The 57,671-nt window shown below is 32.7% G+C and carries 53 protein-coding genes (1 of these 53 running past the window's edge); 27 read left to right on the plus strand and 26 right to left on the minus strand.

The genetic code is table 11. The features are described from left to right. Positions 1–121 precede the first annotated feature (121 nt). Complete coding sequence (locus tag Q0856_RS16945; protein WP_298506935.1) at positions 122–1,195, minus strand: site-specific integrase; 1,074 nt, start codon at positions 1,193–1,195, stop codon at positions 122–124. A 164-nt stretch (positions 1,196–1,359) separates the two neighbouring features. On the opposite strand from Q0856_RS16945, the gene Q0856_RS16950 reads away from it, so the two are divergent. The 13 genes from Q0856_RS16950 (at position 1,360) to trxB (ending at position 14,311) form a co-directional block, all read left to right on the plus strand. Next, positions 1,360–1,758: a hypothetical protein gene (locus Q0856_RS16950; protein WP_298506937.1), complete on the plus strand. Its 399-nt coding sequence runs from the start codon at positions 1,360–1,362 to the stop codon at positions 1,756–1,758. Positions 1,759–1,982: 224 nt separating this feature from the next. Continuing rightward, a complete protein-coding gene (locus Q0856_RS16955; protein ID WP_298481075.1) occupies positions 1,983–2,342 on the plus strand; it encodes a fructose 1,6-bisphosphatase in 360 nt (119 codons plus the stop codon). 22 nt (positions 2,343–2,364) lie between these two features. Continuing rightward, positions 2,365–3,225, plus strand: a complete 861-nt coding sequence (locus Q0856_RS16960) for a cell envelope biogenesis protein OmpA (RefSeq protein WP_298506939.1) — start codon at positions 2,365–2,367, stop codon at positions 3,223–3,225. Further along, positions 3,212–3,703: a Rab family GTPase gene (locus Q0856_RS16965; protein WP_298506941.1), complete on the plus strand. Its 492-nt coding sequence runs from the start codon at positions 3,212–3,214 to the stop codon at positions 3,701–3,703. The genes Q0856_RS16960 and Q0856_RS16965 overlap by 14 nt, the downstream gene beginning before the upstream one ends. Continuing rightward, positions 3,696–5,231, plus strand: coding sequence for an ATP-binding protein (locus tag Q0856_RS16970; RefSeq protein ID WP_298506943.1), 1,536 nt, complete (start codon positions 3,696–3,698; stop codon positions 5,229–5,231). Before Q0856_RS16965 ends, Q0856_RS16970 begins: the two co-directional genes overlap by 8 nt. A 747-nt stretch (positions 5,232–5,978) precedes the next feature. Further along, entirely contained in the window at positions 5,979–6,419 is a 441-nt protein-coding gene (locus Q0856_RS16975; RefSeq protein WP_298506945.1) for a thioredoxin family protein, read from the plus strand. A gap of 2 nt (positions 6,420–6,421) precedes the next feature. Continuing rightward, positions 6,422–7,405 (plus strand): FAD:protein FMN transferase, encoded by a 984-nt coding sequence (locus Q0856_RS16980; protein WP_298506946.1) that lies wholly within the window; start codon positions 6,422–6,424, stop codon positions 7,403–7,405. Next, a complete protein-coding gene (locus Q0856_RS16985) occupies positions 7,402–7,614 on the plus strand; it encodes a DUF4266 domain-containing protein (RefSeq protein ID WP_298506948.1) in 213 nt (70 codons plus the stop codon). Before Q0856_RS16980 ends, Q0856_RS16985 begins: the two co-directional genes overlap by 4 nt. Before the next feature lie 33 nt (positions 7,615–7,647). Beyond that, on the plus strand, positions 7,648–8,976 hold the full coding sequence (locus Q0856_RS16990) for a DUF3570 domain-containing protein (protein WP_298506950.1): 1,329 nt from the start codon (positions 7,648–7,650) through the stop codon (positions 8,974–8,976). A 211-nt stretch (positions 8,977–9,187) separates the two neighbouring features. Next, complete coding sequence (locus Q0856_RS16995) at positions 9,188–11,218, plus strand: transketolase (RefSeq protein WP_298481092.1); 2,031 nt, start codon at positions 9,188–9,190, stop codon at positions 11,216–11,218. A gap of 18 nt (positions 11,219–11,236) precedes the next feature. After that, complete coding sequence (gene fsa / locus Q0856_RS17000; protein ID WP_298481094.1) at positions 11,237–11,890, plus strand: fructose-6-phosphate aldolase; 654 nt, start codon at positions 11,237–11,239, stop codon at positions 11,888–11,890. Positions 11,891–11,995: 105 nt separating this feature from the next. Beyond that, positions 11,996–13,138 (plus strand): formylglycine-generating enzyme family protein, encoded by a 1,143-nt coding sequence (locus tag Q0856_RS17005; protein ID WP_298506952.1) that lies wholly within the window; start codon positions 11,996–11,998, stop codon positions 13,136–13,138. A gap of 207 nt (positions 13,139–13,345) precedes the next feature. Beyond that, positions 13,346–14,311 carry a thioredoxin-disulfide reductase gene (trxB, locus tag Q0856_RS17010; RefSeq protein WP_298506954.1) on the plus strand — a complete coding sequence of 322 codons (966 nt, stop codon included), beginning with the start codon at positions 13,346–13,348 and terminating at the stop codon, positions 14,309–14,311. Positions 14,312–14,371: 60 nt separating this feature from the next. Here trxB and Q0856_RS17015 read toward each other — a convergent pair whose 3' ends face one another. The 7 genes from Q0856_RS17015 to Q0856_RS17045 form a co-directional block, all read right to left on the minus strand. Continuing rightward, complete coding sequence (locus Q0856_RS17015; protein ID WP_298481100.1) at positions 14,372–14,818, minus strand: hypothetical protein; 447 nt, start codon at positions 14,816–14,818, stop codon at positions 14,372–14,374. Positions 14,819–14,927: 109 nt separating this feature from the next. Then, positions 14,928–15,977: a pyridoxal phosphate-dependent aminotransferase family protein gene (locus Q0856_RS17020; protein WP_298481122.1), complete on the minus strand. Its 1,050-nt coding sequence runs from the start codon at positions 15,975–15,977 to the stop codon at positions 14,928–14,930. After that, positions 15,977–16,987, minus strand: a complete 1,011-nt coding sequence (locus Q0856_RS17025; RefSeq protein WP_298506956.1) for a dipeptide epimerase — start codon at positions 16,985–16,987, stop codon at positions 15,977–15,979. The genes Q0856_RS17020 and Q0856_RS17025 overlap by 1 nt, the downstream gene beginning before the upstream one ends. 106 nt (positions 16,988–17,093) lie before the next feature. Further along, positions 17,094–17,825: a head GIN domain-containing protein gene (locus tag Q0856_RS17030; RefSeq protein ID WP_298481126.1), complete on the minus strand. Its 732-nt coding sequence runs from the start codon at positions 17,823–17,825 to the stop codon at positions 17,094–17,096. A 96-nt stretch (positions 17,826–17,921) separates the two neighbouring features. Further along, a complete protein-coding gene (locus tag Q0856_RS17035; RefSeq protein WP_298481127.1) occupies positions 17,922–19,700 on the minus strand; it encodes a PspC domain-containing protein in 1,779 nt (592 codons plus the stop codon). Beyond that, entirely contained in the window at positions 19,700–20,038 is a 339-nt protein-coding gene (locus tag Q0856_RS17040) for a PadR family transcriptional regulator (RefSeq protein ID WP_298506958.1), read from the minus strand. The genes Q0856_RS17035 and Q0856_RS17040 overlap by 1 nt, the downstream gene beginning before the upstream one ends. A 175-nt stretch (positions 20,039–20,213) precedes the next feature. Then, positions 20,214–20,696 (minus strand): DUF4870 domain-containing protein, encoded by a 483-nt coding sequence (locus Q0856_RS17045; protein ID WP_298481131.1) that lies wholly within the window; start codon positions 20,694–20,696, stop codon positions 20,214–20,216. 133 nt (positions 20,697–20,829) lie between these two features. Between Q0856_RS17045 and Q0856_RS17050 the strand changes: the two genes are divergently transcribed. Continuing rightward, positions 20,830–21,285, plus strand: a complete 456-nt coding sequence (locus Q0856_RS17050; protein ID WP_298481133.1) for a DUF4442 domain-containing protein — start codon at positions 20,830–20,832, stop codon at positions 21,283–21,285. A 3-nt stretch (positions 21,286–21,288) separates the two neighbouring features. Here Q0856_RS17050 and Q0856_RS17055 read toward each other — a convergent pair whose 3' ends face one another. Then, positions 21,289–21,705, minus strand: coding sequence for a hypothetical protein (locus tag Q0856_RS17055; protein ID WP_298506960.1), 417 nt, complete (start codon positions 21,703–21,705; stop codon positions 21,289–21,291). A 134-nt stretch (positions 21,706–21,839) separates the two neighbouring features. On the opposite strand from Q0856_RS17055, the gene Q0856_RS17060 reads away from it, so the two are divergent. Beyond that, the gene (locus Q0856_RS17060; protein WP_298481137.1) at positions 21,840–22,637 is read left to right on the plus strand and encodes a TIGR00266 family protein; all 798 of its coding nucleotides are present in this window, start codon (positions 21,840–21,842) and stop codon (positions 22,635–22,637) included. A 130-nt stretch (positions 22,638–22,767) separates the two neighbouring features. Further along, the gene (locus tag Q0856_RS17065) at positions 22,768–23,361 is read left to right on the plus strand and encodes an NUDIX domain-containing protein (protein ID WP_298506962.1); all 594 of its coding nucleotides are present in this window, start codon (positions 22,768–22,770) and stop codon (positions 23,359–23,361) included. Here Q0856_RS17065 and Q0856_RS17070 read toward each other — a convergent pair. Then, complete coding sequence (locus Q0856_RS17070; RefSeq protein ID WP_298506964.1) at positions 23,358–24,620, minus strand: D-alanyl-D-alanine carboxypeptidase; 1,263 nt, start codon at positions 24,618–24,620, stop codon at positions 23,358–23,360. The two genes, Q0856_RS17065 and Q0856_RS17070, sit on opposite strands and share 4 nt — an antisense overlap. A 153-nt stretch (positions 24,621–24,773) precedes the next feature. On the opposite strand from Q0856_RS17070, the gene Q0856_RS17075 reads away from it, so the two are divergent. Further along, positions 24,774–24,971 (plus strand): hypothetical protein, encoded by a 198-nt coding sequence (locus Q0856_RS17075; protein ID WP_298481143.1) that lies wholly within the window; start codon positions 24,774–24,776, stop codon positions 24,969–24,971. A gap of 66 nt (positions 24,972–25,037) precedes the next feature. Here Q0856_RS17075 and Q0856_RS17080 read toward each other — a convergent pair whose 3' ends face one another. Further along, positions 25,038–25,976 (minus strand): LysR substrate-binding domain-containing protein, encoded by a 939-nt coding sequence (locus Q0856_RS17080; RefSeq protein ID WP_298481145.1) that lies wholly within the window; start codon positions 25,974–25,976, stop codon positions 25,038–25,040. Between the two features lie 568 nt (positions 25,977–26,544). On the opposite strand from Q0856_RS17080, the gene Q0856_RS17085 reads away from it, so the two are divergent. After that, positions 26,545–28,707, plus strand: coding sequence for a TonB-dependent receptor (locus tag Q0856_RS17085; protein ID WP_298506966.1), 2,163 nt, complete (start codon positions 26,545–26,547; stop codon positions 28,705–28,707). Positions 28,708–28,756: 49 nt separating this feature from the next. Here Q0856_RS17085 and Q0856_RS17090 read toward each other — a convergent pair whose 3' ends face one another. The 9 genes from Q0856_RS17090 to metE form a co-directional block, all read right to left on the minus strand. Then, complete coding sequence (locus tag Q0856_RS17090; RefSeq protein ID WP_298506967.1) at positions 28,757–30,868, minus strand: cache domain-containing protein; 2,112 nt, start codon at positions 30,866–30,868, stop codon at positions 28,757–28,759. A gap of 2 nt (positions 30,869–30,870) precedes the next feature. After that, positions 30,871–32,052 carry a hypothetical protein gene (locus tag Q0856_RS17095; RefSeq protein WP_298506968.1) on the minus strand — a complete coding sequence of 394 codons (1,182 nt, stop codon included), beginning with the start codon at positions 32,050–32,052 and terminating at the stop codon, positions 30,871–30,873. Between the two features lie 393 nt (positions 32,053–32,445). Next, positions 32,446–33,282, minus strand: a complete 837-nt coding sequence (locus Q0856_RS17100) for a DUF4249 domain-containing protein (protein ID WP_298506969.1) — start codon at positions 33,280–33,282, stop codon at positions 32,446–32,448. 4 nt (positions 33,283–33,286) lie between these two features. Then, positions 33,287–35,653 (minus strand): TonB-dependent receptor, encoded by a 2,367-nt coding sequence (locus Q0856_RS17105; protein ID WP_298506971.1) that lies wholly within the window; start codon positions 35,651–35,653, stop codon positions 33,287–33,289. A 293-nt stretch (positions 35,654–35,946) separates the two neighbouring features. Next, positions 35,947–37,239 carry a DEAD/DEAH box helicase gene (locus Q0856_RS17110; RefSeq protein WP_298481156.1) on the minus strand — a complete coding sequence of 431 codons (1,293 nt, stop codon included), beginning with the start codon at positions 37,237–37,239 and terminating at the stop codon, positions 35,947–35,949. Between the two features lie 55 nt (positions 37,240–37,294). Beyond that, the gene (locus tag Q0856_RS17115; protein ID WP_298506973.1) at positions 37,295–38,848 is read right to left on the minus strand and encodes an FAD-dependent oxidoreductase; all 1,554 of its coding nucleotides are present in this window, start codon (positions 38,846–38,848) and stop codon (positions 37,295–37,297) included. A 464-nt stretch (positions 38,849–39,312) separates the two neighbouring features. Continuing rightward, positions 39,313–40,080, minus strand: a complete 768-nt coding sequence (locus tag Q0856_RS17120; protein ID WP_298506975.1) for a hypothetical protein — start codon at positions 40,078–40,080, stop codon at positions 39,313–39,315. A gap of 598 nt (positions 40,081–40,678) precedes the next feature. Beyond that, positions 40,679–41,098 (minus strand): VOC family protein, encoded by a 420-nt coding sequence (locus Q0856_RS17125; RefSeq protein ID WP_298506976.1) that lies wholly within the window; start codon positions 41,096–41,098, stop codon positions 40,679–40,681. A gap of 7 nt (positions 41,099–41,105) precedes the next feature. Next, entirely contained in the window at positions 41,106–43,430 is a 2,325-nt protein-coding gene (gene metE, locus Q0856_RS17130) for a 5-methyltetrahydropteroyltriglutamate--homocysteine S-methyltransferase (RefSeq protein WP_298506977.1), read from the minus strand. Positions 43,431–43,588: 158 nt separating this feature from the next. On the opposite strand from metE, the gene Q0856_RS17135 reads away from it, so the two are divergent. Continuing rightward, a complete protein-coding gene (locus Q0856_RS17135) occupies positions 43,589–44,059 on the plus strand; it encodes an Lrp/AsnC family transcriptional regulator (RefSeq protein ID WP_298481218.1) in 471 nt (156 codons plus the stop codon). A gap of 11 nt (positions 44,060–44,070) precedes the next feature. Here the strand turns inward: Q0856_RS17135 and Q0856_RS17140 are convergent, their stop codons facing one another. Continuing rightward, entirely contained in the window at positions 44,071–45,030 is a 960-nt protein-coding gene (locus tag Q0856_RS17140) for a PHB depolymerase family esterase (RefSeq protein ID WP_298506978.1), read from the minus strand. Positions 45,031–45,242: 212 nt separating this feature from the next. Between Q0856_RS17140 and Q0856_RS17145 the strand changes: the two genes are divergently transcribed. The 8 genes from Q0856_RS17145 to Q0856_RS17180 all read left to right on the plus strand — a co-directional run bounded on the left by Q0856_RS17145 (position 45,243) and on the right by Q0856_RS17180 (position 49,698). Then, the gene (locus Q0856_RS17145; protein ID WP_298481168.1) at positions 45,243–45,866 is read left to right on the plus strand and encodes a hypothetical protein; all 624 of its coding nucleotides are present in this window, start codon (positions 45,243–45,245) and stop codon (positions 45,864–45,866) included. A 10-nt stretch (positions 45,867–45,876) separates the two neighbouring features. Further along, a complete protein-coding gene (locus tag Q0856_RS17150; RefSeq protein WP_298506980.1) occupies positions 45,877–47,211 on the plus strand; it encodes a 2TM domain-containing protein in 1,335 nt (444 codons plus the stop codon). A gap of 104 nt (positions 47,212–47,315) precedes the next feature. Further along, complete coding sequence (locus Q0856_RS17155; protein ID WP_298506982.1) at positions 47,316–47,594, plus strand: 2TM domain-containing protein; 279 nt, start codon at positions 47,316–47,318, stop codon at positions 47,592–47,594. Between the two features lie 56 nt (positions 47,595–47,650). Then, positions 47,651–47,953, plus strand: coding sequence for a 2TM domain-containing protein (locus tag Q0856_RS17160; protein WP_298481174.1), 303 nt, complete (start codon positions 47,651–47,653; stop codon positions 47,951–47,953). Beyond that, positions 47,944–48,282: a 2TM domain-containing protein gene (locus Q0856_RS17165; RefSeq protein WP_298481175.1), complete on the plus strand. Its 339-nt coding sequence runs from the start codon at positions 47,944–47,946 to the stop codon at positions 48,280–48,282. Before Q0856_RS17160 ends, Q0856_RS17165 begins: the two co-directional genes overlap by 10 nt. Further along, positions 48,282–48,590, plus strand: a complete 309-nt coding sequence (locus Q0856_RS17170) for a 2TM domain-containing protein (RefSeq protein ID WP_298506983.1) — start codon at positions 48,282–48,284, stop codon at positions 48,588–48,590. Before Q0856_RS17165 ends, Q0856_RS17170 begins: the two co-directional genes overlap by 1 nt. After that, the gene (locus Q0856_RS17175) at positions 48,590–48,937 is read left to right on the plus strand and encodes a 2TM domain-containing protein (protein WP_298481179.1); all 348 of its coding nucleotides are present in this window, start codon (positions 48,590–48,592) and stop codon (positions 48,935–48,937) included. Before Q0856_RS17170 ends, Q0856_RS17175 begins: the two co-directional genes overlap by 1 nt. Before the next feature lie 5 nt (positions 48,938–48,942). Then, a complete protein-coding gene (locus Q0856_RS17180; protein ID WP_298481181.1) occupies positions 48,943–49,698 on the plus strand; it encodes a LytTR family DNA-binding domain-containing protein in 756 nt (251 codons plus the stop codon). Between the two features lie 256 nt (positions 49,699–49,954). Here the strand turns inward: Q0856_RS17180 and Q0856_RS17185 are convergent, their stop codons facing one another. The 5 genes from Q0856_RS17185 to Q0856_RS17205 all read right to left on the minus strand — a co-directional run. Beyond that, positions 49,955–51,139 carry an LETM1-related biofilm-associated protein gene (locus tag Q0856_RS17185; RefSeq protein WP_298506985.1) on the minus strand — a complete coding sequence of 395 codons (1,185 nt, stop codon included), beginning with the start codon at positions 51,137–51,139 and terminating at the stop codon, positions 49,955–49,957. 157 nt (positions 51,140–51,296) lie between these two features. Beyond that, entirely contained in the window at positions 51,297–53,543 is a 2,247-nt protein-coding gene (locus Q0856_RS17190) for an MMPL family transporter (RefSeq protein WP_298506987.1), read from the minus strand. Between the two features lie 78 nt (positions 53,544–53,621). Beyond that, positions 53,622–54,260 carry a hypothetical protein gene (locus Q0856_RS17195; protein WP_298506988.1) on the minus strand — a complete coding sequence of 213 codons (639 nt, stop codon included), beginning with the start codon at positions 54,258–54,260 and terminating at the stop codon, positions 53,622–53,624. Positions 54,261–54,338: 78 nt separating this feature from the next. Next, on the minus strand, positions 54,339–55,022 hold the full coding sequence (locus tag Q0856_RS17200) for a DUF2490 domain-containing protein (protein WP_298506989.1): 684 nt from the start codon (positions 55,020–55,022) through the stop codon (positions 54,339–54,341). Positions 55,023–55,099: 77 nt separating this feature from the next. After that, positions 55,100–57,671: the 3' portion of a hypothetical protein gene (locus Q0856_RS17205; RefSeq protein WP_298506991.1), read on the minus strand. It continues 656 nt past the right edge of the window; only the last 2,572 of its 3,228 coding nucleotides appear in the window; its start codon lies beyond the right edge, outside the window; the stop codon is at positions 55,100–55,102.

A 57,671-nucleotide genomic window follows, 5' to 3' on the forward strand; every position in this document is an offset into this window, starting at 1 on the left:
AAGTCTTGCGAGCTGCAAACCCCAAAACACAGAAAAGTAACTAAGTATGTTAGAAATTTCATGAAATGTTTTACAACAATTGGATAGACTGACTAGTCAGTTTATCCCTTTTTTAGAACTACTAATCTAAAGGATTTTTTATTGTTTTAAAAGTGTTAGTTGCAACATAAGTGTAAATTTCTGTTGTTTTGGTAGAACCATGCCCTAGAAGCACTTGTATTTGCCTTAGATCTGTTCCCGATTCCAGTAAGTGGGTTGCAAAACTATGACGTAATATATGTGGACTAACGTTTACCCTAATATTTGCTTTTTCCGCTGCTGTCTTAACTATCTTTAATACACTAGCACCACTGTATTTTTGACCATTTTTTCCCTCAAAAAGATAGGTGAGTGGCCGGTATTCCTTAAAATATAATCGTAAATCGGCTAAAGCAGTTTTCGATAAGATTGTTTGCCGGTCTTTATTGCCTTTAGAATCTTTTATAAAAATTAGCATTCGTTTGCTATCTATATCTTCTAGCTTAAGATTTAACAATTCACTCCTCCGTAAACCTGAGCCATATAAAAGCTCCACAATACACCTGTGCTTAATGTTATTGGTGTTTTCGATAATAGAAAGTATCTCCTCTCTAGAAATTACAGTTGGGAGTTTAGATTGCTTTCTCGGTCTTTCAATTTCATAAAAACGATTAGGCATATTTAATACTATTTCATAATAAAATTTTATAGCATTAATAGCTTGGTTTACATAAGAATTAGAATGATTTTTCTGAATTAAGTGTTGTAGAAATTCTCTAATTTCATTCTCCCCAATTTCATGTAGCCCTATATCTTTATGGAAATTAATAAAGGTTTCAAAAAAAGTAACATATGTTTTTGCAGTACTATGGGCGTACCTTTTTAACTCTAATTTTAAAAGATACTCTTCGGGGCAAGTTCTGTATTCTGGTACAGTTTTTCTGTTTCTGAACCAAGTAACATCTACCTTTTCGTTGTCAATGTTTATAGGTCTGTTTGCGAAAAATTTATTGTAATTAATCCAAGCATTGCCTTTAAAAGTTAAGAAGATAATACTTAAATTTTCTTTGGTATTGGCAATGTAAGCCATGTTATATTGAAGGCTCCACTTAGGATTAGGTAGCCCCTTTACTAAATTTTGAATTAGCCTATCTGGGAAAAATTTTATCCCTATCATCTTTGTATTATTAATCATAAGGTTATACAAAGTAATAGACCTAATATTTGACTTATATGAAGAATTCATGAGAGCGAATTATGACAATTTTATTGCAATCTAGAGGATAGAAATAATTTAATCGTATATTATGTGTATAATATTCGAATAATGGTCATTTAAATATGAGAGAAAAAAGAAACTGTTTATATTGTTCTAAAGAACTACAAGGGCGAGCCGATAAAAAGTATTGCGATTTGCATTGCAAAAGTGCACATCAATATAAAAAAGAAAAAGAACAACCAGTAAGGTTTTATAATAAAGTTGATAATCAATTAAAGAAAAATCGTAAAATTTTAAAAGAATATAATAAAGGGGGTAAGGTAACAGTTAGGGTAGAAGTATTAAATAACCTAGGATTTAACCCTAATTTTTTTACGCATTACTGGAAAAACCAAAAACAAGATGTTTATCTTTTTGTTTACGAGTATGGTTTTCTAAAAAGACCAGAAAACGGAAAAGAAAAATATGTTCTTATTCTTTGGCAAAATTATATGGAAAAAAGGGTGTTTACTAATCATTAAGACATTGTTTTTGATTGTTTTTTAGTAAAATCATCTGAAAATCAGCAGTGTATATTTGGGAATAAACCGCGGTATTGCTTAATATTTGTTATTTTTATATAAAGAAAAACGAATGTTTCTTATATTCGCCCTCTAATTTTATTTTTTAATTCGTAAAAACATCTTCGTGTTTGGATTAAGAAATATTGGGTAGTTCTACAGATAACGATTAAAACACTAGTGTTATGGCTAAAAATGAACGAGGAGTTATTAAGTTAACAAAAGAAGGAGATGATTCGGGTTCAAAAATTGAAGCAATTAAGAATTTAATTTTTGGGGAGAATATAAAAGCGTACGAGTCAGAGTTCGAGATATTAAAACAAGATATCCTAGACAAGAAAAAGACTTTAGAAGATTTATTAGAAGAGGTTAAAGCAGATTTGTCTAAGACTATAGATACTATTGCTACAGATGTTAATGTTAGAATTACAGAGCTCCAAGAGAATTTAGAAGCCAAGGTAGAGGATTTGGACGATCGTGCTGTGAAGAAAGAAATGTTAGGAGAATTATTCAAAGAGTTAGGAGATAAAATAGGGAAACAATAAACTGTTATTAATCTTCCCTGTAATGAACCAGCCAGATAAATTAGAAATACTAAAAGATATTTTGTTTACGGACGATCGTGCGTATGCAGAAAAAATTGCAAAAAGGATTGAAATTCTGGAGCAAAATATTGAGGATAGTGAACGTTTATCTGCTCAAGTAAATCCTATTGTAAACAAAGAGCTTAAAGAATTTGTAGAAAATATTCCCCATACCTTAGGGCCGACTATAACAGAAACTTTAAAGGAAGAAATTAAAAACCATAAAGATGAAGTGGTAGATGCGTTGTATCCTGTGTTAGGTAAAATGATTAAAAAATATGTAGCTCAAGAAATGAAAATGCTTTCGGAGTCTATAAACAATCAACTATCTAAAAGGTTTTCCGCCAAAGGAATGTCCAGAAGGTTCAGGTCTTGGTTTGGTAACGTAAGTGAAGAAGAATTACTATTAAGCGAAATATCTTCGGCCAAAATTGAGCAAGTTCTCTTAATAGAAAAAGATTCGGGAATATTAAAAGGCAGTTTTTCTAAAAGAAAAACGATAGATGAGGATATGATTTCTGGTATGCTTACCGCAATAAAGTCTTTTGTAGAAGATGCATTTAATCAAAAAAATCAGAATTTAGAATTAATAGAATATGAGCTGTATCAAATACACCTACAAAGTTTTGTAACCCATTACATAGCAGTGGTAATATCTGGTAATTACGATTTAAAATCAAAAAATAAAGTACAAGATATTATATTTAATTTCTACAATAGTTTTATGGCAATGAACTTAGATTTGGTATTTGCATCTTCTAGTATAGAAATATCTGCAGAGCCAGTAACTAGAAAAAAAATAGAGAAAGAATTATCTAAAAGCTTTGGCAATGAGCAAATCTAAAAAAATTGTTGTTCTTGGGCATTTTGGAGTAGGCAAAACTTCTTTAATTAGAAGGTTTGTAAGTAACAGTTTTTCGGATAAATACTTGGTATCTATAGGAGTTCATATTACAAAAAAAGTAGTGGAAATTTCGCCAACCGAAAGCCTATCCTTTGTAATTTGGGATTTAGAAGGTACAGATGAAATAGATACCATAAGAGATGCATACCTTTTAGGAACCCATGGTGCTTTATTTGTTTTTGATGTATCTAGGCCATCTACATTTCAGAATTTAAAGGAAGACTTAAAAATAGTAACTGCTAAAATGCCCAAAGTTCCAGTATTAATTATTGGTAATAAGATAGATTTGGTGGTGGAAAAGGAACTCAAAGAGCTATTAAAAGAGCATAATATTGACTATAATTTTTTAACAAGTGCTAAAACTGGAAGTACTGTAGATACAGCATTTTTAGAATTAGCCAAAGAATTAAATGTCTAGTTTTAAAAAGTACAGTCAGGAATTTATTACTAAAAATCTGCATTTTTATTTAGTAGACTTTAAAGGGCTAGTAGTAGATAGTAATGCCTCTTTTATGCCAAGGGTAGTTAATAAAAACATTACCAGTATTCATCCGTTTTTTGAGTGTTTTTCTTCTTTTGCAGATTCTTTAGAAAAAGAAATAGTTTTTAATTGTGTGCATTTAGAAACAAATGAAAAACTATTTATTACAGATGTGCAATTTGTTAGAAAAGAGAAAGAAGTTTTAGTTGTTATTCAAGATTTTACACAGCATTATACCACATACCAAGAGGTGGCACAAGCACGGAATGAGTCTATAATTAACTCGGAACTTATTGTATTAAAGAATAAGGAACTTCAAGAAAGAGAAGAGTTTAAAAATAGTTTTATTCAAAACTTTAGTCATGAGCTTAGAAATCCGTTAACGAGTATAATATCATTAACTAAATTACTTGCAGAAACCGACTTAATAGGACCGCAAAAAGAGATGATTAATTTTTTATTAGAGTCTAACTCTAATTTAAAATTAATGCTAGAAGATGTGCTTAGTATAAGTACAATAGCGTCTAACAAACTACAATTACAAGAAAAAGCCTTTAACCTAAACAAGCTAATTAATTTGCTAGAGTTTACCTATACTGCAAAAGCAAAACAAATAGGAGTAGAGTTTTCTTTAAAAACAATTGGTAAAATACCCGAAATTGTAGAAGGAGACAGATTAAGACTTTTCCAAGTACTTACTAATCTTTTAGATAATGCCTTAAAATTTACCGAAGAAGGCAGTGTTTCTTTATTAGTATCGCTAAACCAAACAAGAGCTAATAAAGCAAATATTAGGTTTTTGGTAGAAGACACGGGTATAGGTATTCCCGAAAAGGACCAGGAAAGTATTTTCGAAAGTTTTAAGCAACTTAATAATTGCGGTAAAACAGATGGAACAGGTTTAGGGCTCGCTATAGTCTCTGGTTTGCTACAAAAGATGGGAAGTAAAATTAAAGTAGAATCTGTAGTAGGCAAAGGAACAAAGTTCTTTTTTGATATTACTTTTAAAATTCCTTTAAAAACCAAGAAAACGGTGGTTTCTAAAAATATAGATAAAGAGCTGTTAAGTGCTATTAAATCTAAAAATATAAAGAGATTTAAATTACTTATTGTAGAAGATGACGAACAGGTACAAACTGTACTTTTTAAAGTATTAATAAATACAGATTGTTTTTATATTGACCTCATTAACGATGGTTCTAAGGTTTTGCAAGAAGTAGTTAATAATTCGTATGATCTTATATTAATGGATGTAAATCTTCCTAATGTGTTAGGAAATCATGTAGCAAGACTCATTAGAGATTTTCCTATGGATAGCATAAATAAAATACCAATAATAGGATTAACAGCAAATGTATTTAATAATCAAGAAAAAGGATACATTAAAGATGGTATGAATGCGGTAGTAAGCAAGCCTTTTGACACAGAAAATCTATTAGAAACTATTCTTAGACATTTAAAATAGTATATTGTTAATTGTATTTTGTAAGTTTTAACTTACAAAATATGCATTTGAACGATGTTTTTGGTATTTCAACGATGTTCTGAAATGTGAGGGGAAAAACACTGTAATACAAATATCTACATCTTATTTTTGAATAACGAAAGAATAGAAGTGTTACGGTAAAAGCTATATTCTTTCTTAATTGCGGAATAAAAAAGATATCCGTCGGGAATAAAAATGGCAGATGTACCTTATTTATCGGAAGTACTTTTTATTATAAGCGTGATTATATTTTTAATTGCTTTGTATTTGGTAATCCCAGTATTAGCGTATGATTATAAAAAGCAGTCAAAAGAAAAAAAAAATAGATATAAAAATAATATAAGATAAGGCGATGCGAACACTAACCATTAATTTATCTAGAATTAACTAAGAAATCGGAATACATAAATTTAGGTATCGGGTAAAATATTTTGATATTTTTAGTTAACATGGAAGGGTCTTTTTTAAAGACCCTTTTTTCTGTGTAGAAGCAAATCATCTTACCAAGTTCTATGGGGTATACAAGACATGTTTTTCCTCTTTTAGTGTAAAACATCTGTGTATTAATTGTACAGAAATAATAAACATAAGATAATTAAAAGCTAACTTACGTAAGTCTTCTTATTTTTGTTTGTAAGTGGCACAATTTTATAAATCTCTACTATAAACATACAGATTGTACTTTTATGGTGCAGTATTTGTAAACTATAATATAAAATATGGTTAATGAAAAAGGTATTACATATATTAGGTATGTTGTTTTTGTTTACGCTAACTGTTACTGCGCAAGATTGGCAAACAGATTTAACAATAGCTAAGCAATTAGCAAAAGAAAACAATAAGTTAATTGTTTTAGTTTTTCAAGGATCAGATTGGTGCGCTCCATGTATTAAATTAGAAAAAGAAATTTGGAGTACTTCGGAATTTAAAAAGTATGCAGAAAATCATTTTGTTATGTTACAAGCAGACTTTCCTCGAAAAAAGAAAAATATGCTTTCTAAAGAACAGATACTTAAGAATAAAGAATTAGCAGAAAAATATAATACCAGAGGATATTTTCCTTTTGTGGTTGTTTTGAATACAGAAGGAGAGGTACTGGGGCAAACGAGTTATAAAAAAACTACTCCAGCAAAATACATACATTTACTAGAATCTTTTAAAGACTAATTTTGCCAAAAAAAATAGTAACATTTTGGACTTTCTTTTGTGTTCTCTTTGTAGCTGCACAAAAGCCATATAAGCAAAATTTAATGCTTATGGGGAGTTCTTTTGATATTACTGTGGTAGCTAAAGATTCTGTTGAAGGGGAAGGGTATATACAATTAGCTGCTAGCGAAATAGAAAGAATAGAAAGACTTATATCTTCCTGGGATAAAAATTCGCAAACTTCTTTAATCAATAAAAATGCAGGAATACTTCCTGTTAAGGTAGATAAAGAACTTTTTCAATTAATAGAACGCAGCCTAAAAATAAGTAAGCTTACAGACGGAGCTTTCGATATTTCTTACGCTTCCATGGATAAAATTTGGAAATTCGATGGTTCCATGACCGAAATGCCATCTGTAAACAAAATTAAAGAATCTGTTTCTAAGGTTGGTTATAAGAACATCATATTAAATACAAAAGAAAGTAGCGTTTTTTTAACCCAAAAAGGAATGAAAATAGGTTTCGGCGCCATAGGAAAAGGCTATGCAGCAGATAAAGCTAAAGAACTTTTAATTAAAGAAGGTGCTCGTTCGGGTATTGTTAATGCATCCGGAGATATGAATACATGGGGAGACCAACCCAATGGAGAACCCTGGAAAGTAGCTATAACAAATCCGTTAGATAAGAAGAAAGCCTTTGCATTATTACCTATAGCTAACAGTGCAGTAGTAACTTCTGGTAATTACGAGAAATTTGTAAAATTTAACGGGAAAAGATATTCTCATATCATAGACCCTAGAACAGGATATCCGTCTAGCGGAATAATTAGTGTAACTGTTTTTGCCCCAAAATCTGAACTAGCAGATGCTTTGGCGACTTCTGTATTTGTAATGGGAAAAGAAGTAGGGCTTAACAGAATAAATCAATTACCTAATATAGAGTGTGTCATTGTAGATGAAAATGGTGATTTGAGCACTTCTGATAATATTAAAATAGATAAATTATGATAAAGCGTTGTCTCGTTGCTTTTGGTATTGCCATTTGTTTTAGTTCATGTGCAGTAGTTAAGGAATACGAAAAAGTAAATTTAAACGACCCAGATATGGCACTAACAGATAAAAAATCGGACCGTAACATATCTACCTTTCATTCTTACAGAGAAGCAGCGGTAGGGGCAAACGGAGGAAAAACAGGCGGTGGCTGTGGCTGTAATTAACGGTAATATGATAAAGAACATAGCAGATAGAAGATGAGAAACTTTAAATACATACTCTTAATCGCTTTCTTTTTAATGTTTGTTGTAGGGCAGTCTCAGACCAATAGTCAAGATTCTGTGAATACCTATAAAAAGAGAGTTTTAGAAAGTACGGAGATAGATTTTTTATCTAGTTACTATGCACAAGATGGGGATAATGCCGCAGTAACAGGCGGTATTGGTACCGAAGAGTTAACAGATGTAACAGGGACAGTTATAGTAGCTATCCCCTTAAATGATGACGATGTACTTACTATAGATGCTGGGATTTCTGCATATACATCTGCTTCCTCTAGTAATGTAAATCCTTTTGATGGTGAAAATGCTGCGGACCCTTTTGTGGCTAGTTCAGGAGCTTCAAGTGCAGATAATTGGGCAAATATGACCGCTAGTTATAGTCATAGCTCGGATAGTAGAAACGATATTGTTTCTGCTAAAATTTCAGTATCTAACGAATACGATTATTTTTCCTTGGGGTTCGGCGGCTCTTATACCAAATTGTTTAATGAGAAAAATACAGAAGTAAGTATAAACGCAAACGCTTATTTAGATACATGGAAACTCATATATCCATCAGAACTTAGACCTTTTGTTCAAGGCAGAGGAGGCCTTTCTAATGCTCTATTTACTGGTAATACCATTTCAGGGAATGCCAATTACGGCCCTATGTTTACGGCGATAAACGATAAAAACAGAAACTCCTATTCCGTAGGTTTTGGTTTCTCGCAAATACTGTCAAAAAAACTACAAGGTTCTTTACTACTAGATTTTGTGCAGCAAGACGGATTGCTGTCTACACCATTCCAAAGGGTATATTTCTCTGATATAGAGGATTCTTTTATTCAAAATTTTCACTTGGCAGAAGCAATAGAGAAATTACCAGAGTCTAGATTTAAAATAGCAATAGGTGGTAGGCTTAATTATTATATCAATGAAATTTTTGTGTTGCGAACCTATTATCGTTACTATACAGACGATTGGGGTATACAATCACATACAGCTAATTTAGAACTACCAATTAAAATATCAGATAAATTTACAATATACCCATCTTACAGGTTTTATAACCAAACCGCTGCCGATTATTTTGCATTCTATAATCAGCACGTATCTACTAATGAGTTTTATACTTCGGATTACGATTTGTCTAAATACATCGCAAATCAATATGGTTTAGGAGTAACCTATACCGATATTTTTACCAATTTTCATATATGGAAACTAGGTCTAAAAAGTATCAATTTAAAGTATAATAAATATGATAGGGATACAGGCTTAAATGCCAGTATAGTTTCTGCAGGTGTTAGCTTTGTAATGGATTAAAAGAAAATTTTTCTAAGAAATGTTAAAAAATCAATTCTTAATTATAAAGGGGATTTTTTTTGATGCAAATTGTTTTGTTTTTACGCAGAACTATATTTTTCGTGAATTAACGAAATTACGTACGTTATTTTATTTTTAAAGAACTTCAAATCAGGTATATTTGCGGCAAAATTAGTATACATCAACTACAAAATTTAATCTTAAAAAGGAAATGAACAAGGAATTAGATCAGTTATCGGCAGACAATATTAGGGCTTTGGCAGTAGCTATGGTAGAGAAGGCAAATTCTGGTCACCCAGGCGGACCAATGGGAGGCGGAGACTTTATGCATATTTTGTATTCAGAATTTTTAAATTTTGACCCAACAGATATGACTTGGCCTTTTAGAGATCGTTTTTTTATGGATGCAGGCCATTTATCTACTTTAATGTACGCACAATATTATTTATTGGGTAACTATAAAAAAGAAGATGTTGCTAATTTTAGACAATGGGGTTCTGTTACTCCAGGTCACCCAGAAGTAGATGTTGAAAGAGGAATAGAAAATACATCTGGACCATTAGGACAAGGGCATGCTATGGGAGTAGGAGCTGCAATAGCAGCTAAATTTTTAGGTGCTCGTTTCGGAAATTGGATGGATCATAAAATTTATGGCTTTATTTCGGATGGTGGTGTACAAGAAGAAATTTCTCAAGGAGCAGGAAGAATAGCAGGGCATTTAGGGTTAAATAACTTTATTATGTTTTACGATGCCAATGATGTACAACTTTCTTCTATGACAGATGAAGTAACATCAGAAGATACTGCAATGAAGTATGAAGCATGGGGATGGAAAGTAGTTACTATAGATGGTCATGACCATGAACAAATAAGAAAAGCATTGAAAGATGCTAATGCAGAAACAGAAAAACCAACCTTAATTATAGGAAAAACTATAATGGGCAAAGGCTGTGTTACTGCAGACGGTAGTATGTTCGAAGGGCATTGCGAATTGCATGGTAAGCCAATAGGTGATACTGGGGCAGATTATACAAAGACTCTTTTAAACTTAAAAGCGGACCCAGAAAACCCTTTTGATATTTACAAAGAGGTGCAAGCCTATTACGATACTATAATAGCAAGTAAAACGGCAAAAGCGGCAGCTAAAAAAGAAGAGATTGCAGCTTGGAGAAAAGAAAATGAAGCATTATCTACAAAATTAGATACTTTCTTATCTGGTAAAATGCCAGAATTAGATTTTGAATCTATAGTGCATAAAGATGGTCTTGCTACAAGAGCAGCTTCTTCCAATGTATTAGCGTATATGGCAGAAAATGTAGAAAACATGATTGTTTCTTCTGCAGATTTGTCTAACAGTGATAAAACAGACGGTTTCCTTAAAAAGTCATCCGTTTTGCAAAAAGGCGACTTCTCCGGAGGATTTTTGCAAGCAGGGGTAGCAGAATTAACCATGGCAACAATAGCAAATGGTATAGCATTACACGGAGGAATTATTCCTGTAGTAGCAACATTCTTTGTGTTTTCTGATTATATGAAACCAGCAATACGTTTAAGTTGTATTCAAGAATTACCAGTAAAGTTTGTATGGACGCATGATGCTTTTAGAGTAGGGGAAGACGGACCAACACACCAGCCAATTGAGCAAGAAGCGCAAATTCGTTTGTTAGAAAAATTACAGAACCATAGTCACGAGCAAAGCTTTGTAGCTTTACGCCCTGCGGATTCTCAAGAAACGAGTGTAGCTTGGAAAATGGCAATGGAAAATACTAAAACGCCAACGGGTTTAATTCTTTCTAGACAAGGTATTAAAGATATTGCTGCGCAAGGAGATTCTAGATATAAAGAAGCTTTGGGAGCAGAAAAAGGTGGGTACTTAGTTAAAAAAACAGAGAATCCAGATGTAGTTTTAATCGCTAATGGTTCTGAAGTTGCTACTTTATTAGATGCCGCTGTTTTATTAGAAGAAAAAGAAGGCTTAAAAGTTAGTATAGCCTCTATCCCTTCCGAAGGTGTTTTTAGACAACAAGATGAAGACTACCAAGAAAGTATAATCCCAGCAAATAAGCCAATTTTTGGTCTAACAGCGGGGCTTCCAGTAAATTTAGAAGGTTTAGCTGGTCCTAATGGAAAAGTATTTGGATTAAGTCATTTTGGATATTCCGCTCCTGCTAAAGTTTTAGACGAAAAATTCGGATTTACGGGGGAGCAAGTATACCAGCAAGTAGTTAGTTTTTTAAATTAATAAGTAAATAAAAGAAATATGAAGTTTTTTATAGATACAGCTAATTTAGCAGATATTAAAGAAGCACAAGATTTAGGCGTTTTAGATGGGGTTACTACCAACCCATCTTTAATGGCAAAAGAAGGAATTACTGGAGAAGAAAATATATTAGCGCACTACAAGAAAATATGTGAACTTGTAGACGGTGATGTAAGTGCTGAGGTTATTTCTACAGATTTTGAAGGAATGGTAAAGGAAGGAGAGGCTTTAGCGGCTCTGAACCCGCAGATTGTAGTAAAATTACCAATGATTGCAGATGGCGTAAAGGCTTGTAAGTATTTCTCTGATAAAGGAATAAGAACAAATGTTACCTTAGTTTTCTCGGCAGGACAAGCTTTATTAGCCGCAAAAGCAGGAGCTACTTATGTTTCTCCTTTTATAGGCCGTTTAGATGATATTTCTACGGATGGTTTAGGTCTTATAGCAGATATTCGTCTTATTTATGATAACTATGGTTTCGATACCGAAATCTTAGCAGCATCTGTTCGCCATACAATGCATGTATTAGATTGTGCTAAAATTGGTTCTGATGTTATGACCGGACCATTAAGTTCTATAAAAGGATTATTAAAGCACCCACTTACAGATAGCGGATTAGCTAAATTCTTAGAAGACTATAAAAAAGGAAACTAAAATTTTATAGTAAAAAATAATAAAAATCCATCATAGCTTATCTATGATGGATTTTTTTATGGGTTTAATTTTTTAGGATTAAATTTGAAAAATAAACTACGTATAATGAAGAACCAGTTATGGGCAGTGTTTTTATTTGGTACACTTGTAATAAGTTTTTGTGTGCAATGTAAAGATACCTCTGTAAAAAAAGAAAAAAAGAAAGAGGCAACAGTTGAAAATAAAACTGTAACCGAAAAAATAATAAAGCTTAAGGATTCTTTAATTACGGATAAACCTGTCGGTGTAGAAGTTCCTGAAGGAATGGTGTGGATTAGTGGAGATGAGTTTTTTCAAGGAGCCGTTTCGCAAGATAAAATAGCCATGGAACATGAAAAACCAGCGTACAAAGTTGCTGTGAATGGGTTTTTTATATCTACAACCGAAGTTACCAACGACCAATTTGCAAAATTTGTAAAAGAAACACAATATGTAACGGTATCTGAGCGAACTATAGATTGGGAAGAAATGAAAAAACAGCTTCCTGAGGGCACACAAAAACCACACGATTCTATATTGCAACCAGGGTCTTTAACATTTAAAAAATCTGAAAAGGAGTTGCCCAATTTATATGATTTTTCGCAATGGTGGCGATGGACTATTGGTGCAAACTGGCGACATCCTAACGGACCAAAAAGCTCTATAAAAGGGAAAGGAGACTATCCTGTAGTGCAAATTGCTTATGAAGATGCTTTAGCTTATTGCGAATGGGAAGGAAGTCGTCTTCCAACAGAAGCAGAATGGGAACTTGCAGCTCGAGGAAAAAATAAAAACACCATATATTATTGGGGAGATGATGCATCTAATCTAAATACTAGAGCAAATACATGGGAAGGAAAATTTCCTTTGAATAATACTAAGTTAGATGGTTACGAAAAGAGAGCTCCAGTTAAAAGTTATCCTCCTAATAGTAATGGATTGTATGATATGGCTGGGAACGTATGGGAATGGACATCAGACTGGTACAATACCAACTATTACAAAGAGGTAAATAAAGATGCTGTTGTTTTTAACCCTACAGGAGCTAGTAAACCTTATACGCAGAATAACCCTTATGCTAAAGAAAAAATAATGAAAGGCGGTTCTTTTTTATGTAGCGAATCCTATTGTGCTAGTTATAGAGTTTCTTCTAGAATGGGTTCTAGCTTAGATTCTTCCTTGGAGCATTTAGGTTTTAGAACGGTAAAGGATGTTGGTATGGTAAAGTAGTTAAGTAAACTAAGACAAGATAAGCACGTGAAGAGGTTCTGGGAAACTATCTTTTATTTAGAGGCATGTCTCGGAACATTTAAATCTCGATTATCGAATAAAATAGGGCTCACCCTGTTATTTATTTAACAACTTTTTAAAACTTTAATTGTAAGGTTTTAGGTCAAAAACCTACTTTTGTATAACTCAAACTAAGAAAATAAAATCATGTCAGAAAATATAGAGCGTATTAAAACATTAATTATAGGTTCGGGTCCTGCAGGTTATACCGCTGCAATCTATGCTTCTAGAGCAGATTTAAACCCTGTTTTGTATACAGGGATGGAGCCAGGAGGGCAATTAACTACGACTACGGAAGTAGATAATTTCCCAGGATACCCAGAAGGTATTGATGGACCTACTATGATGATGCAATTACAACAGCAAGCAGAGCGTTTTGGTACAGAAGTTCGTATAGGAATGATTACTGCTACTGAATTGAGTGATAAAGTTGGTGGAATACATAAAGTAACTGTTGATAATGATAAAGTTATCGAGGCAGAAACTATTATTATATCTACGGGAGCAACTGCAAAATATTTAGGAATACCTAGCGAACAAAAATTGCGTGGAGGGGGAGTATCTGCTTGTGCTGTTTGTGATGGTTTCTTTTATAAAAAACAAGATGTAGCTATTGTTGGTGCAGGGGATACTGCTGCAGAAGAAGCTTCTTACTTATCTAATATTTGTAATAAAGTTACGATGTTAGTTCGTAAGGATTATATGCGAGCTTCTAAAGCAATGCAACATCGAGTGGAAAGTATTCCAAATATTGAAATTAAATACAACACCGAAGTAGATGAGGTTTTAGGAGACCAAGTAGTAGAAGGTTTACGAATGGTGAATAATCAAACAGGAGAAAAACAGGACATAGCTATCACAGGTTTGTTTATTGCTATTGGTCATAAGCCTAATACAGATATTTTTGCAGGGCAGTTAAATATGGATGAAACAGGATATTTAATTACCGAAGGAAAATCTACTAAAACTAATTTACCAGGAGTTTTTGCTTGTGGAGACGCACAAGATAAAGATTATAGACAGGCTGTTACCGCAGCTGGTACAGGCTGTATGGCAGCATTAGATGCTGAACGCTATTTAGCAAGCATAGAAACACCAGAAGAGGTGGCATAAAAATTTAAACGTAGAACAAAAAAAATCCAGCTCTAAAGCTGGATTTTTTTGTTTTTTTACCTAATCTATACGTTTGTAATTTTCTGAAAATGTTGGATGTCCATGTTCATCTAAAGTAATTTGGCTGTAATGGTCATCATATAAATGCAATTCAAACTCAAACGTTTGTAGGGTGTCTAAGACTTTCATCATAGATTTAGAACCGTATTCTAAACGTTCAGCTAAACTAGTATTGGTGTTGGTATATGTGCCATAGCCATACCATTCCTTTGGGTCATCGGGCGAATATCTTGTCCACATAACTTTGCCTTTACTATAAATTTTAACTTGTCTATACCCGTTAATGTTCGGAAGTGTGTCCGATACATTTATCCCATCGTAATGAAAACGATTAACTAATTCCCAAGTTCCTTCCATGGAAGGAGAAGCGTGCGATTTTGATGATGTAAAATTGGTAGCAGAAACCAATATAAGCATCAAGAAAACCAATCCTAATAATTTTTTCATGGTTATCTGTTTTTAAGTTATTAATCCTTAATAAGTTACATTATTTTTTTGAGATATTAGTACCATATATCAGATTTGTTTGTAAATAACAGTAATGGCAAAATGATACTTAATCAAGGAGTATATGCAACGATTTTATTAAATAATCTAAATCAGCTTTGGTATGAGAAGCACTTAGAACAATTCTACTCATTAAAGGAGAATTTTTATTGGGGTAATTAAAATTAGTAACTACAATCTTGTTTTTCTCTAAATTTTTAGACAAATTTTTATTCTCGAATGTAAAAGACGGGTGTCCTTTCATAAACGAAAAACAAGATAATTTCTCCGTTTTAGAAGTAAAGTATAAGAGGTTAGAATTTAGTTGTTCTCTTTTTTTACGATACATATCTTCGGCATCTTTCAAAGTAGCAATACAGGCAGGGGAAGCCGGACTAGCGCCTCCAAAAAAAGAAGTGTTTTTAATTGAGTTTATAGTGGTTAATTTTCCAAAAATTACACCGGCTTGTATGCCAAACCCTTTACTTAAAGAACAACAGCTAACAACTTCTTTTGGTTTTAGTGCTTTTATTAAATTAAAAACTCCGCCGCCATTTTTTCCGAGAATACCTATCCCATGAGAATCATCTACTACCAAAATGCATTCTTGCAGAGGAAGTTCTTTTAGGAAAGTAAAATGTGGATAGTTCTTTCCTGAGAAATCTATAGAATCTAGAAAAATTACAGGAGCTTTATTAGGATTGGTGGCTAAATAGGCAGAAATACCTTGTTTTAGCGCTTTGTATGAAGCATAATTCGGGGCGTTATTTACTGCTAATGCAGAATGTGTATTTGGAGTATAAAACAAAGTGTAATTACTATTATTATAATACTGCGTAACAAGTTGCCCAGCTAAATAGCCAGAGGATAGTGTAATTGCATCTTCCGAACCAACTAAACCAGATAAATAGGTTTCTACTTCGTTATAAATAGAGTATTGAATATTAGATTTTCTAGATGCTCCATAATTAGTACCGTATTTTTTAATATTGGAAATTAGAATATCCTGAAAAGCTGAATCTGTCTGTAATCCTAAATAAGAGGTGCCGCCAAAATAAAGATGACTTTCTCCGTTAATACAGATTTCTCTACCAGGAAAGCTATCTACATAGTGTGTCATTATAGTAGTGTTATACCGCTTCCATAAAGCTCGGGGAATAGTACCGAACCGTTAGATTGTATCTCTACACCTTTAGCTATATCTTTTTTTAATAATAGAGCACCATCCATATCTACATAATCTAATTGTGGCAGTAGTTGCGCTATAGCAGAAATACCAACCGTAGATTCGGTCATACAGCCAACCATAACTTTAAGCCCTAATTCTTTTCCTTTTTTAATCATTCGTAGGGCAGGGGTAAGTCCGCCACATTTGGTAAGTTTTATATTTATTCCCGAAAAATGTAAAGCACATTTCTCCACATCGGACTCTACAATGCAACTTTCATCTGCAATAACAGGAAGCACACTATGGTGCATTACTTTTTCCATACCCTCCCAATTATCTGCTTTAAGAGGTTGTTCTAAAAATTCTACACCCAGTTCTTTTAACAATGGGGCATTAAGGATAGTTTCTTCTGCAGTCCAAGCGCAATTAGCATCTATCCTAAAAATAGCATCTGTATGCCGGCGCAATTCTTTTACAATGGCAACATCGTTATCTGTACCTAGTTTTATTTTGTAAATAGGCCAAGGCATTTCTTTCATTTTCGCTACCATTGCGTCTATGCTAGCAATACCAATAGTGTAATTGGTAATAGGGTAGGTGTCTGTATTTGTATTCCAAATAGAATATAAAGGTTTTTTATTTCGTTTTCCGTATAAATCATGTGCAGCTAAATCTAAAGCACAAATAGCAAAATTACTTAGGTTTTTATCGACTAAAAATTGATGAAACACTTCTGGCGTAGTAAAGTTAAAAGATGCTATAGAAGCACTAATATTATTAATTTCTTGCATCATACTCTCTACAGTTATTTTGTAGTACGGGTTAGATGTTGCTTCTCCGTAACCAGAAACGCCATTTAAAGATAATGTAACAACTAAAGAATCTTGAAAATCATGAGATTCTCTCGAAATACTGAAAGTATGTTTTAACGGCAGCGTATATTTTCTTAGTTGTATTTGCATAGTACTAATTTAGAAATTATAGACATACCAAAATAAAGAAAATCCACTGAATTTCAGTGGATTTTCTTTTGGTTAACAAAATATTTTTTCAGCTAATTCTATCTTGTTAAAATTTATGTACACTACCAGATACAGATTTCTTTTTTTGAACATTTGCTTCTCCGGAATAAGAAATGTTTGCGCCACTACTGGCATCTGCATGTAAAGATTCTGACACGTGAATTTTTATATTTGAACCACTGCTAGCCTCTGCAGAGCATACTAGAGTATTAAGGTTTTTGGCTCTAATGTTTGCACCACTACTACTATCTACATCAGCATTGTTTGCTTTACCGGATAAAGAAATATTGGCTCCACTACTGGCATCTACCTCTAATTCCTTGCAAGAGATTTGTGCACTTAATATAGAACCGCTACTAGCATCTATTTCTAAATCATTACTTTTAATAATGTTCTCTGCGGTTAAATGGGAGCCGCTAGAACTTTTAAGAGCGTTAATATTTGGTAAGGAAACATAGACTTTTTTGGTGGAACGTCCTATATTCTCTATAGCGTGAATTCGTAATTTTCCATTGGCAATATCTGTACCAATAAGGTCTATTACATTTTCATCGGCCTTTACAGAAATGTGGTATTCCTCTGCTTGCGTAACATATACTTGTATGCCTTCGGATGCAGAAATAACGGTAAAGTCATCTGTTACTTTTCGGTCTTCTTCTACAACGACTTTGTTTCCTTTAACACCAGAGCCGAAGTCTCCGAAGTTAATATCGAAACCACAAGAAGAGAGGAGGAGTGTTAAAATAATTGCGATTGTAATTTTTACTAAGGTTGTCATGATTATTGTTTTTTAGATTGATGTAAAATTGATTATTTCATTCTTTATTTTATATTATTTATAACTCAACTGTAAGATTAGTTTGCTGAACTGTAGTTAATTATCTTCATTTGCTTTAATATCTACCCCGTCTTCATTAATCTTCATTTTAAAAGATTCTCCATTATCCTTTATATCGATATCAATGCCGTCTTCATTGATTATTATTTTATTGTTTTCACCGTTTTCATTAACTCTTATCTTTATGCCTTCTTCATTAATAATTACTTTATTATTATTTTCTTCCATGCGTATTTTCTTTTCAGGGCAGTCTAAGCATTTAAGTTCTCCGTCTTTATCTATTTTCCAGCTATATTTTGCTAAATCGCACCCATTCATATCTTGGTCGTTATTGGTGCGTGTTGTCCAGCATCTGCCGTCCGTTTTGTTATACTTAAGCACAGTATTTTGTGGTAAATAAACAGTTGCTTTTACTTCTAAGTCATTAAATCTATTTTTTCCAATTAAAGTTAAAAAATCATCTAAAATTATAGAGTTTCCTTCTACACGATGCGAATAATGGATTAAATCGGCCGTTTCTCTGGCGGCGTTATAGGAGGAGCCATTGGCTTCTTTTCTGATTTCTAATCTAATAATAGAATCTTTAGACCTTTTAATATTAATGCGAACATCTTGAGATAATAAAACTTCTTCGCCATTTTCGTTGTAAGACATGGTTAAGTTATCCATTCGAATGTTGCCTCTGTTTTCTAGTAAATCTGAAGACACAGAACTTATAAATATGGTGTCTTGCGGAGATTCAATAAATAACTCATGTTCCGTAGTTGTGCTGCCAGAATAAGCATGTGCTGCGGCTTCTTTTACTCCAACAATTATTAGACTTATGATAGAGATAATCCAAAGTCCTAATAAAGAGAATTTGGCAATATTACCGATAGATTTAAGGTTTTTTACTAGTATTTTTAAACCTAGGTATAGTAGAAAGAAAAATGGTATTCCTACGGCAAAAAATAGTAAAAGAGAAAGAAGCCAAACAGGTGCTTGTGTTGAATTGGTTATAAAATTATCAAAACCAGGTAAATGAACCCAATCTAATGTACCAACAGTAAGCAATCCTATAAAAAGACCAATTACTGTAGAGGCACCAACAATGATAAGTAGTATACCAATGAATTTTCCGAAGATTTTGAAAAAGAACATTATAATTTCTCCAATTGTATCAAAAAAGGTTTTACCACTGTTTTTTACTTGGTTTCCTACTTTGCCGTAGTCCACACTTTTTACTTTATCAGCTACCTCATCAAAACCCTCTTTTACTTTACGTTCTATATTGCTAATATTTACAGCTTCGCCCCGCATATCTAATTTTTGAGAGGTACTTACTGCTTCCGGAATAAGAATCCAAAGCAATCCATAGATAAGGATAAAAGAACCACCAGAACCAAAAGTTAAGAAAATGAACAATAAACGTACCCAAATTGGGTCAATCCCAGTATAGTGAGCTAAACCAGAAGATACCCCAGCAACATATTTAAGCTCCGTATCTCTATACAATTTTTTTACTCTTTTTGTTTCATTTTTAGGTGTTAGCTCATCCTCAAAAATATCTTCATCTACCATATAATCTTCAGGTTGCCCCATAATGGTAATAACTTCATCTACTTCTTTAGAGGTAATAACTTGTCTTTCGTTTTCTAATTTTTCATGAAAAAGTTCGGCAATACGAGCTTCAATATCAGCAAGAATTTCATCACTCCCAGCAGTATTTGCAAAAGAGCGTTTTATGGCTTCTAAATAGCGTCGCATTTTGTTATATGCTTCTTCATCAATATGAAAAAGTATATTTGCTAGATTAATATTTACGGTCTTGTTCATTATGCTTTATTTTTTGAGTTGGTAACCATGTTGGTGGCTGTTCTTAATTCGTCCCAAGTGCTGTCTAATTCTTTTAAAAATAATTTTCCAGTTTCAGTAAGGGTGTAATATTTTCTCGGCGGTCCAGAGGTAGACTCTTCCCAACGGTAGTTAAGTAAGCCTGCATTCTTTAACCTTGTTAGTAAAGGGTAAATGGTGCCCTCTACGACTAGCATCTTAGCGTCTTTTAGCGTTCCTAGAATTTCAGAGGCATATTTATCTTTACCGTTAAGTATAGATAAAATGCAATATTCTAGCACGCCTTTGCGCATTTGTGCTTTTGTATTTTCTACCTTCATAATGTCATGATCTATTAAATTAACTGTTCGTTTTACCTATGCCGTACTTAAAGTTTTTTTTACGTCTGTGATGAAGAGACTACCGCTTTAAGTACGGAAGAGGATAATTGATTGATTGATTGATTGATTGATTGATTGATTGATTGATGAATAAACTCCTTTTTGATTGTTAAAATTATTTTATAAATTGTATTGTAATAGGGTAGGTAAATGTTTCTCCCTCATTGGTCTTCATAGTTGCTATTATGGTATAAACTACATTGATTACGAAAAGGGCTCCATGAGCTAACCCTGTAATTCCCAAAGGAATCATCCATTTACTAAATGAAAAACTATCTAGGTCAAAATGCAAGTTTAGATTATTGTAATTACTTAAATCGGATAAGCCAAAAAGATTAAAATCCATAATATTTGGAATTAAACCAATTATAAACGGAATACTAATAATACCTAAACCAATGGAATATAGTAACAAGCTTATTTGAAAATTAAGGGCTTGTTTACCATTATGATCTACAAAACTATATTCTTTTTTATTCGCTGTCCATAATACTAATGGAAGAATAAAATTTCCAAAGGGAAGAAAGAATTTAGAAAAGGTAGACGCATGTATAATTGCGGACAAATTTCTCTCATGTTTTGTTACTGTCTCTGTCATGGCATATTAGTTTCTTATACAAATATATGTCTAAAAGAAGGTACTATGCAAAACAAAGTACTGTATTTTAACATATAATTAACATTTTATAGTTTGTTATATATCAAGTATCTTTAGAGGAAAAATATGATATATGCCTGTTTCAGCCCGTAAAATCAACACCTTTACTTTTTTTAAACTTCCCTCTGCATGGTGGAGTGGTGTACGTTTACAATCTATTGATAAAAAGAGGGCAGTAGTTACTGTTACGCATAAATGGGTTAATCAGAATCCGTTTAAATCTATGTTTTGGGCAGTGCAAGGTATGGCCGCAGAGTTATCAACCGGCGCTATGATGATAGACCAAATAAAGGATAGTGGTAAAAAAATATCTATGTTGGTAGCAAATAACAATGCCAATTTTTCTAAAAAAGCTACCGGCAAAATAACTTTTATTTGTGAAGATGGTGATAAAATTAAGGAAGCCATTGAAAAAACTATTGCTACAGGAGAAGGGCAAACTCTATGGATGCAATCTATAGGAAGAAATGTGGATGGAGTAGTGGTATCTACTTTTAATTTTGAATGGACAGTTAGAGTAAAAAAATAGAGTTTAGCGCTTAAATTCTTTTATTAGACCGTCCGCAGCAACATTATCATCTAATTTTAAACTATCATTCGCAATAATAACTACACCTCTTTTATTATTTTCGATATAAAGCGTTTCTATTTGTCCGTCTTTCCGTATTTCATATGAATAAACGCCAGTATCTAGTCCGGCATAAATATCTTCTGGCCCTGTGGTTAATATATTATTTTCTACACTTAATTTATGGTTCTTATTGTTAAAGGTCCATTTTACTAGTCCTCTGTTATAGTTAATATTTATTCCAGTAATACCACCAGATACATTTTTTAAATGCCATACTCCAGAAATTGGCTCTAGTGTATTTTCGTCTTTATCCTTGCCGCAATTGGTAAAAAAAATTGTACTAGTTAAAATAAAGAAAATAAAAAATCGAATATGCATCTGCGTATAGTTTTTTATTAGATAGCTAATGAAAAGAATAGTTGCGTTATCATTTTTCTAAAAAAATAAAATAAGATGTAACAAATGGGTATTGTTTGTATACATATAGATATCAATCATTAAAAATACATTAAATGAATGCACACGAAATAGATTATAAGATTTTTGGAGAAGAAATGCAATATGTGGAAATAGAACTAGACCCACAAGAAGCAGTAGTGGCAGAAGCAGGTAGCTTTATGATGATGGATTCCGATATTAAAATGGATACCATTTTTGGAGATGGTTCTAACCAAGAAAAAGGAGTTTTGGGTAAGCTGTTTTCTGCAGGAAAAAGAATGCTAACAGGAGAAAGTTTATTTATGACGGCTTTTTTGAATATAGGGCAAGGTAAAAAACAAGTTAGTTTTGCCTCGCCGTATCCGGGTAAGATAGTACCTATAGATTTATCCGAAAAGCAAGGTAAATTTATTTGTCAGAAAGATGCATTTTTATGTGCCGCGAAAGGAGTTTCTGTTGGTATTGAGTTTTCGAAAAAATTAGGACGAGGGCTTTTTGGTGGCGAGGGCTTTATTATGCAAAAGTTAGAAGGTGACGGAATGGCATTTGTGCACGCTGGTGGTACTTTGGCAAGGAAAGAGTTAGCAGCTGGAGAAGTTTTAAAAGTAGATACAGGTTGTATTGTAGGTTTTAGTCAGACAGTAAATTATGATATAGAGTTTATTGGGGGTATTAAGAATACTGTTTTTGGAGGAGAAGGTTTATTCTTCGCTACTTTAAGAGGTCCTGGTACAGTTTATATACAATCCTTACCATTTAGTAGGCTTGCAGGTAGAGTTTTATCGGCGGTACCGAGAAACGGAGGTAGTAAAGGAGAAGGTAGTTTACTCGGTGGATTAGGAGATTTATTAGATGGTGATAATAGGTTTTAGAAAAACAATACATCTAAAAATAGCGCTGCATATTGTAATATGTGGCGTTATTTTTTTGAGGCTATTCTATTAAATAGTGATATTTGCACTAGTTAAAAAATACCAGTTTTTAGTCTACTAAATAGATAAGATGAAATACGGAAAACTAAAAAATATTACAAAGAAATTATTATCTGACAATTGGTATACTTTAAACAAATTTATATTCGATTACCAAAGAGAAGATGGTATTTGGGAAAAACAAGAGCGCGAGGTGTACGATTGTGGCGATGCAGCTGCTATTCTGTTATATAATAAAAACAAAAGAACCGTTATTTTAACCAAGCAATTTAGAATGCCTACTTTTCAAAACGAATCGGAATCTGGAGATGGTATGCTGGTAGAAGTCTGTGCAGGACTCTTAGACGGAGATACTCCAGAGGTTTGTATAAAAAAAGAGGCCCTAGAAGAAACTGGGTATAAATTAGATACCGTTACTAAAGTGTTCGAGAGTTTTATGATTCCAGGTACGGTAATGCAAAAGGTACATTTTTTTATTGCACCCTATGAGGAAAATCAGAAAATAGGAGAAGGAGGAGGAGCGGAATACGAAACCGAAAATATTGAAGTTTTAGAAATTCCTTTTGAACAAGCTTTTAATATGATTGGTAATGGGGAAATTAAAGATGGAAAATCTATAATGCTTTTACAACATGCCAAAATAGAAGAATTGTTAGGCGTTTAATACGCACCTCTTATTTCTGTTAATATTTTATGCATCTGCTTTTTTACTTCTTTAGATGGTACTCTAAAGTGGTTATTCATAAAACTAAAAATCAAAATTTTTCCACTGCGTGTCTGTAAATAACCACTAAGACAGTAATTATTACCTAAACTTCCAGATTTAGCATAAATATAAGGTGGTTTTTCTATTTTATTTTTATTGGAATCGGAATGTATTACTTTAGGGAATAAAGTAAATAATCTTTTTGCCGGAACTTCTTCGTAAAGTTTAGAAAGTACACGAACTATAGATTTTGGAGTAAACAAATTGTATCTAGATAGGCCAGAAGCATCTACCCACCTTGGTTGCTGCTTTAAATCATTAAGATAGGTATCTAAAATATAATTCTTTGTGCTTTTAAAGTTTAAAGAGTCTTTAAGAACTCCGGAGCTCATGATTAACAATTGTTCAGCTAAAAAATTATCACTCACATGCATCATCCTTTTACAAACAGAATCTGTAGCAATGCCATAAAGCGTACTTTTAGGTCCGTCTGGTAATTTAGAAGTTACATTAATTTTTTGATCTAATATATTTTCTAAAAGCTTCTTGGAAGTGGTAGCACTTGTAATAAAAGGAATTTCTATAGTGTCTTTTTGGACCGTTTTATGATAAAAAATGTTATTATGTGGTTCTCTGCGAGAATTACTATTGGAGTAAAAAACACGATCTTTAAAATAAGAAGGATTTGTAATTAGAGAATTCTTACGATGTATAGACAATACATTACCATACATAGGAAAAGCATTTCTTTCAGGGGAAAAATATGCATCGTAATCTTCCCATGCCCAACCAGGACCATATTTAGAGTCTTTATAATTAGAAAAGTTAAATACGATGTTTTTGTGCTTCTTTAAAAAATGTATCGAGGTCAGGTCCTTAAAATAGGGATGCAGTAATGTTGGGTCACCAGTACCTTGGGCATACAAAGTATCATGTTGTACTATATAAGTAAGAGCTGGTATATTTTTAGGTAATACTTTTAGAGCGCTATATAGGGTGTAAATTTTAGTATTACTTGCAGGTGTAAAGTATTTAGAACCGTTGTAATTATAAAGAGTATCTTTAGTAACGGGATCTATTACCAATAATCCTGTAAACTGATTATTATAAAAATTAGCATTACCTAAAGCCTTAGTAGTTAATATTTGGTTTGTTTTAGCTCCTTTGCAACTAAAAAATAGAATAATTAGGGAGATATAGATAATATTTTTTTTCATAAAAAAACAATTATCAGATTACTTGATTTGTAGGCTTTTACTTTCATTTGACAAGAAATTATCTAATATTTAACGTATTACGAACAATAAACATATTGATTTTTTGGTTAACTTTACTGGAGAGACCAACATAATTTAAATATATATTACAATATGGCAAGAGCTATGCTTGAATATACTAAGACAGTCCTAAAGAAAGTAAGTTTTGATACCAAACTTTTTTGTAAAGAATTAGAAAAAAGTTTAAAAAGATTATTACCAAATGAAATAGAAGAGTTAAAACAATGGGTAGAACAGTTTATTAATGATAAACCAGAGCTACAATCCAGTGTACTTTTCTTAAACGCATAAAATAAATAAAGGGCCGCTATATAGTGGCCCTTTTATTTTACTACTTGTAAAGCGTAACGTCTTTCTCTATTTTGTTATAGGGCTAATTATTTTAACATCTTGAAAAGCAATAGCGCCTCTTACTATTCCAGATATTACATCTATTAAGGCTTCAGTAATTTGTATTTTTAATTCACTTTTGTGATAAATTAAGCTGACTTCCCTAGCAGGGGAAGGATTGCTAAAATATTTTAAGTGCGCCTTTTTTCTCTCATCTAATTCTAAAGTGTTTAGGTAAGGTAAAAGTGTCATTCCTAAGCCCTCATTTGCTAGATTTACCAGTGTTTCAAAGCTTCCGCTTTGTAATTGAAAATGCTCTTCGGTATAACTCTTACTTGCCTTACATAAATTTATTACACCATCTCTAAAACAATGACCATCTTGTAATAGTAATATATCGGATATATTTAAGTCTTCTGCTTTTAAAACTTCAAAATCTTTTAACCTATGATTGGTGGGGACATAGCCAACAAAAGGTTCGTAATACAAAGGCCTTTCTTTAATAAATTCTACCTCCAAAGGTGTTGCAGCAATAGCGGCATCTATATGTCCGTCTTGAATATTACGTATAAGGCTCTCTGTACTTTGCTCTTTTATAATAAGATTAACTTTAGGGTATTTACTTATAAAAGCTTTTAAAAACATGGGTAAAAGGGTAGGCATAATGGTCGGGATTATTCCTAAGGTAAAATCGCCGCCAATAAACCCTTTTTCTTGGTCCACAATGTCTTTTATTCTTTCGGCTTCATTAACTATATTTTTAGCTTGTTCTACTATCTTTTTTCCAACTTCAGTAATAGTAATAGGCTTTTTACTACGATCAAAAATAAGTACATCTAACTCATCTTCTAGTTTTTGTACTTGCATACTTAAAGTGGGTTGCGTAACAAAGCTTTTTTGAGCAGCAAGAGTAAAATTTTGATATTCCGCAACAGCTAAAACATACTGTAATTGTGTAATGGTCATTCGTCATAATTTTAAGCCATAAAGGTATTAAAACTATCAATAAAACTTATTGTTAAATGGTTTTTTATGTAATGTGTTTATACTATTAAAAAATATAATTCGTAAAAATTTTGGACTCCAATAGATAAATACGTAAAAGTAAATGCCTTCAACATATTGCAATGGTGTCTTTTTAAAAGATTACCACTGCAAGTTCTAGCGGAGTAGAGAACTATTCGTTAGTTCTACATTGACATTTTAAACTGTAATATGAGTAACCATCTACAGATATCTAATACCTATTTTAGATCAAGCGAATGGTGCTAATGATGTAGGTGTTCGTGGTATATTGAGTGGTTTTATTTCGGAACAAGAAAAAACCTTTTGAAGGATGAAAGCCTGGTTGACAGAAGAGGTTTAAGAGTATTTTTCAATAAAAAAAAACCTTACTAAACGGCAAAGTATTTTTGATTTAGGAATAGTGATTCACATTTCGGTAGTAAAAATTGTCAATTCGGTAATCCCTTTTAGTAGGGCTACTATGTTGTTCGCATTTTTGAAGTGTCAAAATCAAAAAAAACGAACAGCCATGTTAAAACTAGTATTTACATTCATTTTATTTTTTTCTACTTCTCTTACGTTTTGTCAAACTTTAATTTCGGGAAAAGTAACTAATAGTAAAGGTAGCCCAATAGCCGGTGCCAATGTATATTTAGAAGGAACATACGACGGAGCTTCTACAGAAGCAAATGGTACATTTTCCTTTGAAACTGCAGAAAAAGGTTCGCAAACGCTTATTATTTCTATGCTTTCATATGATACGTATTATGAAATGGGAGAGGTCTCTTATTTAAACAATCTTAGTATAGAATTAAGAGAAGCTATTAATGAACTTACTGGAGTTACATTAACGGTAGGAACATTTAAAGCCGGTGACAACTCTAAAGTAGCAGCGTTAAAACCGTTAGATATAGTTACAACTGCTGGTGCGGCAGGAGATTTTGTTGCAGCATTACAAACATTACCAGGAACAAGCACAGTTAGTGAGGACGGACGGTTATTTGTTCGTGGTGGAGCAGCAGGAGAAACGCAAGTTTTTGTAGATGGCATGCGCGTTTTTCAGCCTTTTAATGCAACTGCCAATAATATACCTACTAGAGGTAGGTTTTCTCCTTTTTTGTTTAAAGGAATAACATTTAGTACTGGCGGGTATTCTGCGGAGTACGGACAAGCATTATCTAGTGTATTATTGTTAAACACAGAAGATATGCCAAAACAAGAAAAAACGGATATTTCTATAATGTCTGTTGGGGGAGGATTAGGGCATACTGAGATATGGGGAAACCAATCTTTAAGTATAAATACATCTTATATAAATTTAGCTCCTTACCAAAGTTTAGTGCCTAATAACCAAGGAGCGCGTTGGAAAAAACCGTATGAGTCTATATCCGGGGAGGCAGTTTTTAGAAGCAAAGGGGAAAAGAGTATGTTTAAATTTTATACTGGTTTTAACCATAGTGCTTTAGGTATAGAACAAGAGGATATTAATTACGACGATTATCTTCCTTTTAATTTAAAAAACAACAATTTGTATGTGAATGCTTCTTACAAACATTTTTTAGAGAATGAATGGACATTTACTACAGGAGCAAGTTTATCTTCCGATAGAAACAAAATAGGTGTTTTAAATGATGATATAAAAACTGAAGAGACAGCATCCCATTTAAAGTTTAAGGTAAAAAAGAATTTTAGTAGCAGATTTCAACTGAATTTTGGGGCAGAACATTTTATAACTAATTATGATGATATTTTAATGATGGAAGATGGTCTTAGTTTTAAAAGTGAGCTAAAAGAAAATTTATCTGGAATATTTTCTGAAGCAGATATTTTCTTTAGTAATCGTTTGGCTATGAAAGTAGGAGCAAGGGGTGAATATTCTCAAGTTATGAATGATTTTACAATATCGCCAAGAGCCTCATTAGCTTATAAGAGTAGCGATAAAGGCCAGTTTTCTCTTGCTTATGGAGATTTTTACCAGAATCCGAATACCAATTTTTTAAAATTTGATAATGGATTAAAATCAGAAAAAACGGCGCATTATATTTTAAATTATCAATATATAAATGATGGAAAAACCTTTAGGGCAGAAGCATATTACAAAGACTATAAAAATTTAGTGAAGTATAATACGGAGGAAGCCTTATTTAATAGTAATTATACTAATTTAGGTAGCGGATACGCATCTGGAGTAGATGTTTTTTGGAGAGACAATAAGAGTATTAAAAATTTAGATTACTGGATATCTTATTCTTACCTAAATTCAGAGCGAGATTATTTAAATTTTGAAAAGAAAGCTACGCCTAATTTTGCTCCAAACCATAATTTTTCTCTTGTAACTAAATATTGGATAAACGATTGGCGCTCTCAAGTGGGGGCTTCCTATTCCTATGGTTCGGGAAGGCCATATGATAACCCTAACTCTTCTGAATTTTTAGGAGAAAAAACAAAAAGTTATAATAATCTAAGTGTCAATTGGGCTTATTTAATTTCTCCTCAGAAAATATTATATCTATCTGTGAATAATGTTTTAGGTTTTAACAATGTAAATGGGTATCAATATGCTAACACTCCAGATGTAAATGGAACCTTTAATAGACGTTCTATACGACCAACGGCAGATACGTTCTTTTTTGTAGGTTTCTTTTGGACTATTAGTACAGATAAGAAAAGCAATCAATTAGATAATTTATAAAGCAAAAATGGAGTAGCAAATACGTTACTCCATTTTTGTAATAATTGTATTAATAAAACTTAGATAAGGTTATTATTAAAATACAAAGGAAAAAGAAAGGGAAATAAGAAGCCTTAAAAATCTGATTCTCGTTAAAATCAAAAACAGGAGCTTTACTTTTTGCATATGTAATAAGATTCCAAGTAGATAAAATTATCATTAGATAGGTAGTAAAATAAAAGTATTCCATATAGATTAAATCTGCCGTAATGATTTCTTTTCTTAAATCTATATGCGAAAAGATTAATACAAAGAAAAAAGCGGCCATACCTTCTATAATTCCTTGGCGTTCTTCAGTTTTAGAACAAGCTACAAGTAATATATACATCATTATTAAAACTACAAAAATTGGAATTAAATAGGTTACAAATGTGTTTAGTAGAATACGTCTTAAGTCTATGTTATAATGTAAAATAGGAACTTCTTCGAACAGAGTTTTGGTACCATAACCAAAATCGGTATCATAAGATTCTACCGAGTAGTTAAAGTAGCTTTTCATGATTTTATTACCAGACACCTTAACATTGGGGTTAAGTCCTACTTTTTTTGTTGGGTTGGTAAACTCATAACTTGCCAAATCTGGCGTAAAAATAAGATTGTCCTCATTACTAATGGGAACAATATCCATACTGATATGTCTTTTATCAAACGGAAAATTTTCATAATTTAAATATTGTTGTAGCGTAACCCTAAAATCCCAGCTAATTAGAAGGTAATCTGGTTTACCTGCAATACCTTTTATTTTTTTTCGCGTGGTTTCTTCAATATAAGAAGCTTCAGCAAAGGGTGAGGTTTGTGGAAAGCGAAACCCTTCTTCTATCTTATCAACAAGGTCCAAAGGGTATTTTTGCCATATTCTACCTCCAACATTTAAATTGTAGCTATTCTCAAAAGCCATACGTTGTATAAAAATACCGGTAGGAATAGAGGTGCTTTCAGGGAGTTTTAATTCCGAACGTCTTGTTTGTTGTTGATTTACAAAACTCCCAAGGCTCGATATATCGGATATTGGAGGGCTTTCGGCATCGGTCATTCTGCGGCTTCCAGTATGCTCTAAATACCCAACTAAAACTATATTAAAAATAAGTAAAACGGTGGCCAAAAAGCTCAATTGCCATATTTCTTGGCGATCCAAATAATCTTTGTTAAAGTAAATAGCAATAACAATTAATAAAAAAGCAGAAAGTAAAAGTGTTAATTTTATATAACGATGATTAAGCTCTGCTTTACTACCTAATAATTCATTTTTGGAGAAGGCAAGGCCAATGCCCCAATTATTAGAGGGAATTTTGTCGTAAAAGAATAGCTCTGTATCCTTACTATTACTGGTTTTAAATTCTACTTGCCCGGATTTCCCTTTTAACAGAGCATCATAAGCGGATTTTAAAATAGGATTTTCCTCGGTTTGACTAATAGTTTTTAGGTTTGTAGTGCCTATGTAATCGTTAACAGGGTGAGATAAATAAGTTCCTTCTCTAGAAGTAATTAAACCGTATCCCGTTTTTCCTAAACTTAGAGACAGAATTAAACTTTTAAAACCACTTGTTACAAAACTCATGGTTATAGTTCCACGTACTTGTCCTTTTTTAGGGCCAGAAGAGTAGTGGAAGGGAATGCCATAATCTATATACCAATCTTTAGCTGCCTTTGCATAATATGGCTCTACCCATTTTGCTCCATTGTCCCGGACGCCAGTATACCAAGCTGTGCCTTTTATAGAGGAATCTGTATAATCATAACTATCTTCTACATAGACATAATCCTCGGTTCCTTTGTTGTAATAAGGACAATAAAGTTCTCGTTCGGCAGAAAAGGCATATGGTTCATAACAAGCTGTAATTCCTTGAAGAGCAGAAATTTTCATAGAAGATTCCTTTATTATTTGCTCTATTTGTTCTTGCGTATATTCGTTTGCTCCGAAATTATCAGCTAATTTATTGCCTTCATCTACAATACTCGAGAGTATAGCGTCTACCTGTGTTTTAAGGTTGATCATGGTAGTTTCTCCCTTTTCTTGTACAATTTTATTTTGTTCTTTCTTAAAGGAATAAAGTTCATACACATTGTAAGCTAATGTTACAAATAGAATAATTGCAATTATATAAAGTGCTTTCTTAACCATTATTAAAAGTATAAACCAAAATTAATATTAAACCTATGGTGCCACTGCCCTGTACCATCTCCAGTGGTTAAAGCATCCGCGTAGTTAGGGGATAACCATGGCTGATTGCGCCCGCTAGCATAATCTACATAAATATACAATGGCTTTATAGATATTAAAGCCCCTAAAACATTCATTTGCGTATCTTCCCAATTGTTTAAGGCTTTATCCATGTACGTATAGTCATTATACAATTGTATAGATTGTAAAAGTCCTTTGTTTATGGGGATTTTGTAAGCTAGCCCTACAGAATACATACTAGCTTTTGCAGCGGTATTATATGGAAAATTATAGGCCGCTTGTTCTAGAAAATCTCTGCTTTCCCCTATAGCATTTTTTGGTTTGTTGTTGTAGGTTATAAATTGAGTCTGAAAATTCCATCGCTTACAATCCATTTGATAATGTAGCCCTAAAGCAGAATGGCTACCTGTATCTTGAGTGTCTATATTCCAAATACCGCCATATTGTAAAGAGGTGCCTATTAAATGTTTTACTTTTATTCCTAGTTTATAATTAAAACGTACATTAAACTGGTTTACTTCTTTGTTTTTTCCAGAAAAATCATAAGAATAGCGATTGGGTGAAATCGCATTGTTGTCTCCTAAGGTCAAAGCTTCTGCATTTTTATAAAAACCAATATCTAGTTTAATTCTATCATCTTCGTAATCATAACTAACGCCCATATCATGGTCATCTTCAAAGCCTAAATAAAAAGGAAGAGCAAAAAACCAACTGTTAGAATTAAATTGTTGTGGTCCAAAGTAGGCCGGTATTAACCCTAGTTTTAAATGACTTTTCTTATTTAGGTTATATTGGAACCAACCGTATTTTAAAAAGCTTCCTCCAAAGGCAGAAGAGTAAAAGCGTTGATCCATATGTAATTCCATAGGACCATACGTAACATCGGCATTGATACGAAAAACCTCGAAACCAAAATCGCCACCTCTTTTTTGTTGGTTGGGTTTCCAGCTAGAGTTGTTATAATTGTAGCGTAGAGCACCACCTAGTTTAACTTTTAACTTGGGTGTTGGGATTGTATCGTTTTGAGAATAAGATATACCTGAGAATCCTATACAAAGAAAAAGTAGTGCTATAATTTTTAAGTGGGTAGTTGCTTTTGAATTCCTGATAATAAAGTGTTTCATGAAACAAAAGCCGAATTGTTTGTTTTTTTTCAAGGGATTAATGGTGCTAATGGTTGGTTATTTATGGCGGAAAGATACCAAAAATCTAAAATTTAAAGTAACTCATAAAAAGTATTGTAGAGGTAGGTAGATACATGCGCAAAATTAAATACCTCCAGCGGATTGAATTTATGCCTTTTAAAAGGTTACCATCCGCAGGTCTATCGGAGTAGAGAACTATTCGTTAGTTCTAAAATAGATTTAGACTGCGCTCCCCTGGCAATTAGCGCAGAATTTGAGCCGTAATCTAGGTAACGATCTACGGACCTCTATAGTATTATTTAAGTAGGGTGTATTAAAACAAAAAGGGAGTAGCAAAAGCGCCACTCCCTTTCCACCAAAAAACGAAATCAATCATTCAAAAGTATATTTCGTTTTTACCACTTGGGTAAGTCTAAAAAAACCATGAGCGTAATTCTCTGAATTTGTTTGATTAATACAATTTCCTTTAAGAGCAACTGGTGTAGCACTAAACAAGCCAACACCTTCGGACTGTTCTATAAGTGTTCGTATATAGTTGAAATAAGCTTTAGAAATTCCGTACATTTCTACTTCTACTTGGTCACCTACTGTAAATTCTCCTTGTTCATCATCTTCATCTTTTTCGTACCACCAACCAACTTCATTTCCGTTAATGAACTCGTCATCAGCATCTTCTAATTCAAATAGCAAATCACCACTCTCTTTGTACTTAAAAAGATAATAGTTTTCTTCATCTTCTGGATCGTTAAAAAATACATTAACTTCTAAGATTTCGTCGTCAAAACCTTTATCTGTAGATTGTTCTACACGAGTAATATCGGTAACTGGTTTTAGACTTTCAGTAGCAGTATAGGTTTCATTATTGTAAACAATTTCTAAATCGTAAGTGTTGTTCACAATAGGGTTAAAAGAATCGGTAGAATAGTTACCGTTATTTTCGTTGGTAAAAATAAACTCTTCTAATGTATTTGTATTGGTAACTTTTACTGTAGCATTGGTAACCGGGTTATCTTGGTTCTCCGCAAAATATGCAGATGAGGTCGATAGTTTTATAGTTTGGTTATTACCAGAGGTTCCTTTCTCCCAATCTAATGATGCTTCAATAGTTAGTCTTTCTGGTGCTGTTTGTACTTCTAAATCAATTACATCTTCACAAGAGAAAAATATAGATATAGCGAATAGGGTTATGAGTTTTATATAAGATTTCATTTTTTTAAAATTTAAAGTTATAGGTTGCAGAGGGTACCATTCCAAAAATTGCTGTTCTAGTAGCTTCGTTTACTCCAGTGGTTGTATTTTGTCCAAAGGATACAGAAGCTGCGTTTTTCTTGTTATAAACATTATAGATACCAAATACCCATTCTCCTTTCCATCTTCTGTTTGGTTTTTTGTTAGGTGTATAGGTAGCAGAAATATCTAAACGATGATAAAGTGGTAACCTGTCAGAGTTTCTATTAGAATAGCGGGCAATAGAAAGGCCTTCATATTGGTATTGTCCATTAGGGTAGGTAACTGGCCTACCGGATTGTAAAGCAAAGTTAGAGCTAAAGGTCCATTTGTCGGATGCTTTGTAGGATCCTGTTATAGATAAGTCATGCAAACGATCATAAGGTGTTTTATACCATTCGCCATTACTAATTCCGGGTCCACCTGCATTCGTATCTTTTGTTCTTTGCTCAGATTTTGAAAGTGTATAGGCTATCCATCCAGTGAATTTTCCAGTATTCTTTCGAAAAAGGACTTCTAATCCGTAGGCCCTAGATTCTCCGTTTAATATTTCTGTCTCAATGGTGTTTGTACCTATTAAATCGGAACCATCTATATAATCAATACGATTGTCTGTTGTTTTATAATAGGTTTCTAACTCAAGAGAATAAGCTTCGTCCTTAAAGTTTCTAAAATACCCCAGTGCAAATTGATCAGATACTTGAGGTTTTACGAATTTACCGCTAGGAGTCCATACATCTAAAGGAGTTACAGAAGAGGTATTAGATAATAAGTGTATGTACTGCGCAACTCTAGAATAGCCAAGTTTTACAGAGGAGTTTTCATTTAACTCGTACGCCATGGAAGCTCTAGGTTCTAAATTTCCGTAATTGGCTATAGAATTCCCTTTCTCATAATTAGTTTCACCAATAGCTTCTCCACGTTCATATATTCCTAGTACAGAATTATAAGCAACAGGTTGGTTGTTTGCGTAGTTTGTTAAAGGTTGTCCTCCTAAACGATTAAAGTAACTATAGCGTAAACCATATTGAGCGGTTAGTTTGTCTGTTAATTTGTGCTCAGTGTTAATGTAAACACCTGCTTCTAAGGCTTTCTTTTTGTCTAACTGCATTGCATTCACCGAAGAATCGTCCGATGTGGGTTCTATGGCACCGGGGTTAAAATCGTAACGAATAACACTCGCTCCAAAGTCTAATTTATATTTATCGCTGAGATAGTATTTTAAATCGTACTTAGCATTGTAGTTATCGATAGAGGAAATCCAATTAAAATCTTCTATTTTAATACCTATGTCATAATCATAACGGCTATAAATTAAGGATAGGTTAGAGAATAAGCGTTCGTTAAAAATATGATTCCATCTTAAGTTTCCAGAGGCATTGCCGTAAGTGGTTTCAAAACTACTACCTAGTTTAAATGTATCTCTTCCAAAATATCCCGACAGAAAAAGTTTGTTATTCTCATTAAAGTTATAGTGTGTTTTTAAGTTTAAATCATAAAAACCAACTCTATTTTTATTATTGTTAGCAGCTAAAAATAAATTTACGTAAGAAGATCTACCTGCAACAAGAAAAGAGCCTTTTTTGTTAAACATAGGTCCTTCTAATGCCAATCTGCTAGAAATAAGACCAATACCGCCAGATGCGCCAAATCTTTTACTATTACCGTCTTTTTGTCTTACATCTAAAACAGAAGAAACTCTACCTCCAAATTTGGCGGGAATTCCTCCTTTATGTAGTTTAATGTCCTTAATGGCATCTGCGTTAAATACCGAAAAGAACCCTAACATGTGCGATGTATTGTAAATAATGGCTTCATCTAATAGTACCAAATTTTGATCTGCAGCTCCACCACGAACGTTAAAGCCACCAGAACCTTCACCATTATTAGTAACACCAGGAAGCATCTGCAAAGATTTAATAATATCAACCTCTCCTAAAACTACAGGCATACGTTTTACAGTTTTAATATTAAGCTTGTTAACACTCATTTCTGGTTTTCTGATATTTACGTGCTCTTTTTCATCCGCTGTTAATACCACTTCTTCTAATTGCGTAGCGTACTCTTTAATTTCAAAATTTATTTTTTGATTTTGGTTTAGTATAATTTCTTTCTGAATATCTAAATATCCAACATAAGAAATAATTAAAGTGTATGTTCCCTTTGGAGCGGTAATAGAATAAAAACCATATTCATTAGTAATAGCACCGATAGTTGTACCTTTTAAAAATACCGATGCCCCAAAAAGTGTCTCTCCATTACTAGCATCTGTAATAGATCCGTTGACTGTAAAATTTTCCTGCGCACTAAGTAGCGTAGTGAAAAATAAAAATAGTAATCCTAATTTCTTCATTTTTTGATTGTTGTTTTTAACTATTGTTTTTTGATTTCCTCGATAATCGAGATTTAATTAACCTAGAACTTGCTTCGATATTTTAAAGTTTTCTTTAGCACACCTTTTGGCTTGTTCTAAGTTTATTTACTTTAACTATAGACAATCTAAAAAATGGAAGGTTGCATGTGTACATTAGTTTTTTTGTAATTAACTAGAGTTTAACATTTAAAAAGAAATGTTGAAAAAAAGAGGCTAATAAAAAAAGCCCATTCTGTATAGCAGAATGGGCTTTTGGGATAGTTTATAAAAAATTACTCTTTTTTCTCTGGTCTAGATTTTTTAGAGTTTCTATTATTTTTTCCTCGGTAATTGGAGGAGTTTTTGTTTCTATTATTTTTATTTCTAGGTCTATTATGTTTTTGCGGTCTTTGCTGTGGTTTATTTTCAGGAGTTGCTTGTTCCTTTGAGTCATCTATAAACTGATGCTCCGGCATCCTTGGAACTTCCTGTTTAATTAATTTTTCAATATCTCTTAGGTAAGGGCGCTCTTCTCTGTCACAAAAAGAAAGGGCAATACCACTAGCACTAGCACGTCCTGTTCTTCCTATACGGTGTACGTAGGTTTCTGGTATATTAGGCAAGTCGTAATTAATAACTAAAGAGAGTTCTTCAACGTCTATACCGCGAGCAGCAATATCCGTTGCAACTAAAACATTTAGTTTTCCATCTTTAAATGCACCAAGTGCTTTTTGCCTAGCTGTTTGTGATTTATTACCATGTATAGCAGCAGAATTAATATCTGCTTGAGCTAGTTTTTTTACAATTTTGTTAGCACCATGTTTGGTTCTAGAAAATACTAGAACAGAGGCTTTAGGATTTTCTCTAAGCAAATGCACTAATAGTTTTACTTTATTAGGCTTGCTAACAAAGTAAATACCTTGTTCTACTTTTTCTGCAGTCGCTTGTTTTGGTTTTATGGTAACTCGTTCAAAATCTCCTAACAACCTTTTAGACAATTCCACAATATCTTTTGGCATGGTGGCTGAAAAGAATAAAGATTGCCTCTTAGGAGGTAATTTGGCAATTATCTTTTTTATGTCATGTATAAAACCCATATCAAGCATTTGGTCAGCTTCATCTAAAACTACATACTCAATATCTTTAAGAGAGATAATACCTTGGCTCATTAAATCTAGTAGCCTACCTGGAGTCGCAATAATAGCATCAACACCTGGTCGTAAAGCATTAACCTGTCTTTGTTGTTTTACACCTCCAAAAATAACTGTGTTCCTTATGTTTGTATACTTACTGTACGCAGTAAAGTTTTCTCCTATTTGAATTGCAAGTTCTCTTGTCGGTGTTACTATAAGAGCTTTTACACGTTTTTTTCCTTTTGTTTGTTCTTGGTTGGTTTGTAGATGATGAATAATAGGAATACTAAAAGCAGCTGTTTTACCTGTTCCTGTTTGTGCAACACCTAATAGGTCTTTTTTATTTAAAAGAATAGGAATTGCTTGTTCTTGTATAGGTGTAGGATTGGTATACCCTTGTTCATCAATAGCTTTTAATATAGGTAAAGCTATACCTAAATCTTTGAATGTCATGTGTTTTTAATATAAGCGGCGAAGATACAGTTAATGTTTGGATAAAATGATTATGTTACAACCCAACAATTGCTGCTTCGGCACAACGTTCTCCATCCATAGCAGCAGAAACGATTCCCCCAGCGTAACCACCACCTTCACCGCATGGGAATAATCCTTCTATTTCTGGGTGTTCTAGTTTTTTATTTCTAGGAATATTCACTGGCGATGAGGTTCTAGATTCTACACCAACAATATTAGCTTCATTAGTATAATAACCTCTCATTTTTTCTCCAAAAGCTTTAAACCCTCCTCGCAGCCTACTTCCGATGGCTTTTGGTAAAAGAGAATGTAGGGGAGATGATTTTAACCCTGGTTGGTAAGAAGTAGGATTTAAATCTGTTGATAAATTACCTTCTACAAAATCAGTAAGTCTTTGTGATGGTGCAACTTGGCTACGGCCACCTGCAGTAAAAGCTAAACGCTCTAAACTTTTTTGGTATTCCAAACCTTTAAGAACTCCATATTTTTCGAACTTATACAAATCTTCCTTGGCATTAATCTCCACAACAATTCCGGAATTAGCGTAGGTGTTATTTCTTTTAGAGGGAGACATGCCGTTTACAACAACTTCTCCGGGAGCCGTAGCAGCAGGAACAATAAATCCTCCAGGGCACATACAAAAAGAGTATACGCCTCTGTTTTTTACTTGTTGTACCAAACTATACGATGCCGCAGGTAAAAGTTCGTTTCTTTCCCCTTTACAATGGTATTGAATAGAATCAATAATATGTTGAGGGTGCTCTACTCGAACTCCCATAGCAAAGGACTTAGCTTGTAAGCTTATTTTTTTGCCATGCAATAAATAGTATATGTCGCGAGCAGAATGACCTGTTGCTAAAATAACTCTACTAGCTTGCATTTCATTACCATTTTGTAATTGAATAGCAGTTATTTTATTGTTTGTAATCGTAAAATCTGTTACACGGGTATTAAAATGAATTTCGCCACCGTGTTCTATTATTTTTTCTCTTATATTTTGAACAATTTTAGGAAGTTTATTAGTTCCAATATGTGGATGAGCGTCTACTAGTATTTGCTCTGTAGCACCATGATATACTAAACTTTCGAAAATTCTTCTTACATCCCCTCTTTTAAGGCTACGGGTATATAATTTACCATCGGAATAAGTCCCTGCTCCACCTTCGCCAAAACAATAGTTACTGTCTTCATTAACAAAATGGTCTTGGTTAATAGCTTTTAAATCGCGTCTGCGTTCTTGCACTTTATCACCTCGTTCTAAAACTATTGGTTTGTATCCTAGTTCTAAGCAACGTAAAGCAGCCCACATTCCAGCAGGACCAAATCCGATAATATGTATTTCTTTGGCTTTAGAAACGTCTTTGTAATGGAACGTATGATCTGATTTTTTAGATGGTTTTTCGTGAATATAGATTTCTAACTTATAGTTAAAATAAATAGAAGGTTTACGAGCATCAATAGATTTGCGCAAAACTTTTATGGTGATGTCTTTTTCGTCTTGCCCTAGATGTTTTGCAACCTTTTTTAAAAGCATTCCAGGTAGCCCTTCTTCTTTAAGAGATAATCTATATTGTATATTCCTTATCATGCTGCAAAATTACTTTAATTAAGATTTAGAATCGTATTAATCAACTAAATATGTTACCAATAATGTAAGAGCTATTTATTTCTGTATATAATTCTGTAGAAAGTAAATATATAAAAGATAGAGAGTGAAGAGTTAGTTACATACTAGGATGCCATTGTAGAGGTCAGTAGATAGTTATCTAGATTACATCTCATATTTTATACAAATGTCAGGGGGAGAGGAGTCTAAGTCTATATAGAGCTAATGAATAGTTATCGACTGCGCTCGAACTGACAATGGTAATCTTTTTTTAAAAGACATGACTTCAATCCATAAAAGGTATTTAATGTTGCGTATGTATCTACCGACCTCTATAAGATTGTGCTGCTCGTTTATTTTAGAAAAAAAACCTGGAGATATCCAGGTTTTTCTAATGATTATTTAAAATAAGGTTATTACGAAATACTATATAATAGATTCATAATTTATTCTGGTATATAGTCCAAGTCTGGTCGCATGGCTCCAGATTCTCTTTCTATTTTTGACACCTTTTTATGAAGCTCTCCTAATAATTTACCAAATTCTTCACCTAGAATTTTTCGATTTTCTTTACTTAACCTTTCGTAATCTTCGGCACTTTTAGCGGCTACGGCTACCAAAAAAAAGCTTCCCATAGTACCAAATCCGCTTTTGTAAACCCTATAATGCATGGTGGCATTTTTACTTTCAAAAACGGCTTTAATAGCTGCGGCTTTCTCAAACACCTCATCATAATTTTCAGGGGTATAATGATAGTAGGTAAATTTTCTATAGGGCATGCCTTCTGGAGTCTGAGTAATCCCTTCTGGCATATACGAAAGTTCTTTATCTAAACGAATAATGTAATCTCCATGTTTATCATAACATTTATCCATATCAGAAAATAGTTCACTCAAAGCTTCTTTTCCCATTTTTTTACTTAATACGTCAAATGCTGCATAGTTTATATCTGCCATGGAGTCTATTGGTGTGACATATAAATATTTATATTCCTCAGTGACAGTCGTAATCCAGTCTAGTCCTTGTATATTGTGTTCTTTACATTTAGCTACTAGATTTTTGGTTGTTTTTTCATACTCCGTTACCATAGATGGTTTAACTTGATCTTCATGAATCCAATATGCTTGCGATTTATTATTGTCTTGAGCTAGGATAAGCCTCGGTAGTAATAGCTGTACAGATAGCATTAAAAAAAGAATTTTCATTGTTCTCATAATAATATATTTAGTTGGTTAATAATCGAATAAATACAAAAGAGGTACTAGAGTATGAAAAATTTAGAGCTTAATTCTGAGCACACTTGGTTACGTGTGAATTTAAAAAGATAAGGCGATAAATATGCCCTTTCTTTATAAGGGAAACATCTTTAAATGTAAGTATAAAAATTTAAAAATCAGAACTTTATGTGTTGTTTTTTGATGTAGTGTTATTTTAAATCAATATTTATTTAAAACAATTCCCGATTCTTCATCTATTTCTTGAAGGAAAATATAGAGAATCCAATTCTTTTGTTTTTAGCAGATATTGGAGACGTAAATGTTACGAGCTTACATCAAAATTAACCACGAATTTCATTTCTATGCTTCGTAAGCTAAACTTTTATAGTGATGTCTTTTTCGTCTTGCCCTAGATGTTTTGCAACCTTTTTTAAAAGCATTCCGGGTTGGCCTTCTTCTTTAAGAGATAGTCTATATTGTATATTCCTTACCATAGCGCAAAGCTAAACTACTTTGGGCTATAAAAAAATGCATCTAACTATATAAGTAAGATGCATTTTTTAATAATGGAGTATTATGAATCTTTTTAAATTGGTTAATTTTTCAATTGAAAATCAGAGAAATGAAGAATAAATCCATTAATATCTATTATAACAAATTCATTTGCCCCATTGTATGGAGTAACTCCTAAAGGTCTTATTACTTTAGTTTTGTCTTTAATGTTCTCATACCATTCCGCAATGTTTTCTACTTGAAACCATAGTGTTAATGCTCCTCCTTGTGTTTGGAAATTTAATTCTGGAAATTCTTTAAACAATGATGTTTTATTTTGAAACATTAATCGGATATCATCTTTTTCTACCCATCCCCATTCAGATTCTCCTGTTTCAGGAAATTTTTGAAGAACTTTAAAACCAATGTTTTTATAGTAATCAAGTGTTTTATCCACATTTATAGTAGCCAAATTTGCATGTATAGATGTTATTTTTTCTTTTTTTGAAATATTAGATTTCATAATTATTTTAGGCAAATGTTATTAATTGTTTTCGGCATTCTTTTGCAGTAGCTACCATTTCTACTAATGCTTTTTTTGTTTCTTCCCAATGTCTTGTTTTTAAACCGCAATCTGGATTTATCCAAAGCTGTTCTGCGGGAATATATTGAGTAGCTTTTTGCATTAAAGAAACCATTTCTTCTCTTTCTGGTACTCTAGGGGAGTGAATATCATACACACCAGGACCAATTTCATTAGGATATTTAAAAGCGGCAAAAACGTCTAAAAGTTCCATTTGTGATCTAGAACATTCAATGGTAATTACATCGGCATCCATATCTGCAATATCGGTTATAATATCATTAAATTCAGAATAACACATATGAGTATGTATTTGGGTTTCGTCTTTTACGCCACTAGCAGAAATTCTAAAGGCTTTTATAGCCCAGTTTAAATACGTTTTCCAATCTTCTTTTCGTAATGGTAACCCCTCTCTTATAGCAGGTTCATCAATCTGTATAATTTGTAAGCCAGCTTTTTCTAAGTCTACCACTTCATCACGAATCGCTAATGCAATTTGTGTAGCCGTTTTGGAACGAGCTTGGTCATTACGAACAAAAGACCATTGTAATATGGTTACGGGGCCTGTAAGCATCCCTTTTACCGGTTTTTTGGTTAAAGATTGTGCATAAGAAGACCATTTTACCGTCATTGGGTTTTCTCTAGAAACATCACCATAAATTATAGGAGGTTTAACACAACGGCTGCCATAACTTTGTACCCAGCCAAATTGTGTGAAAGCAAAACCATTTAGTTGTTCTCCAAAATATTCAACCATATCATTGCGTTCAAACTCGCCATGCACAAGAACATCTAAACCTGCTTCTTCTTGGAATTGTATGGTTTCTTTGGTTTCTTTTTCTAATAAAGTTTCGTATTCAGATAAGCTGATATTGCTCTTCTTATAATTAGACCTCCAACTACGAACTTCTTCGGTTTGTGGAAAAGAACCAATGGTAGTTGTAGGGAATAAAGGTAAGTTTAATGCGGTTTTCTGAAGTTTTTGACGAACAGAAAAAGGATTTTCTCTTTGCGAGTCTTTTTCTGTAAGTGCTTTTACACGCTCTTTTACAATAGGATTATGAATAGAAATTGCAGTTTTTTTGTTTTTATGTGCTTTCCTGTTTTCTTGAAGCTTTACTAAGTTAATTTCTAAATTTTCTTCATTAGCTAATTGTTTTAAAGTAACGACCTCTTCTACCTTTTGTTTTGCGAAGGCGAGCCATTGTTTTATTTCTGCACTTAAATTGTTTGGATTGTTTTCTAGGTCTAAATCACAAGGAGAATGAAGTAATGAGCAAGATGGTGCAATTAAAACACGTTCGGAACCAATTACATTTACTGCTTTTTGAATAAGCTTTAAAGATTCTTCAAAATTGTTTTTCCAAATATTTCTCCCATCTACAATACCTAGGGATAAATGTGTATGTGCTTGTAGGTTTTTGGAACTTAAAATATCATCTAACTGTAATTTGCATCGTACTAAATCTAATTGTAGAGTGTGTACAGGAAGAGATAATGCTATATCTATGTTCTTGCCATAACAATCAAAGTAATTTGCAAGAATTATTTTTAAATCAGGGAATTTTTTAGCATACCTTTGGTAGGTAATTTGTATGGCGAGTAGCTCTTTTTGTGATAATTCGGTAGCCAAGAAAGGCTCATCAAACTGAATATATTCTACTTCTAAATCTATCAATTCTTGAATAATGATGTCGTAAATAGGGAGTAATTCTTTTAATAAGTCTATTTTTTCAAAACCTTTTTCTTTTTCTTTTCCGCAAAGCAGAAAAGATACTGGACTAAGAATAACAGGTTTTGTTTTTATGCCTAAGGATAAAGCTTCTTTGTATTCCTCTACTATTTTAGAATCGGAAAGAGAAAAGTTTTGATTTTTAGTAAACTCCGGTACTAGGTAATGATAATTAGTATCGAACCACTTGGTCATTTCCGAAGCCGTAATATCTATTCCATCTTTTTGAATGCCCCTAGCCATAGCAAAATATAAATCGTGCTTCGTAAAGGCTGGGTTTTCGATAATAGCTGTATAACGAGAAGGTACACATCCTAACGTAGTAGTTAAATCTAGTACCTGGTCATAAAGCGAAAAATCGTTAGAGGGAATTATATCTATGCCTTGCTCTTTCTGTAAAAGCCAATTTTCTTTGCGAATATTTTTTGCAGTTTCTAGAAGAGTTTCTAATGAAACTTTACCAGACCAGTATTGTTCTAAAGATTTTTTAAGATCTCTTTTACTGCCTATTCTAGGGTAGCCTAAGTTTGTAGTTTTCATAATTTAGTATGGATGTTTTTTCTGTACAAAATTATGTGTAAAGATTATTTATCTACCATTATATTTTAAAATAAGATTATTTAGCTAATTATAGTTATTTTTGAAGATATAATAACGTTGTGATGTTAAAATTACATACTTTAAAAGATAAATTATCTATGGAAAATTTAGATGTAACGGACTTGCAATTGTTAAATTACCTTCAAAAAAACTCTAATGTTACAACAAAAGAATTAGCAGCTTTGGTAAACTTATCGCCAACTCCGGTTTATGAACGGGTTCGTAAATTAGAAAAAGAAGGTTTTATAAAGCAATACATAGCGGTTTTAGATGCGGATAAATTGGGAGGAGAATTAATTGTTTTTTGCAATATTACCCTAAAGCAGCATACCAAAGAAATTGGAAATCAATTTGTTAAAGATATTAGATCCATACAAGAAGTAACAGAATGTTATAATATTTCTGGGGATTATGATTTTAAATTAAAAGTAATGGTAAAAGACATGAAGCATTACCAAGATTTTGTAATAAATACCCTTGGGGCAGTTCCTAATATAGGAAGTGCTCATAGTACTTTTGTAATAGGTACTATTAAGCAAAGCTATAGTGTTCCTATTACATCTTTGTAGTAGTGAAAGTATTATTTTGTTTTAAAAAAATCCCAAACTTTTTCGGCCATTTCTATGTCACCATTTTGTTCTTTTACGATTAATTTATAAATAGTTCCATACCTTTCTTCTAAACTTGGTTCTGTATGCCCACCACCAGTAATTTTATAGAAAACTACTTCAGTGTTATTGGTACCATTGGTATAAGAATACTTTGTAACGGTACTATTGTCTGTAGTGTTTGTGTTAGGTAAGTTAGTAATTATTGGAGTTGTTTGGGTATTGTTTCGGTTCACCCAATATGCAACGGTTTCTTCCGTGGAAAAAACAAGGCCCCGGTCGCCATTAACTTGTCCGCCATTATAAGGTACTAAAGGGTCTTCTGTACCATTCATAATAAGCGCGGATATGGGAGTGGTAGAATCTGTGCAGGTACTGTTTACAGGTTTTGAAGCCACAATTGCAGCAAATGCTTTTAATTTATTTGGTATTTCTTGGGCTAGCCTATAACTCATATGCCCGCCATTAGAAATACCGTTTATAAATACTTTTTCTGGATTAGCATTGTAGCTAGAAATTGTGGTGTCTATTAAATTACTGATGAAGGCCACATCATCCGTAGTAGGGTTCCCATCTGCTTCTTCTCTGCAGTCGTTCCAGCCTTGATGTCCGCTAGCACCTATTTTTCCATTGGGTACTAAGAGAATAATATTTTCTTGTTCCGCAATATTTAGCCAAACACTAAAAGGAGCCTTGGTGTTCTCTAAGCCTAAAATTTGGTCAGAACTACCACTGTGTCCATGTAATAGCACAACAATTGGAGCGTTTTCAGGGGTTGTAGGAACATAAATATGGTATTCTCTACTTTCTCCAGAGATATTTATTTTTTGGTTTTGTAGTAAGCCTTTTTCTGTTTCTTGGTTGGTGTTATCTTCTCTTTTTATGCAGCCGAATAGTAGTATTAGTGCAATGAATATAGATGTAGTTTTCATAGGGCTCAGATTAGGTCTTATACTTTTGTTCAAACGGAATATACCTTCTTTTATTTTTTAAGCTCTACAATTAGCTTGCCAAGTTTTCTAAAGTTACGCTACTTTTAAAAGAAACTACAGTTGAGGTTAGTAAAACAACAATTCAGTCTTTCTTTTTTCTATAAAGTGTATTTATGCTACACCTTTGGAGTATAAATCAAAAAATAGAAATCATGAAAAAAATTATTACCATTGCATTATTTTTAGTAGCTACAATTACAACAGCACAAGACCAATATACAAAGGGAATGCAAAAAGCGTTTCAGTTATGGGGTGAAGGAAAAATAATGGAAGCTTCTAATCTTTTTGAGCGAATTTCAACGGCAGAAATGGATAATTGGTTGCCAGCTTATTATGCAGCACAGGTAAACACAGTGGCGTCTTTTGGAGAAAAAGACAAAGAGAAATTAGTAAAGCAATTAGAGAAAGCACAAGAGTTTGTAGATATTGCAAAGGCAATATCTCCCAATAATCCAGAAATATTGGTACAGCAAGCAATGATACATACGGCTTATGTAGCTTTTGATGGTGCTACGTATGGTATGACTCTTTCACCAGAGGTGGTTGCTTTGTATCAGAAAGCTTTAGCTATAGATGCTAATAATCCAAGAGTTGTTTTCTCTAAAGCGGAATGGGACATGGGATCTGCGAAATATTTTGGACAAGATACTACGCCGTATTGTAAAGAAGTAGAGCGTTCCATAGAACTTTTTACTAACTTTAAACCAGAGTCAGAATTCCACCCAAATTGGGGAAAGGATAGAGCAGAAATGACATTGAAGAACTGCGGAAAATAAAAACAGTTAAATGAGACCATTTTTAAAACATTTAGGCAGGTCCCTTTTTATAGGGACCTGTATATATATCATTGTTCTTGGTATTTATTATGTATTGGGAGATTTAGGAAATGAGTTTTCTCTAGAAACGGCCTGGACTCAATATTGGCATAATATGATTTATGCCCTGATATTATATTTTATTAATGCCTATTGGATACAGTATCTTTTAGATAATTATAAAAGTAGTTTGTTTACTATAAAAAGATTTTTGATAGCAATTTCGGGAAACATTTTACTCTCCTTAGTTGCTATTTTTATATCGGAACTAATATTATCTGTAGGGATATACAATGTGCCATTTTCTGATTTTTTGCATGATCAAAATTTTAAAGGTTATAAGTATTCCATGCTTATTGCGATTGTTATTTCCTTAGTATTTTATGCGATATGGTATTATAAATACAGGCAGGAAAATAAGGTTAAAGAGCAAAAAATAATTGCAGGAACAGCTTCTGCAAAGTTTGATGCTTTAAAAAATCAACTAGATCCACATTTTTTATTTAATAGTTTAAACGTCTTAACAAGTTTAATAGAAGAAGACCCATACCAGGCTCAGAAATTTACCACTTCCTTATCTAAAGTCTATAGATATGTTCTAGAACAGAAGAACAAAGATTTAGTGTCTGTAGATGAAGAATTAAATTTTGCTAAAACCTACATTAAATTATTAAAAATGAGGTTTGAGGATAGTATAATTTTAGATATACCAGATAGTTGTTCTGATCCCGAAGCTAAAATTGTGCCTTTGTCTTTACAATTACTGCTAGAAAATGCAGTAAAGCACAATGTAGTTACTGCAGATAAGCCATTGTCTATAAGAGTTTTTGAAGAAGAAGGAAACCTTTGCGTATCCAACAATATTCAAGAAAAAAGAGTGGTTAAAAAAAGTAGTGGAGTTGGGCTAGTTAATATTCAAGAGCGCTATGGTATTTTAACAGACAGAAGAGTTGTAATAGATAAAGCCGCTTCGGTTTTCAGTGTACAATTACCTATGCTTACTAAAAAGGTAACGGTAATGGAAGAGCAAGAGTCGTATATAGAAGATAAAAGATATCAAAAAGCAAAAGAGCGGGTAGAGGCAATAAAAGGTTTTTATGGTAACTTAATAGCGTATTGTATTATTATACCAATGCTTGCAATTTTAAATTATAATACAACCAGTTTCCCATGGATAATTTTTCCAACTTTAGGATGGGGGTTTGGTGTTGTTGTTCATGGTATGGAGGCATTTGGTTACAATCCACTTTGGGGGAAAAATTGGGAAGAACGAAAGTTAAGAGAGTATATGGAGGATAAGGAATAACCTTTTTTACAATTCATCCATAAAAGATAACAATTCGGAAATTCATATTTAGAAATAGAAAGGTTTTATAGGAAATTTGAAGTAAATAATAATAAAACAAAATTATGGATACTTTAAGTAAAGAAACTAGATATTTAAGAGCAAAAGAGAAAGTACAAGCGGAGAAAGGTTTTTATTCTAACCTAACTGCATACTGCATAATAATACCCATGTTAGCAATATTTAACTACACAACAACAGGTTTTGTTTGGGTAATTTTTCCGGCAATGGGATGGGGTTTAGGAGTCGTTTTACACGGAATGCAAGTGTTTGGTTATAACCCTTTTTTAGGTAAAAATTGGGAAGAGAAAAGATTAAAAGAATATATGAGTAAAGAAGGGTAGTTCATTAATATTTAATATTTAAAAACAATTACTCTAATATAAAAAAAACCAACCTTATGAATGATTTAGATAAAGAAAATAGATATTTAAAAGCAAAAGAGAGAGTTGCAGCGGAGAAGAAATTTTACACTAGTCTAATGTCTTATTTTGTTTTTATACTTTTCCTTGCAGGAATTAATTATTATACAGACAAATTGAATTACCCCTGGTTTTTATGGGCTGCTTTTGGTTGGGGTATTGGGCTGGTTTTTCAGGCTATTAAAGTTTTTGGTTATGGCACTTTTTTCAGCACTAGTTGGGAAGAGCGCAAGATCAAAGAATACATGAATGAAGATAAAAAAAATGACTTATGGAAATAAAAGAGGGAAGTCAAAGAGAAAAGCTACGTAAAGCTAAAAAACGAGTAGCCGATTTAAAAGGATATTACGGGCATTTAGCGGCTTATATAGCGGTGAATACCTTTATCTCTGTAGCAAAGATTATTGGCAATATAAATAACGGAGAAACCTTTAGTGAAGCATTTTTTGATTTTAACACATTTGCTGTTTGGGTTTTCTGGGGAATAGGTTTGTTTTTTCATACTATTAAAATATTTTCTTTAAATCCTTTATTTGGAAGAGATTGGGAAGAAAAACAGATTCAGAAATTTATGGAAGAAGATAGACGGGAATCTGAAAAATTTAGATAATGGATAATCAAAAATTACAATTAGCAAAAAAGAAAGTAAAAGCTGTTAAGCATTGGTATATTCTTATTGTATTTGCAATATTAGGAACCATTTGTTTGTCCTTGTTTAGAGTTTATTTGGTGCATATAGGAACACCAGAAAAATGGAGCTGGTTAGTAATGATTGGGCCAGTTATTTGGGCATTTATTATACTTTTTAAAGGATTAATTATTTTTAATAAACTCCCAGGGTTCTTTAAAAATTGGGAAGAACGTCAGATTAGAAAATTCATGAAAGAGGGGCAAGCATCCATAAAAAAGTATAAGTAATGGAAAAGAAAAATGCAAATGCGAAAAAATATGAGAAAGCCATGCATAGGGTTAAAACCGAACGAAAGTTTTACCTTGCTATAGTACGTTTATTAATTTTTTCCATTGTTTTATTTTTCTTGAATGATAGTATTTTACAAATGTTTATTGATAGAGGTTTAGATAATGAGCATATTTTGTATTGGGTAAATTGGAGTTTATGGTGTACACCAGTTATCATTGCTATTATTTTATTAATAAAGGGGTTGTGGTTATTTGTTTTTAAAAATAAGCCTCTAAGAAAGTGGGAAGAACGCAGAATTAAAAAGATAATGAAAGAAGAAGATTCTTTTGAAAAATATAATTAGAACTTATGAATGTAATTATTATAGAAGATGAAAAACCTGCAGCAAGAAGATTGTCTAGATTGCTGAGTGAGTTAAATGTTGCTGTATCGGTTATGTTACATTCCGTAGAAGAATCTATTGAATGGTTTCAAGGTAACGAACATCCCGATTTAATTTTTTTAGATATTCAGTTATCCGATGGGTTGTCTTTTGAAATTTTTGAAGTTATAGATATTAAGAGCGCCATAATTTTTACAACCGCTTATGACGAATATGCATTGCAAGCGTTTAAGTTAAATAGCATTGACTATTTGTTAAAACCAATTGATGATGAAGAGTTAGAAGTAGCTGTAAAAAAATATAAAAGTCTAAAACCAAAACCAGAGAAATTAGCATTAGATTTTGAGGATATAAAAAAGCTTTTAGTTAACCCATTGGAAAGAGAGTACAAAAAGAGATTTACCGCTAGGGTAGGGCAACATTTAAAAATTATAAATGCAGATGAGGTAGAGTGTTTTTATAGTGAAAATAAAGGTACCTATGCTGCAACTTCAGATGGTAGAAATTACCTCTTGGATATGACTTTAGAAAATTTGGAAAATGAGCTTGAGCCAAAATCTTTTTTTAGAGTAAGTAGAAAATTTTACGTAAGCATAAATCATATAAAAGATATAGTTTCTTATACAAATTCAAGGCTTCAAATCAAGGTAAATAGGTATAATGAGCAAGAAATTATAGTGAGTAGAGAAAAAGTAAAAGACTTTAAGCTTTGGTTGGAGTAGGTTTTGTTAATATTCTGGTTATGTGAATTTTAAGTATCGCTATAGATTTTTCTTATACTAGCTATTTTGGCACTTTTTCTTTCCTTTTAAGGGGTTTTATAGGAATTTAAATGTACAATTAATTACAATATAAAGCAACACGATATTTTTATTATTTTTTATAGGTAAAGTGCAAAGTTTAATACTTGAATTGAAGGTTTTAAATAAGGTGAAAAATTATTTTTTTTGAGTTATTTAATACTGGATTTAAAGGGGGTTATTCTACACGATTTTCGTCAAAAGAAGAAGGTAGTAATTTAGGAATAAGTCGGATGAAAATAGGCAATAAAACGGCTCCTCCAGGAAGTATAAATATGGCTAAAGAAGGTACGCTTTTGCAAATATCTATGAGCTGATTTTGTACTTTTTTCTTCTCTTCTGAGCTCAAATCTTTGACTGTAGATTTGGATAATAAGGCAACTAATTCTTTACTTTCTGAAAGTTCTTTTTGGAGTCTTTTGCTATTTCTGATGATTAATTTATTTACAATTTTAGACATGCTATCGTAAAATTGGATGGCTAAATTATTGTCTTTTAAGAAAGGAATTATCTCTGAATTTTTATCAAAAAAAGAACTTATCTCCTCTATGGATCTAGAAATTTGTTTGGTGCTAAAACCTAAATCTTTACCAATTCCGAAGATAAAGTCGGACTCTTTATAGTCTAAAGATTTATCTTCCCAAACCGTTAAGCATGCCATTTCTAAGTAATATCTATTTTCCCATTCTTCAGAATTGGCAAGAATTCTTTCTCTGTATGAACCATCAAAATTTTGGGATTCTACGTCAATAAAAGTCAAAGAGCTTTCAAATAATTGGGCCAATTTTTTATCCGATTTGTTTTTTTCTTTGGAATTTAGGGCATGGTAAATTATGTTTATAGCAATATATTCTATGTTTTGTGCATACTCTCTAATATTGTTTTTTTGATGTAGATATTGCTTAAATGTTAAAACATCAATATATAAAAAGGAGTTAGTAATAATGCTATTAAATGTTTTACTAAGAACATTATCCTCTAAATAAACTCTAGATTCTATGATTTTTTCAAGTTTACTAGAGCCTTTTTTTGTGGTCAACAGCTTTTCTAAAAAAGAAACATGGTTAATCTCTAGTGAAGTGTAAAATTGATTAACGACGGTAATGAACTCTTGAACAGTGGCCTTTTCTGTTTCCAACACATAGGTGTAATATAAGGCATTGAGAAGATTAATTTTGGCAGATTCATCCTCTGTTAATTTATGTTCGGACTCTATTTTTCTTGGTATTCGAATGTTTATGCCGTAAACAAAACCTGTTTTTTTAAGTTCACCATATAAGTCTCTAAAAGTAGAGAATGGCATAGCATCATCTTTTATAAGATGAAAGTACTTTCCAATCCAGCCAAGAGACGATGGGTTCATAGGGTTATTTAATATTAAGTTGCCAAATTAAAAATAAAATATAAGATTTTTCTTATGTTGGCCCTTCTTTTCGAGCTATTACAGTAAAAAACTATTTTATATAAATATATTAACAGTTTTATTGCGATTATAACATATGAAGATATTTGTGAAGGTCCTATTCTTTAATCCATTTGCGAATTAATACCGGAAGTAATAGCAAATCTAAGATTAAAGCGGTTAATAAAGTAGCACTTAATAAGAGTCCAATTGTTATACTTGGTAGGTGAATTGAGAATACCAATACCATAAAACCAAAAAAGAGAAGGAGGGTAGTTATTATAAGTGCTCTACCTGTTTCTTTAAATGTTTTTTCAATAGCTTCTTCTTTAGATAGTCCTTTAAATCGGCATAGTTTATAACGACCCAGAAAATGAATAGTATCATCTACGGCTATACCAAATACAATAGCAAAGACTATAGAAATTGTGGCTTCTAATGGTATTTCTAAGAAACCTAAGAGCGCACCCGCAAATAGAAGAGGTAGTATGTTAGGTACTAGAGAAATAATAAGTAGTTTAATGTCTTTAAAAAGAATAACCATGATAATCCCAACAAGAATTAAGCCTATACCTAAACCCTGTAGTAAACTGTTTCTTATGTAAACAGAATTTTTATCTAATAACATTCCTTTGCCAGTAAGTCTAAAACGTACTAAAGAACTATCCGTTTTTGTGGTTATAAAATGATTTAAGTCTTCATATACCTTTATTAAGCTATCCGTACCAATATCTAATACTTTGGCAGAGATACGGCCTTTAGAATTGTCTACATTCACAAATTTCTGTAATTGTTTGCGGGCTACTTTTTTAATGTCTCTATTATATAAGTTATATGTTTTTTCTTCTTTTGGGAGAGTAAAAAACTCTTTTTTATTAAGATGATGTGCTTTATTTATTCCTTTAAATAAGAGGTTTACGGAGGTAACTTCACGAATGTCTTTAAAGGTCTTAAGTTTATTCTCCATTTTATCTATTTCTTGGAGTATTTTAAAATCGGTTATTTTGTTTTCTCCTTGTGCTAGGATTGCTACTTCTAAAGGCCTAAAGCCAGAATATTTAGTTTGGAAAAAAGAAAAATCATCTGCTAAAACACTATTTTTTGGGAAACTAGCTTGAAACTCGTAATTGGTATTTATTTTAGAAACACCCCAGTAGCATATAGCTGTAAATATTGCAGCACTATATAAAATTCGTTTAGGGTTTTTCTTTGTAAAGACATTTATTTTGAGCAAATAAATGTTCCAACTTTTAATAGAATTCTTTGTAGAAAGTAAGTGTTTTTTTGGTATTATAAGCAATAGCGCACTAGTAAAAAATATAACCACTATATAAGCGACCATTACACCAATTGCTGAATTTAAGCCAAAATCTTTAATTGGTTGTAATTTAGAAGTAATGAGAGATAAAAATCCAATAGCCGTAGTTACAGAGGTGAGTAAAGTGGTGAGTCCTACTTCTTTTAATGTCTCGGTAATTGCTGTAGTTTTGTCTGTTTTTAGATGTAATTTTTCTAAATAGCTATCCATTATATGAATAACATCTGCAGAACCAACAATTAAAAGTAAAATTGGATAAAAAGAGGATAAGGTATTAAGTTCTTTTCCCAAGATAGATAGTAGGCCTAAGAATAACAAAAGTGCCATTACAATAGATGAAAAAGCCAAAGCAACAACTGCTATTTTACGATAAATGATAAATAATACAAGAAGAACTAATACGGCGGAAAGTGCACTAGTAACTAGTAATTCTCTTTTTTGCATTGCAACAAAAGACTCGTAAAAATATGCTCTTCCTAGTAAATGGTATTCTTTTAGCTGATGTTTTTTTAAAGAGCTACGAACTTCTTCTAAAAAGAGTAAACAACTGTCATAATCTAAATTATCTTCTGTTTCTATAGCGACAACTAAAGAAGTACCTTTAGCGTCAATATAGGTGTTTGTAAATAAACTATCTTCTTGTATTTTTTTCCAATCCTTATGGTATTTCAAGGAATCATTAAGGTGTACTACCGGTATTTTGGTGTATCCAAATGAGGTTTTTAAAGGATAGAATAGAGTTGTTAAAGACGAGCTGTTTTTAGTGTATTTAAATTTCTCAGCATCTAAAGAGAAAGCATTAAACCTAGTTAAAAAGTCTTTTTTAAATACGGTTTCTTTATTTTCTACGGCAATAAGTAAAAAATTGTCATCCGTACCAAATTCTTTAGAAAATTCTTCGTAAAAAATTAAATCGGGGTCGCCAATAGGAAAGAATTGGTCAAAATCAAAGGTAAATTTAAGAAACCCAAGCAAAAAAGTGGAGATAGCTGCTAAAACAACAAACAGAAATACAATATGTTTTTTTAGAGCAATAACTTTTTGCATAATCTTAGTATAACAAAGGGTCTGGTAAGCAAAAGGCTGCTCATTAGCAGCCTTTTGTTAATACGAGTATATTTTAGATTACTTTTTTTCTAAAAGAACTTCTGCTTTTACAGCTACTTCACTCCAGGTTTTGCTTACGCCATCTGCACCAGTATGTAGTACTTCGCAGGCCTTATTTAAGGAGGCAACAGCGTCCAAAGCGTTCCATTCTTTTAAATCCATAACACCGTTAAACGTATAAGAGTTATCGGATGTAGATTCAAAAGTTAACGGGATATTAGCTGTTTCTCCATTTAAGGTTATATCTATAGAGCAGGTATTGTTTGCTTCGGTTTTAAAAACTCCAGAGATAAGCTCCGTATCTTTCATAACACCAAAAAAGAATTCTAATAGTTTAGGATCTCTTGTTCCGGTAGCATCATTGGTAAATAAGCTGCTTACAGGAATACTAAAAGTAGTTCCGTTAAGTGCTTCCATAGCAGTAGATCCAGTAGTGCTTTTTGTAATGTTAATTTTGGTAAAAGTACCGCCTACAGGCTTTTTTTCGGTGGTTTTGTATGCGACAAAACTTACTTTGGTAGAATCTTTTACAATACTATATTGTTCTGTTTTTACAGTAGAATTAGTGTCTGTTTGTTCTTTTTCTTTTTTAGTGTCTTTGCAGCTATATCCTGCAAATACTATTAAACTTAGAGCAATAAAGGCTATTTTTTTCATGGAGTGTAATTTTGAGGTTAAAAATACATATTATTTGTACAGCTAACAACACTCCTTTTTGTTAATCTCTACGCAGAACTAAATAGATGATTTTTTTCTCCAATTGATATTAAATAATAATACTAACCGCAAACGATGGTAACTAATTTTGGGGAAACTTTGAAAAAGATACCCGCATTCTATCTTAAAATTAGGGGTTATTTTATAACCAAGGGAACATTGTATACGGTTTTGATTAAAAACATTTCCTTTTAAGTTCATTAGAAATTCATCATGAAAACTAGCGTATAAGGCCTTTATAATCGGGTGTGTAAACCGCAGCCTGTACCTAAATCGATTATCATATTTTTTGTCACCGCCAGCTTTTGTCCAGCGGTTTTCCAATCTAAATCGGTTTCCTATTTTTAACTTTCTAAAATTATGATTTACGTTAAGTTCTTCGTAAATAACGTTTTGTTCTGAATTGTAATTTGACCCGACGAAAGTAAAGGGTTCCATATCTACAAAAGCAAAACCAATGGTTGTTTTTAATTTAGATGAGGGTTGGTAGGTAATTCCTGTTCTAAAGTAAAAATCATGATAACAATTATATAATTTATACGTCCCATAATATGCTTCCGTTGGGATGCTCCATTTATCGGCAATCCTATGTGATCCAGAAACAATACTCCAGCTTCCGAGATAATCTTCTTTTTTTTCTTGTGCTATACTTTGTAACAAAGAAAGTAAAAGTAAGACAGAGGTAATTCTCGTAAAACACATTTAGGCCCTATTTTAAAGTAAAAATAGAGCCTAAAGAATAGTTAATACCTGATAAATATCAATTTTTAAACACGTATTTAGTTTAGAGAAAATGTTTTAATTTCTTTAAAACGTGAAAAATCGGTTTTCTCAATACTTTCTTTGTAGGGTAGCCATTTTTCTTTGAAAAAAGTGTTTGTCTTTTTCAATGCTTCGGATAGATCTTCTTCCGCAAACCGAATTAGCTTTTTTTCTGTTTCTGTAACTCCTGTTTGTCTGGAAGCGGTATAATATCTAGCGTAATCTATGCGTTGCATAACGTTTGTTTCGGGATTTCTGGTAATACCTTGTCTTTTATCTTCTTTACCAATATAAAGAGCAATTGTAGAATTTATTTCTTTTACAATGTCTTTAGAAGCTTTTATTTGTGCTTCGTATTTATCTTTGTCCAAAGCTTTTAATTCTTTCTGAAATTTCTCGGCAATATCTTTGTTCTCTACTAACTGTTTAACAGCATTAGTTGCAGTTTGTGTATACGTTTGTATTTTTTTGGACAAGGAATATACTTCATCAATAGAAGTAGCAGAAACTTTAATTCTTGGGTCCGCTTTTATTTCTATTTGTGTTTCAGCTACTTCATTACCATATTCTATTTTAACATTATAGATGCCGGGTTTTACCCTAGCGCCTTCTTTTTCGGTTTTCTTTTTTGCTATTTTTCTCGAAGGTCTATCGGCACCTTTTTCATTCATACCCCAATAAATTCTATGAAAACCAGCTTTTTCTGGAGTCTTGTATTTTAAAGTCCTTATAAGCTCCGTGCCATTGTAAAAAGTAAAACGAATAGAGTCTTTTTTCTGTACACCATCTAATTTTTTCTTTTTCGTATTTACGGAGTCTTTATCCTTAGTAAGGCTTTCTTCTTTTTTGTCGGTTTTAGGTGTCTTTTTCTTTTTACCTTCTTTAAGAAAATAAGTAATCATTGCACCTTCTTTTTTGTTTTCGGCATTATAAAGGGCATCGCCACCAAATCTACTACCGGTAGGTTGTTGGTATGCTGCTTGGTAACCTATCGGAGGAGTAAATATTGCAATGTCGTTTTGCAGAATAGAAGAGTTTTCGGCAATTGCTCGTAATGGGCGAATATCATCTAATACCCATGCAGCACGACCAAAAGTGCCAATAACTAAATCGTGCTCTCTAGGATGTATTACTAAATCTTTAGTAGATACAGTAGGGAACCCTTCTGTCCATTTTTGCCATTTTTCGCCTGCATTAAAAGAAATGTATAATCCATCATCTGTCCCTAAAAATAGCAAGTTGGGATTTTCTATATCTTCCACAATAGAAAGCGTGTAGCTTTCTACATCATTATTGTCTACAATACGCTCCCATGTTTTTCCGTAATTTTTAGTTCTATAGGCATATGGAGTGTAATTAAATCTACGGTAGTCGTTTGCAATTAATAAGGCTTCTCCTTTATTTTTGTTAGAGGCTTTTATTTGAGGAACCCAACTTCCCTTAGGTAGACCTTTTATATTTTGAGTAACTTCGGTCCAAGAAGCTCCTCCGTTTTGAGTGTAATGCACGCGCCCATCATCTGAAGCAGTCCATAGCATATTGTTTTCTATAGTAGAAGGTTCTATGACCAATAAAGTGCAATGGTTTTCTGCTCCAGTAGCATCCATAGTTAAACCACCACTTTCACTTTGTTTTTGTTTTTCTGGGTCATTAGTAGTTAAGTCACCAGAAATTACTTTCCAAGTAAGACCTTTATCTGTGCTTTTATGAACAAACTGACTTCCAAAATATACGGTACTATTATCAAAGGGGTCTTGTCCAATAGCTGCATTCCAGTTAAAACGTAATTTAGTTTTTGCATCTGGAGGGGTAGGTCTAACAATATAGTTGTTTCCTGTTTTCCAATCATATCTAGAAACATATCCTTGCTGACTCATGGCGTAACCGAATTGAGAATTGTCCTTATCCGGAACAACATCAAAACCATCACCAAAAGCAATTTCTTGCCAATAACTATTACGTATTCCTTGTGCTTTCCAAACATAAGCAGGTCCTCTCCAAGAACCATTATCCTGCATTCCGCCGTATACATTATATGGGTATTCGTTATCTATATTAATATGATAGAATTGAGCCACAGGTAAATTCCCTATAAAGCGCCACGTTTTTCCACCGTCTTTGGTTATGTTTAGGCCTCCATCATTACCATCCATCATAAATTGACCATTTGTAGGGTGAATCCACCAGGCATGATGATCAGGGTGTACCCCATTAACTACGCCGTATGCTGGCATAAGTTGCGTAAAGTTTTTACCACCATCTTCAGAGACATTTATATAGGTAAAAACAGAATAGATTCTATTTTCATTCTGTGGGTCGACATAGATTTCGGAATAATAAAATGGCCGGTTGCCAATATCTGTTTTGTCATTAATTTTTTTCCATTTAACACCTCCATCTATAGATTTGTATAAGGCATTTTTTTTAGCTTCAATAAGCGCATAAATAACATCTGTTTTTCCGGGAGCTATAGCAATACCTATGCGTCCTAAGTTGCCTTCTGGTAGTCCATCTTCTTCCGATAATTTTTTCCAGTTTTCTCCGCCATCGTTTGTAATATAAAGCCCGCTACCTTTTCCGCCAGATTTG

This window comes from uncultured Maribacter sp. (assembly GCF_947496775.1).
Classification (GTDB): domain Bacteria; phylum Bacteroidota; class Bacteroidia; order Flavobacteriales; family Flavobacteriaceae; genus Maribacter_B.

Excerpts from the sequence above, each read along its gene's own strand:
- Q0856_RS17135 (WP_298481218.1), top strand. The coding sequence starts at position 43,589 with ATGGAAAATTTAGATGTAACGGACTTGCAATTGTTAAATTACCTTCAA.
- Q0856_RS17070 (WP_298506964.1), bottom strand. The coding sequence starts at position 24,620 with ATGAAAAAAAATATTATCTATATCTCCCTAATTATTCTATTTTTTAGT.
- Q0856_RS17065 (WP_298506962.1), top strand. The coding sequence starts at position 22,768 with ATGAAATACGGAAAACTAAAAAATATTACAAAGAAATTATTATCTGAC.
- Q0856_RS17150 (WP_298506980.1), top strand. The coding sequence starts at position 45,877 with ATGAGACCATTTTTAAAACATTTAGGCAGGTCCCTTTTTATAGGGACC.
- Q0856_RS17140 (WP_298506978.1), bottom strand. The coding sequence starts at position 45,030 with ATGAAAACTACATCTATATTCATTGCACTAATACTACTATTCGGCTGC.
- Q0856_RS17075 (WP_298481143.1), top strand. The coding sequence starts at position 24,774 with ATGGCAAGAGCTATGCTTGAATATACTAAGACAGTCCTAAAGAAAGTA.
- Q0856_RS16985 (WP_298506948.1), top strand. The coding sequence starts at position 7,402 with ATGATAAAGCGTTGTCTCGTTGCTTTTGGTATTGCCATTTGTTTTAGT.
- Q0856_RS16955 (WP_298481075.1), top strand. The coding sequence starts at position 1,983 with ATGGCTAAAAATGAACGAGGAGTTATTAAGTTAACAAAAGAAGGAGAT.
- metE (WP_298506977.1), bottom strand. The coding sequence starts at position 43,430 with ATGAAAACTACAAACTTAGGCTACCCTAGAATAGGCAGTAAAAGAGAT.
- Q0856_RS16990 (WP_298506950.1), top strand. The coding sequence starts at position 7,648 with ATGAGAAACTTTAAATACATACTCTTAATCGCTTTCTTTTTAATGTTT.
- Q0856_RS17185 (WP_298506985.1), bottom strand. The coding sequence starts at position 51,139 with ATGAACCCATCGTCTCTTGGCTGGATTGGAAAGTACTTTCATCTTATA.
- Q0856_RS17100 (WP_298506969.1), bottom strand. The coding sequence starts at position 33,282 with ATGAAATCTTATATAAAACTCATAACCCTATTCGCTATATCTATATTT.
- Q0856_RS16970 (WP_298506943.1), top strand. The coding sequence starts at position 3,696 with ATGTCTAGTTTTAAAAAGTACAGTCAGGAATTTATTACTAAAAATCTG.
- Q0856_RS17045 (WP_298481131.1), bottom strand. The coding sequence starts at position 20,696 with ATGACAGAGACAGTAACAAAACATGAGAGAAATTTGTCCGCAATTATA.
- Q0856_RS17085 (WP_298506966.1), top strand. The coding sequence starts at position 26,545 with ATGTTAAAACTAGTATTTACATTCATTTTATTTTTTTCTACTTCTCTT.
- Q0856_RS17030 (WP_298481126.1), bottom strand. The coding sequence starts at position 17,825 with ATGACAACCTTAGTAAAAATTACAATCGCAATTATTTTAACACTCCTC.
- Q0856_RS17190 (WP_298506987.1), bottom strand. The coding sequence starts at position 53,543 with ATGCAAAAAGTTATTGCTCTAAAAAAACATATTGTATTTCTGTTTGTT.
- Q0856_RS17080 (WP_298481145.1), bottom strand. The coding sequence starts at position 25,976 with ATGACCATTACACAATTACAGTATGTTTTAGCTGTTGCGGAATATCAA.
- Q0856_RS17115 (WP_298506973.1), bottom strand. The coding sequence starts at position 38,848 with ATGATAAGGAATATACAATATAGATTATCTCTTAAAGAAGAAGGGCTA.
- Q0856_RS17025 (WP_298506956.1), bottom strand. The coding sequence starts at position 16,987 with ATGCAAATACAACTAAGAAAATATACGCTGCCGTTAAAACATACTTTC.
- Q0856_RS17105 (WP_298506971.1), bottom strand. The coding sequence starts at position 35,653 with ATGAAGAAATTAGGATTACTATTTTTATTTTTCACTACGCTACTTAGT.
- Q0856_RS17120 (WP_298506975.1), bottom strand. The coding sequence starts at position 40,080 with ATGAGAACAATGAAAATTCTTTTTTTAATGCTATCTGTACAGCTATTA.
- Q0856_RS16945 (WP_298506935.1), bottom strand. The coding sequence starts at position 1,195 with ATGATAGGGATAAAATTTTTCCCAGATAGGCTAATTCAAAATTTAGTA.
- Q0856_RS17170 (WP_298506983.1), top strand. The coding sequence starts at position 48,282 with ATGGATAATCAAAAATTACAATTAGCAAAAAAGAAAGTAAAAGCTGTT.
- Q0856_RS16995 (WP_298481092.1), top strand. The coding sequence starts at position 9,188 with ATGAACAAGGAATTAGATCAGTTATCGGCAGACAATATTAGGGCTTTG.
- Q0856_RS16950 (WP_298506937.1), top strand. The coding sequence starts at position 1,360 with ATGAGAGAAAAAAGAAACTGTTTATATTGTTCTAAAGAACTACAAGGG.
- Q0856_RS16960 (WP_298506939.1), top strand. The coding sequence starts at position 2,365 with ATGAACCAGCCAGATAAATTAGAAATACTAAAAGATATTTTGTTTACG.
- Q0856_RS17005 (WP_298506952.1), top strand. The coding sequence starts at position 11,996 with ATGAAGAACCAGTTATGGGCAGTGTTTTTATTTGGTACACTTGTAATA.
- Q0856_RS17090 (WP_298506967.1), bottom strand. The coding sequence starts at position 30,868 with ATGGTTAAGAAAGCACTTTATATAATTGCAATTATTCTATTTGTAACA.
- trxB (WP_298506954.1), top strand. The coding sequence starts at position 13,346 with ATGTCAGAAAATATAGAGCGTATTAAAACATTAATTATAGGTTCGGGT.
- Q0856_RS17200 (WP_298506989.1), bottom strand. The coding sequence starts at position 55,022 with ATGTGTTTTACGAGAATTACCTCTGTCTTACTTTTACTTTCTTTGTTA.
- Q0856_RS17035 (WP_298481127.1), bottom strand. The coding sequence starts at position 19,700 with ATGAACAAGACCGTAAATATTAATCTAGCAAATATACTTTTTCATATT.
- Q0856_RS17180 (WP_298481181.1), top strand. The coding sequence starts at position 48,943 with ATGAATGTAATTATTATAGAAGATGAAAAACCTGCAGCAAGAAGATTG.
- Q0856_RS17095 (WP_298506968.1), bottom strand. The coding sequence starts at position 32,052 with ATGAAACACTTTATTATCAGGAATTCAAAAGCAACTACCCACTTAAAA.
- Q0856_RS17145 (WP_298481168.1), top strand. The coding sequence starts at position 45,243 with ATGAAAAAAATTATTACCATTGCATTATTTTTAGTAGCTACAATTACA.
- Q0856_RS17155 (WP_298506982.1), top strand. The coding sequence starts at position 47,316 with ATGGATACTTTAAGTAAAGAAACTAGATATTTAAGAGCAAAAGAGAAA.
- Q0856_RS17110 (WP_298481156.1), bottom strand. The coding sequence starts at position 37,239 with ATGACATTCAAAGATTTAGGTATAGCTTTACCTATATTAAAAGCTATT.
- Q0856_RS17125 (WP_298506976.1), bottom strand. The coding sequence starts at position 41,098 with ATGAAATCTAATATTTCAAAAAAAGAAAAAATAACATCTATACATGCA.
- Q0856_RS16975 (WP_298506945.1), top strand. The coding sequence starts at position 5,979 with ATGAAAAAGGTATTACATATATTAGGTATGTTGTTTTTGTTTACGCTA.
- Q0856_RS17175 (WP_298481179.1), top strand. The coding sequence starts at position 48,590 with ATGGAAAAGAAAAATGCAAATGCGAAAAAATATGAGAAAGCCATGCAT.
- Q0856_RS17015 (WP_298481100.1), bottom strand. The coding sequence starts at position 14,818 with ATGAAAAAATTATTAGGATTGGTTTTCTTGATGCTTATATTGGTTTCT.
- fsa (WP_298481094.1), top strand. The coding sequence starts at position 11,237 with ATGAAGTTTTTTATAGATACAGCTAATTTAGCAGATATTAAAGAAGCA.
- Q0856_RS17040 (WP_298506958.1), bottom strand. The coding sequence starts at position 20,038 with ATGAAGGTAGAAAATACAAAAGCACAAATGCGCAAAGGCGTGCTAGAA.
- Q0856_RS17195 (WP_298506988.1), bottom strand. The coding sequence starts at position 54,260 with ATGAAAAAAATAGCCTTTATTGCTCTAAGTTTAATAGTATTTGCAGGA.
- Q0856_RS17165 (WP_298481175.1), top strand. The coding sequence starts at position 47,944 with ATGGAAATAAAAGAGGGAAGTCAAAGAGAAAAGCTACGTAAAGCTAAA.
- Q0856_RS16965 (WP_298506941.1), top strand. The coding sequence starts at position 3,212 with ATGAGCAAATCTAAAAAAATTGTTGTTCTTGGGCATTTTGGAGTAGGC.
- Q0856_RS17055 (WP_298506960.1), bottom strand. The coding sequence starts at position 21,705 with ATGCATATTCGATTTTTTATTTTCTTTATTTTAACTAGTACAATTTTT.
- Q0856_RS17020 (WP_298481122.1), bottom strand. The coding sequence starts at position 15,977 with ATGACACACTATGTAGATAGCTTTCCTGGTAGAGAAATCTGTATTAAC.
- Q0856_RS17160 (WP_298481174.1), top strand. The coding sequence starts at position 47,651 with ATGAATGATTTAGATAAAGAAAATAGATATTTAAAAGCAAAAGAGAGA.
- Q0856_RS17050 (WP_298481133.1), top strand. The coding sequence starts at position 20,830 with ATGCCTGTTTCAGCCCGTAAAATCAACACCTTTACTTTTTTTAAACTT.
- Q0856_RS17060 (WP_298481137.1), top strand. The coding sequence starts at position 21,840 with ATGAATGCACACGAAATAGATTATAAGATTTTTGGAGAAGAAATGCAA.